Below are 57,671 nucleotides of genomic sequence, written 5' to 3' on the forward strand. Positions count from 1 at the left end.
TCTCCGGTCAATTAAATTTGATTCAGCCATGAAACTTGTCCGGAGACTCTTGTCAAGTCAGACGCGCAGTCAGGACAACAGGAGCAAAAGCATTTTACAGATCAGATATGACAATACATGCTGTATCACTAATTCAGTATCATAAATTTTGGATGACCATGACCGGTTTTTATTCTAAAGAGGAAACAAGTCTTTAAGACGTTTGAAGTGCCGGAGCATGTTGTATTTGATTGCAGCCACCGCAAGCGCTCTGGATTTTTTAGTTTATCGCATGTGCGCGGGCGTTAAATGACAGCATTTAACTGCGGCATGCTTAGTGCGGAATGCTTCTATGGAATTGAAGTGGCTCGAAGATTTTCTCTGCCTGTCACAACATTTAAATTTCTCCCGCGCGGCTAATGAGCGGCATGTTACTCAATCCGCGCTGTCACGCCGGATCAGGCAGCTTGAAGCCTGGGTCGGCGTACCGCTGATCGACCGCTCCACCTATCCTATTCGTCTGACCCTTGCCGGACAAAGTTTTCTGCTCCGTGCGCATGATGCGGTCGGTCTCCTCACTCATGCCAGAGATGAGCTGAGCGCCCGCTATACGCCGATGATGGAAGTGCTGTCTTTTGCGACACTCAACACCCTGTCGCTCACCTTTTTTCCGGCACTGATGGCACGCATTGAAAGCAACGGCGATAATTTCCGCACTCGTTTTTCCGATCCGCATCCCTCATTTCTCGGCAATGTCTCAACCCTTCTCAACGGAAATTGCGATTTTCTGCTGACCTATGCTCACCCCTTGGTCAGCCAGATGGAAGATCTGAGAAATTTCCCTTATTTGTCTCTCGGGCATGAAAAGGTAATACCGGTTTCAGCGGCAGATGCCGCCGGCGAACCTCTGCACCGGCTGGGCAACCACACATTGCCGACAGAATATCTGCGTTATCGCGATACAACATTCTTTGCACAGGTTCTCGATCCGCTTGTGGAGCGTCGCGGTCTCAATCTGAATATGGTCTATGAAAACGGCATGGCCGTCGGGTTGAAAGCCATGGCGGTTTCCGGTCAGGGCGTGGCATGGATTCCGCAAAGCCTGATGCCGGATGAATGGAAACGCGGCATTCTGGTGCGTGCAGGCGTTCAGGACTATGATCTGGATGTGGAAATCCGTGTCTACCGCTCACAGCGTTTTCGCACGGATTATGCCGAGCGTTTCTGGCGGCGCGCATCAGCACTCGCCGCCGAAGACATTAACTGGTGGCAGAACTGAATAAGAATTTCAGTGCCTTAAGGTCTTTTGCTTCATCCAGTGCCAGAAGCTCTTCATACACACCGGCAGCATTATCCGATGCCCCGCAGCAATCCATGAATTTACCGAGGCGGTCAGCATCGGTGAAAGGCTCCTGTAAGCCACCGACAGCATAATTTCGAGATGCTGTCAGCACGCGCCCGTCATACAATTTCACGGTCACAACATGCGGGAGTTTGTCCTGTGCAATCCGCTCTTCATCCGCACTGTAGCTCAGCATTGTCACACGGTTCAGCAAGGCATCACTTGCATAGTGCTGCACAGCTTGCGGCGTAAAATCAGCAAGACTTAAATATCTCTGCCGCAATGCCCGTGCCACACAATATTGCATGGAAAAACGCGCCTGCATTTCATCGACCGGCTGCGGATAGGTCAGATTACGGTAATTGGCGATACCAACCAATGCCTCGACACTTTCCACATCCTCTGCCGTGAAACCGTGCTCACGCATCAGATCAAGCAAACCGTCAACGATCAGATGGGTTGAACCGCAACACGGATGTTTCTTCGGCATCACCCCTGCGGTCTCAATGATATGCTCTGCGTCAGCGATTATCGCTTCCGTTTTCCAGCCGCGGCGCTGATCTCCGGCAAACAGACTATGAAAACCCTGCGCACCTTCCAGAATATCAGGCCGTGCCTGCATCCCCGCTTTGGCCAGCAATGCGGCCTCCACAGCATTGCGTGCCGCCATGCCCGCATGAAACGGCTTAATCAGCGTGCCGAATTGGCCTTTGGTGCCGGAAGCATAGCTGACCGCAATGGTGATTGTCCGCGCTGTTGCCTCTTCATCCAGCCCGAGCAGATGCGCCACTGCTGCGGCAGTGCCGATGCTGCCAATGGTTGAGGTGCCATGCCAGCCTGCCGTATAATGCGCCTGACCAACGCCATCGCCAATCAGTGCCTGCGCCTGAAGGCCCGCCAGATAAGCATCAATCAGTTGCGCACCGGATGTTTTCTCAAAATCCGCAACAGCCAGCAAAGCCGGAACGATAACCGCTGAAGCATGGCTCATGCCGGGCAGAAAATTATCGTCATAATCCAGCGCATGAGCAGCAGTACCATTCACCAGCGCAGCCACAACCGGGCTTGCTGTTTTACCATTCACCAGTAACGCCTCTCCCGCGCTGCCGGTCCGGGCAAAAGCCTCAAACACTGTTTTGGTGCTTGCATCTTCACGCCCCGCAACCATACAGGCCAGCGTGTCGATAATCGCATCACGCGCCAGCAGACGCGCCTTTGCACTGGTTACCGGCTTTGCACAAACTTGCGCAATCGCTCCGGCAACCGTCATTTCCCCCTCCCGCATTTCCCTCACCCCTGAAATGCGTCGAAGATCAATTTCAGCAGGCGGCCGAATTTGTGCCGGTTGAGCTGGCGACCGGCAATGTCGGTATCCACCCGATGCACAATCACCATATCCAGTGCCGGAATGGTAATGCAGAAATGTCCGCCTGCGCCAAAGCCTGCATAGCTGCCCTTCGGTGTTACAACACCGGGAAAGAACACACCGTCCCGCTCCAGCCACCACATATAACCATAGGCACCGCGCGCGCCGGCATCAGAATAAGGCATTACGCATTCCTGCGCCCAGCCTTTTGGCAGCACGTCTTCACCATTCCAGCGGCCATGACGCAAATAAAGCTGGCTGAAACGCGCCAGATCGCGGGTCGACAGGCGGAACGGATAAGCCGCATGACGGCTCTCGGTGAAACGATCATGCCAGCCATCCGGCTTATCACCACTGAGTGAAAAATCCTCGAACTGCAGCGGCTTGGCAATGCGCTCATCAAAAGCCTGATGAACGGTCTTACCGGTCAGTTGCTCGAAGATTGTACCCAGCGCATTGAAATCCCAGTTATTATAGCACCAGAAGGTGCCCGGTGCATGGGAGTGGCGCTTCTCTTTAATCATGCGCATCCACGGCGTTTCATAACCCGCCGCATGATAAATACCGGAACGTGCCGTCAAAAGATCATAGACAGTTGCCTGTTTTTCAACTTCGCTCAGACCATCATTGTCATCGATGCCAAGTTGCTCAAGTGTCAGGCTCAGATCAATCGTACCATCCGCCACATCCTGCCCCATCAGAGCGGCCAGAATGCTTTTGCGGATCGAATGGCAGAGATATTTATGGGTAACATCGCCATAGGTGTAGATGATCTTGCCGCTCTGCACGATCATCAGTGCATCGGTCTCCTGGCTCTCAGCACAGGCTTCAACCGCCTGCAAACCCGCTTCAGACCAACCGGACTGGGCAGGATTTTGCACCCGTTCCCATTCAGCCGCCGGATTGGCCGCATGCTGATAACTCATATCTCTTCCCCCAGTTTAATTATGCGCCACGGCCTCAACGCTGGCCTGCAAAAATTCCTGCGTATAAGATGCGCTGGCACGGGACTGGCGCAGATCATCCGCCGTCAGTTCTTCCAGAATAATGCCTTTATGCATCACACCGACGCGTTCACAGATATGCGCAACCACTGCCAGATCATGGCTGACCATCAAATAAGTCAGACCGCGTTCACGACGCAGGGTTTTGAGCAGATTGAGAATTTCCGCCTGAACGGAAACGTCCAGCGCCGAGGTCGGCTCATCCAGCAATAGCACTTCCGGCTCGATAATCAGCGCACGGGCAATCGCCACGCGCTGACGCTGACCGCCCGACAATTCATGCGGATAGCGATACATGAAACTCGGCCCCAGACCGACAGCTGTCAGCACATCGCGGATACGTTCTTCCTTACGATCCATACCGTGAATGGTCAGAGATTCCGCCAGCACTTTATGCACCATCTTGCGCGGATGCAGCGAGGCATAAGGGTCCTGAAACACCATCTGCACGCGGCGGAAGAACGATTTGTCCCGCTCACCGGACAGCGATGTACCGTCAAAACTGAAATTGCCGGTATAATGCGGGATCAGGCCAGCCAATGCGCGCAGGATCGTGGACTTACCGCAGCCGGATTCCCCGATCAGACCATAGGCCTCACCACGGGCAATATGAAACCGGGCTTTCTTGACCACTGTCGAGCGCTTGCGCCCCTTGCCGAAGCTGACAGACAGATCAGACACATCAACCAGCGGCTTTGTATTCTCACTCATAATATCCGCCATTATTTCTGACCTCCGCTGAGGGTTGCACCTGAAAGCCAGCTCGGATCACGCTCCGGCACTTGCAGCATATCCACTGGATGGTCGAGACGCGGCAGGCTGGCAAGCAGAGCCTGCGTATAAGGATGCTGTGCTTTGTGCAGTTCTTTGGCAGGCAGGTCTTCCATAATGCGACCGGCATACATCACCAGCACGCGGTCGCAGAAATCCGCCACCAGATTTAGGTCGTGGCTGATAAACATCAGGCCGGTGCCGGAACGGCTTACAAGCTCGTCCAGCACGGTCAGCACCTGACGGCGCACCGTGACGTCCAGCGCCGAGGTCGGTTCATCGGCAATAATCATATCCGGCTCAGGGATCAGCATCATCGCGATCATCACGCGCTGCCCCATACCGCCGGAAATCTCATGCGGGAACAGGTTCATCACCCGCTCCGCATCACGGATATGCACGGCTTCCAGCATGGTCAGTGTGCGCTGACGGGCTTCCTGCTTATTCACCCGATGATGCAGCCGGTAGGCTTCCATAATCTGATCGCCGATACGGATCAGCGGATTGAGCGAATATTTCGGATCCTGCAAAATCATCGAGATTTTATTGCCGCGCACTGAGCGCATCTGGCGCTCGCTGGCACCCAGCAAATCAACATCGCCGAATTGCAGTTTCTTGGCTTTAATCTGTGCTGCTTTCGGAGTCAGTTTGAGGATCGAACGGCCGGTCATGGATTTACCCGAACCGCTCTCCCCTACGATACCGACTTTCTCGCGCCCGATGGAAAAGCTGATGCCACGCACCACATCGATTGAGCGGTCAACACCCGGAAAAGACACCCACAGATCTTCAACTTCTAACAGAGGTTTGGTCATTTGATTTATCCGTTCCTCTTATCCGTTACGCGGGTCAAGAACATCGCGCAGACCGTCACCAAACAGGTTGAAGGCAAGGCTGGCGAGCAGAATGGCACAACCGGGCATGGCTGCGAGCCACCACGAGGTCATCATGAATTCACGGCCGCTGGAGAGCATCGCACCCCATTCAGGGCTTGGCGGCTGCGCACCGAGACCGAGGAAGCCAAGGCCTGCGGCTGTAAGAATGATGGATGACATATTCAGCGTGATACGAATCACCACAGACGGGATACACATCGGCACAACGTGATGCCAGATCACACGCATGGTGGAAGCACCCTGCAAGCGGATGGCAGCCACATAGTCGGACGAGCGGATGGTCAGAGTTTCCGCACGTGCCAAACGGGCAATCGGCGGCCATGCAGCCAGCGAGATCGCAATCACCGCATTCTCAATGCCGGGTCCGAGCGCCGCAGCAAATGACAGCGCCAGAACAAGACTTGGAAATGCGAGGAAAATATCAACAATACGCATCAGCGCCGTATCAACCCAGCCGCCCATATAACCGGCAGTGGTGCCGACAATCAGGCCGATTGGTGCAGCGATAATTGCCGTCAGCGTCACGATATAAAGCGTGATGCGCGAACCATAGACCAGACGGCTGAAAATATCGCGGCCCAGTTCATCGGTGCCGAAATAATGCGTCCATGACGGCGGCTGCAAACGGTTGGCCAGATTATTCGCACCGATATCATAAGGCGCGATATAAGGCGCAAAGATCGCCACAGCCACCAGCAACAGAATAACGAACAGGCCGAAAACTGCGGATGTATTGGTCAGAAGCTTCAGCCAAGAGCGGCGCAATTGCTGCACATTGGCCTGAAGGGCGGAAGAAGGCACCGGCGCACGCAGCCATTCACGGAATGACGAAGTGTTAGGTGCGGAATTGGAAGTATCAGTCATAAGAGCACCTATCGTGTACGCGGATCAAAGACGCGGTAAAGCAGATCGCTGATCAGATTGATGACAACGAAGAGAATACCCACGATCAGCGTACAGCCGACCACAGCATTCATATCACCGGCCATCAGAGCATTGGTGAGATAACGGCCAAAACCCGGCCATGCGAACACGGTTTCTGTCAGCACAGCACCTTCGAGCAGGAACGCATAGGACAGCGCCACAACCGTCACCACCTGCACGGCGACATTGCGAAATGCATGTCCCCAGACGGTGCGCGACCATGACAGGCCTTTCACGCGGGCAGTGATGATATATTCCTGATTGAGCTGCTCGATCATAAAGCCACGGGTCATACGGCTGATATAGGCCATAGAACCGAAAGCCAGAATGAGCGCAGGCATGATGATATGGCTGAAGGCATTGCCGAATGCTTCCCACTGTCCCTGCATCGCACTATCGAGCAACAGGAAACCGGTTGTCGGCTCGACTGAAAACTCATGAATGAAATCAATACGACCCGGACCACCGATCCAGCCAAGACCGGCATAGAATACCAGCAGCGCCATCAGACCGAGCCAGAAGTTCGGTGTAGAGTAACCGAGCAGGCTGAGCATACGCACCAGATGATCCAGCGGTGAATTGCGGTACATTGCCGAGAACACGCCGAGCGGAATACCGAAGCCGGTACCGATGATAATCGCAACGGTTGCCAGTTCGATCGTGGCAGGGAATACGCGGCCGATATCTTCCAGCACAGGACGGCCGGAGGTCAGCGCATTGCCGAAATCAAACATCACGGCGTTTTTAATATAAAGACCATATTGCACAATCAACGGCTGATCGAGACCAAGCTTGCGATACATCGTATCATAGGCTTCCTGAGAGATATTATCCCCCAGCATCGCGATCACCGGATCAAGCGGCAAAAGACGGCTGATGAAAAAAGTCAGCGTGACCAGACCAAGCAGCGTAATCGCCACGGAAATGATCAGGCGTGCGGCGGCGGCGAGAAAGAGAAGAACGGGATGAGGTTCATGATAGACCTCATTGTCAAACTCCGTATCTTGCAAAGTTTCGGGCGTCGTCATGGCAATGTTTCCGTCAATATCGGGAAAAGGAGAATTTGCAGCACACGGCTTTCAGCACCGCAAAGGTGCCGGTAAAATAAAGAGAATGTGCTGCAAACCTGACTGAATGCCGGAATATCAATTCCGGAAGTTACCTGCCGCCGCAATGCAAGCGGCAGGTCTTTCGCAGTCAGTTATTTAGCGGCTGTATCATAATAGGTGCGGAAACCGTTCCACTCCCAATTCGTGATACCCTTGTTAATACCGGCAACATTATAGATCTGGAACATATAGGCCTGCGGGCCTTTTTCCATCATCTCTTTCTGCAGGGCATGATAAAGCTCGACACGCTTGGCTTCATCTTTTTCAAACAGGGCAGCATCGACTTGCTTGTTCACGGCCTCATCAAAATAGCTCGCGCGCCAGCTCGGATACATGGTCTGCTTGGCTTCCATGCGGTTATCCGGATTGAAAATCTGACGTGAGGCATTGCCATGCGCATCCGGCACGCCGGTCGCCCAGCCCATCAGCGAGGTCTGGAATTCACGGCCACGAATACGGCTGAACAGCTGGGCATTGGCCATGCGTTCGATCTTGATTTTCACACCGGCTTTGGCTGCAGCATCCTGAATACTCTGCGCAATCGGTGCAGCATAAGGAGCGGTACCGATAAACATGGTGGTTTCAAAACCATCCGGATGACCCGCTTCAGCCAGAAGCGCTTTGGCTTTTTCCACATCCAGTGTGAATGGCTGGCCTTCTTTTTCATCCAGCGCACCGAAAGCACCGAGCTGCACAAAGCTTGCACGCGGCACGCCGACATTGTGCATCACAGTCTTTGCCAGACCGTCATAATCAATGAGATAGCGCATAGCGAGACGCACTTTTTCATTGTTGAAAATCGGGTCGGCATTGTTGAAGTTCCAATAGAACAAGGTCGGCTTCAAAGCGCGGGAAACCGCCACTTTATCCTGTGCTTCCAGATCTTTCAGATCTTCCGGTGTCAGATCACGGGCAATATCAATATCGCCTTTTTCCAGCAGCAGACGCTGCGTACCGGCTTCCGATACGTGGCGGATCAGAACCTGTTTCAGCTTCGGTGCTTCACCCCAGTAATTATCACTTGCCTGCAACAGCACAACTTCTGCAGGGTTCCAGCGCATCAGCTTATATGGGCCCACGCATTCTGTGCGGGTGGCCAGATATTTATTGCCCATATCGCCTTCGACCTGATTGGCCGTCAGCACTTTCTGGTTGAGCAAAATTGAAACACGGTTTGCAGCAATAGCTGACAAGATGAGATTGACCGGATATGGCTTATCGAGCTTAAAGACGAGCGTCTGATCATCCGGCGCTGTAATCGCAGTATCAACATTGTCTTTGACGAAACCATATTCCGTCAGTGTTGCAGCATTACCAAAACCGAGTTTAACAACGCGTTGCATTGACCATGCCAGATCACCGGCAGTTGCCTTGTCACCATTGTCAAATTTCAGGTCATCGCGCAGATGGAATGTAATCTGCAAACCATCTTCCGACACGTCCCAGCTTTTCGCCATACGCGGCAGAATTTTGGTTTCATCTTTCGGGTCAAAATCAACCAGCGGATCGCAGGTATTTTGAATAATTTCATTGCTCACCACTTCGCCGATCTGAGCCGGATCGAATGTGCTGATCGCATCAATATTCCATGCCATAACCAGCGCATTTGGCGGTGATGCAGCTTCCGATGCAAATGTTGCACCGGCGAGAGCAGCAGTACCGGCAATCATTGCCAAAGCGGAACTGCGGTTCAAAAACTTATTGGTCTTCATCTTTATCCCCTGTTTATGATTTTTCAGTCTTGATAAAGGGCATGGCGGCGATGCACCGCCATGCCAATTCATTTATTCCGCCACTTATTCAGCAGGTCGCGGTTGCAGCGGCGGGTTCACCTCTGGCGGGATCGGGCAGGTATAAGGTGTTTTCGCCATACGTGCCTGATGATCGGCCTTGGCAGCATTGAGAATGCTCTCATCCTGCATCACATCCAGCGCGGTTCCGGCCATAACTTTAGCCGCATAGACCATGCCTTTATGCGCGGCAGGCATTTTGCCCTGTGCTGTGATCTGCCATGAGTGACCAGGTGAGCCGATCGCATGGGTGGCAACACGTGCCTGTACAGTCGGCACTGCCCAGCTGACATCGCCCAGATCGGTGGAACCGATCATCGGCACGCCGGTCTGTTCGCGCGGCAGCACATAATCACAAAGCGGTGCATTTTCAGCGAAAGGCTGACCAACGCGCAGGTAATCGGTTTCGATATCTTCTGCAGACAAAGTTGTCTGAATTTTTGCAGCAAAAGCACGGTCAGCATCATCAAACGGCACGCCGCCGAGACGCTCCATATTGGAATGCATAGCGATTTCCAGCGGCGTATTACCGAGCAGATTGGACACCGCACTCATGATCGAAATATCGACTGTGGTTTCAGTCATCATTGCAGCGCCCTGCGCTACTTTTTTCACGCGTTCATTGAGCGAGAACATGCCCGGCAGATCGGTTGCACGGATTGCATAACGCACTTTGGCTTTGGCCTGTACTACGTTCGGTGCAATACCACCGGCATTGAGATAGGCATAATGCAGACGGCAATCAGCCGGAATATGCTCGCGCAGATAATTACAGCCAACGCTCATCAGCTCAACCGCATCGAGAGCAGAACGGCCGAGATGCGGTGCAGCAGCGGCGTGTGATGCACGGCCGGTAAATTCAAAATCCATACGGGTATTGGCAAGCGACTGGGCATCATCCACTTGCGTGAACGAAGCCGGATGCCATGAAATGGCAATATCCACATCATCAAAAGCACCGGCGCGCACCATGAACGCTTTGGCAGCACCGCCCTCTTCCGCCGGACAACCATAATAACGCACACGGCCTTTTTTACCGTTCTGTTCCAGCCAGTCTTTCACAGCCGTTGCTGCGAGAAGCGCTGCGGAACCAAGCATATTATGGCCGCAGCCATGGCCGTGGCCTGTGCCCGGAATCGGACGCGGTTCGGCAATACCGGCCTCCTGTGACAGACCCGGCAATGCATCATATTCACCGAGGATCGCGATAACAGGCCCGCCTTCACCGGCCTCACCGATCACGGCAGTCGGAATACCGGCCACATTTTCCGTGATTTTAAAACCCTGATCGCGCAGCATCTGAGTATGCTCGGCGCAGGATTTATATTCCGTATAGGCAATTTCCGGCATACCCCAGACGCGGTCGCTGAGTTCCTCGAACTCACGCTTTTTCGCATCAACCAGATCCCAGATCACCTCACCATTTTTCATGGTGTTCCTCCCGATTATCATGTCATTTGAATACAGTTTCAGGAACAGGCCTCCACCCGCCCCTGAAACCGTGTTGTCTTTACAGGTTTTCGTCGATGAAGCGTCCCAGCGCATCAAACACTGTGTGGCGGTTTTCAATCCGCGCAAAACCGTGGCCTTCATGCGGAATGCGCAGAATTTCCACCGGCTTGCCCAAGCCACGCAGGCAGGAATAAACCATCTCGCTCTCGCAAGGCGTTACGCGCGGATCTTCCAGCCCGTGCACCACCATCAGCGGTGCCTGTACTGCTGCCATTTTATGAATTGGCGAGAAGCGCTCAAGCGCATCTTTCATCGTCGCCACATCACCATATTCCACTTCGCGCAGAACTTTGCGCCACGGGCCGGTGGTCTCCATCAGCGTCAGGAAATTGGCGATGCCGTAATATTCCACGCCGAGTTTCCACAAATCCGGATACTCAGTGAGAGCAGCCAGCACCATGAAACCGCCATAGGAGCGACCGAACACACCGATACGGCTGTCATCAACATCCGCACGATTGCCGACAGCCAGACGCACGGCTTTGAGATCAGCCACGCTGTCCATGCGCAATTCGCGGTCATCAAGATGCTGATAAGGGCGGCCATAACCGGTACTGCCGCGAATATTCGGCGCAATCACCATGATGCCGCGTGCCAGCATATATTGAATGTCGGCGCGGAAATCCGGCTTCCACTGGGCTTCAGGGCCACCGTGAACAATAATCATCACCGGATAGCCGCTTGCAGGCGCAGCAACAGTTGGCTGATAGACGAAGTAAGGAACATCCAGTCCGTCAAAGCTCGCAACACTGGTCACAGTCGGTTCAATAAAGTCCGGCAGAGCGGTTTTTGCCTTTGGTGCATCGGTCAGACGGCTATAGGTGCCTGTAGCCACCTCACAGCGCCAGATATCACCGGAGGTTGCCGCACCTTCCGCAGGCATCACCAGTGCCACACCATCCTGCGTCCATGCCACAGATGCAATTACACAAGGCATCGGGGTTGGCAGAGATTTCTGCACTTTGCCCTGACGGTCAATAATAACGATCTCGCTCCAGCCCTGACGGTTCAGCACCAGCGCCACGCTCTGCTGATCCGGCGCAATAGCCAGAGCTTCCACATCCTGTTTTTCAAAACCGGCAATTTCAACAAGTTCATTGCTGTCATGGGCTTTGAACATCACGCTGGAATAAGCACGCCCCTGATCAGAAATCAGCAGAATACCGGAATTATCCTTGAGGAATTTCGCAGCCTGATAGGAAGCGCGTCCCTGATGCGGCAGCATATCTTCATAAGCGCCACTTGCCAGATCGAGACGACAGAAATTCTGATCCGTCATAGCGCGGGTACAGTCATTGACCAGCAGCGCCGCACCATCCGGTGTGAAAGCTGCCGGTGTGCGCCAGCCGGTACCCTGATAGACACATTTGGCTTCACCTGTTGCGACCGTCATCACATAGAGATCCATGTGCGTGCGGTCACGATAATTGGCGGAATAGGCAATCTGTGTGCCGTCCGGCGACCAGCAGCCCCAGCCATGCACCACAGTTGCGTCAGTGGTCAGCTTACGAGGCTCACCTTCCGCATTTTCAATCAGCCAGAACTGATGACGCTCATCACCACCCCAATCGGTGCTGATCAGCAGATCGCGGCTTTTCGGATTGAAGGACAGCGTGCCGACAGGCTCCGGCAGATTGGTCAGCTGCTTCGCTTCGCCACCGGCCAAAGGCTTGATCCAGACCTGTGCGGTGCCGCTTGCATCGCTCAAAAATGCCAGCAATTCGCCATCCGGTGAGATGGCCGGTTTTACGGCTTTGCGGATATCCGTATAGAAGGACATTGCAACGGCGGAAGGATCGGATTTCAGTGTATCAAACATGAAGCTGCCCGTTATTTTAAAAGAAAATTATGCGTGAACCGGTGCTTTGAAGGCCTCAGCCAGACGCTCGGAAGCATCGGCAAGAGCGCCAGCCATAGGGCCGGTTGTCGACTGATGATTAGACAGAGTAACAATGGTGAAATTGGCTTCCGGCCATGCGGTTTTCAGCTTCCATGCTGTCACCATCGGGGTCACGGTATCATAACGCCCCTGCACAATTTCTGCAGGCAGATGGCGGATACGGTCGAGATTATCCAGCAGTGCATTGGCAGGCATGAAGGCACCGTTCATGCAATAATGCGTGAAAATACGAGAAACAGCTAAAGCCGCATCACTCTGCAACAATGTCGAGACGTGCTCGGCGCTTGGTTCCAAAGTCTGAGTGCGGGCAGAGAAACCGCGCAAGCTCTGTGCCGCTGCATGCTCCACCACCGGATCACCGCAGGTCAGACGCTTGTAATAGGCGCTCAAGAGATCATCGCGCTCATCTTCAGGCACAAATTCTGCAAATTCCTGCCAGTAATCAGGAAAAATCGTTCGTGAACCGTGGAACCACCAGTCACTGTCTTCGCGATCACCAAGGAAAATCCCGTGAATGCGGAAACCAAGGCAGCGCTCCGGATGTGCCTGCCCATAGGCCAGCGACAGGCAGGAGCCCCACGAACCGCCGGCAACCAGCCAGCGCTCAATGCCAAAATGCTCGCGAATGCGTTCAATATCTTCAATCAGATGCTGCGTGGTATTTTCGCGCAATTCTGCAACAGGGGTCGATTGTCCGGCACCGCGCTGATCAAGTGTAATCACGCGATAGGTATCAAGATCAAAGCTGGCAATCTGCTTGGCCGATACACCGGCACCCGGCCCGCCATGCAAAAATATCGCCGGAATGCCATCCGGATTGCCGTAATCATAAACCGCAATTTCATGAATATCGCTGACTTTCAGACGAAAGCTGTCACGCGCCTGACGCAATTCTGCCACGGCCCATCCTCCTGCTGCTGTTTATTGAAACAGCACTTCGTTCACCACTCTTGCGTCTGAATTGATTTGCCTCTTTGCGGCATTTATTTTTTAATTTCAGACGTGAAATTTATAGGCAGTGAACAGCTTTCAAGGCCAATGCAATTTCCGACTACCTATACCAAAACGGAATAGTTTTGTTCAACATCGCATAAAAATCCTCAAAACCACTCTTTTCGACAGCTATTCATTCGAAGAAAGCTATTGAAATTTATGGGGAAATAAAAAACTCCGGCATTGCTGCCGGAGTTTTCAATCAACCTGAAGTCTCAGATTTAGCGGAACAGGATCAGAGATTTCTCAAAGGTTGTCCACACACCCCAGAGTATCGGGATACCCACAGCGGCCCATGCAAGAGCAGCTTTGGCATCCAACCCGCCTGTGCCGATGCCGAAAGAACCGCTCGGCCCTGTCGCTTCCGCTTTTGTGGCTGCTTGCAGTTTGGCAACTTCTGCATCCGACATAAACCATTTATCGCCCAGCGGTCTGATGAAGAAATTTGCAATCAGACCAAGCGCCAGCATACCGGCCAGAATATACATCGTATAATCATAGACCTGCGCACGCGGCACACCGGCAGCAATCTGGAACTCACGAATATAATTCACCACAACCGGCCCGACGATACCCGCCGTTGCCCATGCGGTCAGCAAGCGTCCGTGGATTGCACCCACAAATTGCGTGCCGAAAATATCCGCCAGATAAGCAGGCACAGTCGCAAAACCACCGCCATACATCGACAGGATGATACAGACCATCACCACAAACAGCGTGACCGAGCCCATATGCGCGGCTGTCGGCAGCAGTGTATAAAGTGCAATGCCAAGAGCGAAGAAGGTGAAGTAAGTGGCCTTACGGCCAAGGCGGTCAGACAGGGAGGCCCAGAAAAAACGGCCGCCAATATTAAACAGCGAAATCAGACCGGTAAAACCGGCAGCAATCGCAGCAATTGCAGCCTTTTGCTCGGTGCTCAGTTCGGTAAATGTCAGTCCTGCCTCACCGATCAATTTGCCGCCGAAAATTTCCTGCAACATTGGTGAGGCCATGCCAATCACCCCGATACCGGCAGACACATTCAGACACAGCACAGCCCAAATCAGCCAGAATTGCGGGGTCTTGTGCGCATCACGCAAATGGACGTGACGAGTGGTGATCATAGCCTTTTTGGTCTGCGGTGCGACCCAGCCTTCCGGCTTCCAGCCCGCAGGCGGAATACGGTAGCCAAAGGCGCCGCCCATCATGAATACGAAATAGCCTGCTGCCATCACCAGAAATGTCTGCCAGACACCAATGGAATCCGGTGTTTTGAAATGTTCCATCAGCAGATCCGCCAGCGGTGCACCAATCATAGCACCACCGCCAAAACCCATAATCGCCATACCGGTCGCCATACCGCGGCGATCAGGGAACCATTTGATCAGCGTGGAAACCGGTGAAATATAACCAAGGCCAAGGCCGATACCGCCGATAAAACCGGCACCAACCCACATCAGCCATAATTGGTGGGTCATCACGCCGAAAGCGGCAATCACCATACCGCCGCACCAGCACAGCGCGGAAACAAAACCGGCTTTACGCGGGCCTACCCGCTCCAGCCAGCCGCCCCAGATCGCAGCGGAACAGCCGAGCAGAACAAAGAACAGCGTATAAATCCAGCCAAGATCAGCCACACGCCAGTTACAACTGGTGGTAAACAGGGCAGTCAGCAGGCTCATATCGGTACAGGCACCTGCCGCATCACCGCCCAAAGCACGGCTGAGCGGCAGCCAGAACACGCTGAAACCATAAGCCATGCCGATACACAGATGGATTGCCAAAGCAGCCGGCGGCACCAGCCAGCGGTTAAATCCGGGTTTGGCGATAATCCGCTCGCGGTCGAGAATCCCCGGCCCGCTCAAACCTCCCAGGGTTTGATCTGTTGCACTCATGTCAAAATCCTCCCTTCTGCGAACGCGCCGCAGCCTGCCCATCTCCCGTGAGCATCCCTTAATTGTCAGAATGAAATTATTTAAATGCTGAATCATTTCAGCCGGATACTGGACTGTATCCGGCTGAAATTGCGTATTATGAGACCGGACGTTTAATCAGTGGCGCGGCCTCAAGCACCAGAGGATGCAGCCCCTCTCCGCCTGCATCAATCAGATTAAATAATTGCGTACGCATACGTGGTTCCCAGAACATATTGATATGTTTGGCGACACCCGCCGCCTGATCGATCTGCGTCTGCGAGCTGAAAAATGTAGCGATCTGCGATGCCATCATCGGAATACGGCTGTGATAAGTATGTTCACTCATAGCTTAGCTCACCGTATCCAAAGCTGTTTCAATATGGCGGCTGGCATCAGAATGTTCACGATATTCCTGCTGCCATTGTGTCGGACCGTTGGACGCGCTGATCTGCACCGCAGTTACCTTATATTCCGGGCAGTTGGTCGCCCAGTCCGAGAAATCGGTAGTCACCACATTGGCCTGTGTCATCGGGTGGTGGAAGGTCGTATAGACCACACCCGGTGTCACACGGTCTGTGACCAGCGCCCGCAAAGTCGTTTCACCGGAGCGGCTGGCGATCTTCACCCAGTCGCCATCACGCAGACCACGCACTTCCGCATCATGCGGATGGATTTCCAGACGGTCTTCCGCATGCCATGCCACATTTTCGGTACGGCGGGTCTGTGCACCCACATTATATTGCGAGAGAATACGCCCTGTGGTGAGCAGCAGCGGGAAGCGCGGGCCCGAACGCTCGTCAGTTGCCACATATTCCGTGCGCATGAATTTGCCTTTGCCGCGCACGAAATGGTCAATATGCATCACCGGCGTGCCGAGCGGTGCTTTAGCATTACATGGCCACTGCACGGAACCTTCACGTTCCAGCAATTCATAGGACACATTGGTAAATGTCGGTGTGGTCATGGCGATTTCGTCCATGATCTGCGACGGATGCGTATAGTTCCAGTTCAGCCCCATTGCACGGGCAAGGTTTTGCGTCACTTCCCAGTCGGCATAGCCGTTGGTTGGTGTCATCACCTTGCGCACGCGGTTGATACGGCGTTCCGCATTGGTGAATGTGCCGTCCTTTTCAAGGAAGGTCGAACCCGGCAGGAAAACATGGGCGAAATTGGCGGTCTCATTGAGGAACAGATCCTGCACCACCACACATTCCATAGCCTCCAGTCCGGCGGCCACATGGCGGGTATCCGGATCGGACTGCAGAATGTCCTCACCCTGAATATAGATGCCCTTGAAGGTGCCTTCTACCGCCGCATCCAGCATATTCGGAATACGCAGACCCGGTTCATCCTGCAGGATAACACCCCAGATATTTTCATAAATCTCGCGGGTTGCAGGATCGGAGATATGACGATAGCCCGGCAATTCATGCGGGAATGAGCCCATATCACAAGAACCCTGCACGTTGTTCTGACCACGCAGCGGGTTCACACCCACGCCCTTGCGGCCGATATTACCGGTGACCATAGCAAGATTGGCAATCGCCATCACGGTGGTGGAACCCTGACTATGCTCGGTTACACCAAGACCATAATAGATTGCACCATTGCCACCGGTTGCAAACAGACGGGCAGCGCCGCGCACTTCTTGCGCCGGAACACCGGTCAGCAGCTCCACAGCCTCTGGGCTGTATTGCGGCTGGGAAACAAATTCCACCCAATCACGGAACTCTTCATTCTCGCAACGCTCGCGGATGAAGGCATCATCCTGCAGACCTTCCGTTACAATCACATGCGCCAGCGCCGTCATGATTGCCACATTCGTGCCCGGACGCAGTGCCAGATGATGTGCCGCCTCAATATGCGGCGAACGCACCAGATCAATACGACGCGGATCAATCACAATCAGCTTGGCACCCTGACGCAAACGCTTACGCAGGCGCGAGCCAAATACCGGATGGCCGTCGGTCGGGTTGGCACCGATCACCATTACCACATCACTATGTTCAACACTGTCGAAATCCTGTGTACCCGCAGAGGTACCGAAAGTCTGATTCAGACCATAGCCGGTCGGCGAGTGGCAGACACGCGCACAGGTATCAACATTGTTATTACCGAAACCGGCACGGATCAGTTTCTGGACAAGGAAGGTTTCTTCATTGGTACAGCGTGACGAGGTAATACCGCCGATGGAGTTACGCCCGTACTGGGTTTGCAGGCGTTTAAACTCGCTGGCCACACGGCCATAGGCTTCTTCCCATGACACTTCGCGCCAAGGATCGGTGATCTTCTCACGGATCATCGGTTTGAGAATACGGTCTTTGTGATGGGCATAACCATAGGCAAAGCGGCCTTTAACGCAGGAGTGACCGCGATTGGCCTTACCGTCTTTATACGGAACCATACGCACCAGTTCTTCGCCACGCATTTCCGCTTTGAAAGAACAGCCGACACCGCAATAAGCACAGGTAGTGACTTTGGAATGTTCAGGCTGACCGATTTCGATCACCGATTTTTCTGTCAGCGTCGCCGTCGGACAAGCCTGTACACAGGCACCGCAGGATACGCATTCCGAGCCTAAGAAGCTCTCATGCATCCCCGGTGAGACGCGGGAATTAAAACCACGTCCTTCAATAGTCAGCGCAAAAGTACCCTGCACTTCCTCACAGGCACGCACGCAGCGTGAGCAGACAATACATTTGGACGGATCATAGGTGAAATACGGATTGCTCTCGTCTTTCGGCATCCATTTTGCATTCAGCGCACCGTCATTACGGCCTTGTTTGAACACATGGTTCGCGCCGTCCTGACCATAGCGCACATCACGCAAGCCCACAGCACCGGCCATATCCTGCAATTCACAATCGCCATTGGCAGCGCAGGTCAGACAGTCCAGCGGATGATCGGAGATATAAAGCTCCATCACGCCTTTGCGCAAAGATTTCAGACGGCCGGTCTGGGTATGAACCACCTGCCCTTCCATCACCGGTGTGGTGCAGGAAGACGGTGTGCCGTTGCGGCCTTCAATTTCTACGAGGCACAGACGGCAGGAACCAAATGCATCCACCATATCAGTGGCGCAAAGCTTCGGAATGGCAATACCGGCTTCCATCGAAGCCCGCATGATCGAGGTGCCTTCCGGCACGGTCACCTGATTGCCGTCGATGGTCAGGGTCACCATTTTGTCCGAGCGTGAAACAGGTGTGCCGTAATCGATTTCTTTAATTAAGCTCATCTTCTGTCACTCCTATTCCGCTGCCTGCACGAAAGTCTGGTTTTCAGGGCGCGGGCGAAAATCCTCTTCAAAATGCGTCAGGGCACTCATCACCGGATAAGGGGCAAAGCCGCCAAGCGCACAAAGGGAGCCGAATTTCATTGTCTGGCAAAGATCTGTCAGAATTTCGATCTGCGTCTCGGGTTCTGAACCGGCTGCAATTCTGTCGATCACTTCAACACCGCGTGTCGAGCCGATACGGCATGGGGTGCATTTCCCGCAGGATTCAATGGCACAGAATTCCATCGCAAAACGCGCCTGTTTCAGCATATCTGCCCGATCATCAAAGACCACCAGACCGGCATGGCCGATCAGACCGTCTTTGGCCGCGAAGGCTTCATAATCAAACGGTGTATCGAACAATGCGCGCGGGAAATAAGCACCCAGCGGCCCGCCAACCTGAACCGCCTTAACCGGACGACCACTTGCGGTACCGCCGCCGATCTCATCGACAATCTCGCCCAGTGTCAGGCCGAAAGCGGTTTCAAACAGCCCGCCATATTTAACATTACCGGCAATCTGTAACGGAATTGTACCACGGGAGCGCCCCATACCAAAATCACGGTAATAGGCAGCGCCCTTGTCCATGATCACCGGAACAGAGGCCAGTGAGATCACATTATTGATGACTGTCGGTTTGCCGAACAGGCCTTTATGGGCAGGCAATGGCGGCTTGGCGCGCACCAGTCCGCGCTTACCTTCAAGGCTTTCCAGCAGAGCGGTTTCTTCACCGCAGACATAGGCACCGGCACCGGTGCGCACTTCCATATCAAAGGCGAAACGCGAGCCCATCACTGATGCGCCGAGCACACCGGCTTTGCGGGCAATCTCGACGGCTTTTTCCATCATCGCAATCGCATGCGGATATTCGGAACGCGTATAGAGATAGCCTTTGGTCGCACCCACTGCGATACCGGCAATCGCCATACCTTCGATGAGTACAAAAGGATCACCTTCCATAATCATACGGTCGGCAAAAGTACCGCTGTCACCCTCGTCAGCATTGCAGACAATATATTTACGCGCACCTTGCGCATCGTGAACGGTTTTCCACTTGATACCGGTCGGGAAACCGGCACCGCCACGGCCGCGCAGACCGGAATCCGTGACCTGCGCCACAATATCTGCAGGCTGCATGGCAATCGCGTTTTGCAGACCTTTCAAGCCGTCATGGACGCGGTAATCTTCCAGCGACAAAGGATCGGTCACACCGCAACGGGCGAAAGTCAGACGGGTTTGTTTTTTGAGAAACGGGATTTCTTCGGTCAGTCCCAGCGATAGCGGATGGTCTTTGCCCTCAAGCAGGCCAGCGTCAAACAACGAGGCCACATCAGATACATCCACAGGGCCATAGGCCATACGGCCTTTGTCGGTTGCCACTTCAACCAGCGGCTCCAGCCAGACCATGCCACGGGAGCCATTGCGTACGAGCTTGATATCCAGACCGCGCTTTACGGCTTCACCGGCAATGGCATACGCCACTTCATCGGCACCGAGTGCCAGAGCGGCGGCATCACAAGGCACATAAATTGTTACACTCATGCCCGTGCCTCCGCGATCATTCGTTCTGCCTTACCTTCATTCAGGCGACCGATCAGCCGGTCATCCACTTGCGCCGCAGGCGCACAGGCACACAGACCAAGACAATAAACCGCCTCAAGCGTGATTTTACCGTCGCCGGTTGTTTCCCCCCAGCCGATACCGAGCAATTTTTGCACCGCTTCTGCCACGCGGTCGCCGTCCATAGACTGGCAAGCCTCAGCGCGGCACAGCCGGATCACATGGCGACCGGTCGGCGATGCACGGAAATCGTGATAGAAAGTCATAACGCCGTGCACTTCCGCGCGCGACAGGTTCAGTGCCTCGGCAATCAGCGTCAGCGTTTCCGCCGGTACATAGCCGAATTCTTCCTGTATGGCGTGCAAGACAGGAAGCAGCGGGCCCTCAACGGCTTTATACTCATTGATAACATCTATCGTGCGCCCGGCGACATCAGACTTTTGAGATGACGTGCCTGCGCTTCTGGTAAAAACTGAATCCGAGCCTGACATTGACGTCAAAGCCTCCCGCAAATTTCTATTTCTGTTCCCCATCTTAGAACAGATCAAAACTGCGCCCCTGATTCAATAGGGCAAAACCGTCAGTCAATAGAAAAAACCTATCAAGTGAGTGGCATCATAATGCGCGACAATGCTCTTGCTTCATGCAGCAGAGCCGCAATCAGCGGTGTGTGCGGTTCACGCTGCGCGGCAATCAGCCCGACACTATGGCTGGCCTGCGGCTCAACAATCGGAATAGAGCGGATCGGCTCGCTAAAGCCCAGAATCTGGGAAAGATTGAGCGGCATAATGCTCGCCCATTTGCCTGTACGGATGTGAGAAAACAGCACAATCATGGAATTGGATTCCAGCGTCGGCTGCACGGTTACTCCCGCCTGCGCCAGATGCTGATTGATAATCCGGCGGTTCTGCATATCGCTTGTCAGCAGACAGAGCGGTAAACTGCCGACTTCCGCCCATGTGACATTTTCACGCTCCGAAAACCGGCTGCCGACCGATGTAATCAGCTGATAGCTCTCACGATAAATCGGCACCGCTGTCACTTTTCCCAGCGGTTCATTGTCCAGATAGCTGATTCCGGCATCAATATCGAAATTGTCCAGCGCCGCCAGCACTTCAACAGACGTGCGGGAAATGATCGTGAAAGTCACATCGGGATGCTTCTCGCGGAACGGTGTTGTCAGTTGCGAGACCATCGCCAGTGCGGTGGGAATTGCCGCAATACGGATATGTCCGCCAAGGCCGAAACGCGCTGCCCGCATTTCCTCTTTCATCGTGCGTGCATCACCGACAATGCGCCTTGCCCATTCCAGCACACGCTGCCCTTCCGGTGTCAGCCCCTGAAAGCGCGAGCCGCGCTGCACCAGCATCACCCCCAGCATATCTTCAAGCTGGCGGATACCGGCAGAAAGCGTTGGCTGGGTAATGCCGCAATCTTCTGCCGCTTTGCCGAAGTGTTTTTCCCGCGCAAGCGCAATGAAATATTCCAGCTTGTCGATCATGGTGTTCCCCGTTATTTTCTGCCCTGTTATATGCAATAATATAAGAGCGGTACAATCAACCGCTCAGAATTATGCCTGCGGATACAGGCGGAGACAGCTTTTGGCCGAGACCCAGCCCCTTAAAAAACCGCGCTTGCATAAGACGCTCATGGTCTTGAGCGGTACTGCAATCGCTCTGGCTGTGACATGGGCCAGTCTGGAAATTCTTGACAAGGCTTTTCCGCCACCGCTGGAAGTGGTCAGCCAGACATCCAAAGAAGTGATGGATCGCGACGGCAATCTGCTGCGTGCCTTTGCTATTCCGTCCGGCCACTGGCGGCTCGCTACCACCCATAAAGATGTCGATCCGCAATTCATCGAAATGCTGATTGCCTATGAGGATCAGCGTTTTCGCGACCATGGTGGTATTGATCCCCGCGCAATGGGGCGTGCAGCCATACAGCTTGCCAGCCACGGGCGCATTATCTCCGGCGGTTCCACTCTGTCGATGCAGGTTGCCCGTCTGATTGAACCGCGCACGGAGCGTTCCTTTATTGCCAAGTTCCGCCAGATGCTGCGCGCCGTGCAAATCGAACGCCGCCTGTCGAAAGAAGAAATCCTTGATGCTTATCTGACGCTTGCACCCTTTGGCGGCAATCTTGAAGGTATCCGTGCCGCGAGCCTTGCCTATTTCGGCAAGGAACCGCGCAGGCTCACAACCTCAGAAGCCGCTCTACTGATTGCCCTGCCGCAATTGCCCGAGCGCCGTCGTCCCGACCGCTATCCTGACAATGCCCGTGCCGCCCGTGACCGTGTGCTGAACCGCTTGGCGGTAGTGTCGCTGATCGGCAATGACGAGGCCGACCGTGCCGCACATCTGGCTGTTCCGAAACGCCGCTTGGCCATGCCGGCCCTTGCCCCGCATGTCAGCGAAACCGCTTTGCGTAAAGATAGCCAAGCCAATGTGCATCATGTGACGCTCAAGCGTTCCGTGCAGCAGGCACTGGAAACCGTGGCAATGGATTCCGCCAAGCGCCTCGGGCCTAAAATCTCCGTGGCCATGGTCATGGCCGATGCTGTGACCGGTGAGATTATCGGTGAAGTCGGCTCCTCGGATTATTTTGATTCCAGCCGTTCCGGCTGGATTGATATGACCAATGTGCAGCGCTCCCCCGGCTCCGCGCTGAAACCCTTCATCTTCGGGCTGGCTTTTGAAGACGGTCTGGTGATGCAGGAAACCATTATCGAAGACCGGCCAACCAATTTCTCCGGCTATCGCCCGCGCAATTTTGATATGAGCTATCAGGGCGATGTGACGGTACGTGAGGCGCTGCAACTCTCGCTCAATGTGCCGTCCGTGCGCCTGCTCGACAGTGTCGGTGCCACACGCCTGATGGTGCGGATGCGCCGCGCAGATATTAAAACCACATTGCCACCGGGGGAAACACCGGGTCTGGCTATTGGTCTTGGCGGGCTTGGCATCAGCCTCAAGGATCTGGTGCAACTTTACACCGGCCTTTCCAATCGCGGTAAAACCGCCGTCATTTCCAATGGCGTGGATGACCGGATAAAAGATGACAAAAGTGCAACCTCCGGTGAGCCGCTGCTGCAACCCGCAGCCGCATGGCAGGTGGCCGATGTGCTGGCAGGCGTTAAACCGCCGTTGGGGTCACTCCAGCGCGGTCTCGCCTATAAAACCGGCACCAGCTACGGCTATCGCGATGCATGGTCGGTTGGTTTTGATGGCCGTTATGTGCTGGGTGTCTGGGTTGGCCGTGCCGATAATGGCGCCGTGCCGGGTTTGAGCGGTTATGGCTCCGCCGCACCGATCCTGTTTGAAGCTTTTTCCAAATCCGGTGTCGGCTTTACCCCACTTGCAGCCCCACCGGTCGGTACAATGCGGCTACGCCAATCCGAGCTGCCGGTATCGTTGCGGCGCTTTACACCCTATCTCGCACCACTAGTCAGTGCGTCCGTGCGGGAATCCGCACCGCAAATCCTGTTTCCGCCGGAAGGTGCGCGGGTTGAGCTGACCAACCAGCCTGACGGCACCACCGCACCGCTGGCATTGAAAATGCAGGGCGGCCGTGCACCGTTCATCTGGCTGGCCAATGGCAAGCCGCTGGATAAAGCCTCCCGCAAGCGCTCCGGCCTCTGGCAGCCCGATGGTGCAGGCTATTCCACACTGACCGTGATTGACGCGGTTGGCCGTGCCGCCAGTGTGCGCGTATTCATCGATTAAACCCAAACTTATATCCGCATCTCATAACGCCCGCCATGCGCCACGCATAGCGGGCGTTTTTATGTGATGAATTTCGATTCCGCACAGCTGCAACTTATTACCAAACGCACAATGCTAAATATAAACATATATTTATCTGCGATAGTTTTATTCGTGATTTAGCAAAATTACGCAAAAATATTCTAATAAAACTTAATTCGTAGACGAAACTTCCTTGTTATCGCACACCATTCTGTGAAGAATATGCTCACACAATCCGCCTGCCTCCGTTTGAGAGAAAACAGGTATGAGATTTGTGAGGCAAAACCGTTAAGCGAGACACCGCTTAATGACCAAAATTATAAGGAAAACAGCAATGTCGTTGTCAGATATCGCCCGCGTCAAAACCTTAATTTCGCGCCGCACCGGCATGAAAATGATGCTGCTTTCCGCTGTTGCCATGAGCGTTGCATTTGCTGCACCTCTGTCGGTTCAGGCACAGGACACAACTATCAAAGTCGGCATCATGGGTGGTGAAGACGAAGATGTGTGGAAAGTTGTTGCTGAACAGGCTGCAAAAGAAGGCCTCAAAATCGAAACCGTCATTTTCAACGATTACACCCAGCCGAATGAAGCGCTGGAGCGTAAAGAGATTAATGCCAATGCGTTTCAGCATGAGCCATATCTGAATGAGCAGATCAAACAGCACGGCTATAAAATTTCCGTTGCCGGTTACACTGCCCTCTGGCCAATTGGTATTTATTCCCGCAAAGTTGAAAAGCTGGAAGATCTGAAAGAAGGCGCAATCGTCGGCGTTCCGAATGATCCGACCAATGAAGGCCGTGCCCTGCGCGTTCTCGAAAGCAAAGGTCTGATCAAACTCAATCCGGATGCAGGCATTCTTGCAACTCCGATTGATATTGTTGAGAATCCGAAAAAGCTTGAAATCAAAGAACTGGATGCCGGTGTTGTCGGTCTTTCCATTGATGATCTCGATGCAGCCATCGTCAACAATAACTGGGCAGCCAAATCCGGTCTGGATCCTGTGAAGGATGCTATCGGCTGGGAAGCAAAAGAAAACAATCCTTACCGCAACTTCATTGCCATCCGCACTGAAGACAAGGATGCAGCATGGGTGAAACCGCTTGTTGCAGCTTTCCAGAACGAGCCGGTGAAAGCAGAACTCGACCGTGCGTATAAGAGCACAGGTATTCCTGCCTGGGAATAAGAGCTGTCAAACCAAGCTTAAACCGCGCATAGTAACGGTCCGGATTTATCCGGACCGTTTTGCACTCTGAGCATTGCCATTTTGCTCCGTTATTATTGCCTCAATTTAAAGAAAGAGCTCGAGCATTTTCATTTTAAATTAACTCTTTGAAAATGCTCTATCTACTTGTTTTTACGCGCATCTTTTCCGAAAACCGCTTCGCATTTTTCGGGATGCGCTCCAGAGGATAAAGTGAATACTTCAGTTTCAACAAAGAATATGCAGCAAAAGCTGCCTTCCGCATCCGGTCAGCCTCCCGTGACCGGTGACGAAGTTGTCAAACTTTCCAATATTAAACGTATGTTCGGCACAACACCTGCCGTGGATGATATTTCTCTCTCGGTTCAGCGCGGTGAAATTCTCGGTATTATCGGCCGCAGCGGCGCGGGCAAATCGACACTGATCCGCTGCCTCAATGGTCTGGAACGGCCGGATAGCGGCTCGGTCATCATTGAAGGTCAGGAAATCACCGGTCTCACTGAAAGCCAGTTGCAGCCGGTGCGCCGCCGTATCGGCATGATTTTCCAGCATTTCAATCTGATGTCGGCCAAAACCGTGGCGCAGAATATTGCCCTGCCGCTCAAAATTGCCGGCATTGCCAAACCGGAACGCCACAAAATCGTTGCTGAATTGCTGGAACTGGTCGGCCTGTCAGAGCGCGCGCAGCATTATCCGGCACAGCTTTCCGGTGGCCAGAAGCAGCGCGTCGGCATTGCCCGTGCGCTTGCAGCCAAACCGAGCCTGCTTTTGTCGGATGAGGCAACCTCCGCTCTCGATCCGGAAACCACCCAGTCTATTCTGGCACTGCTGAAAGACATCAATCAGAAACTCGGCCTGACCATTCTGCTGATTACCCATGAAATGGATGTCATCCGCAAAATTGCAGACCGTGTGATTGTGCTGGATCACGGGCATATTGCCGAAGAAGGCCCAGTCTGGGAAGTTTTTGCACGCCCGAAGGCCGATACGACCAAAAGCCTGCTGAAAATGCTGACCCCTGCACTGCCGGACAGCATTGCCGCACAGCTGACGCAGAACCCGCAATCAGCTTCAGAAGCGATTGTCCGTCTGCGCATCTCCGGTGAATCTGCACGCAGACCGCTGATCAATGATATTGCCGTCGCTTCCGGTCTCAATGCACGCCTCGTTCATGGCGGCATTGATACGATTCAGGGAGAACCGGTCGGCACATTATTCCTTGGCCTCCCCGCCCATGACCAGACAGCTTTGCAAAAGGCTGTCGGTTTTCTGAAGACAATTTGTGATGAAACGGAGGTTGCCGGATATGTTTCAGTTCCTGACACCCGCAATGCTTGATCTGCTCTGGCGTTCGTTAGGCGAAACTCTGATTATGACGGGTTTCTCCAGCTTCTTCACATTGCTCTTCGGCCTGCCGCTTGGTCTGCTGCTGATCCTGACAGACCGTAACGGCCTGCTTCAGAATATTCCGGTCAACCGTGTTATCGGCGCGATCGTCAATGCGTTCCGTTCGGTACCATTCATTATTCTGCTGGTTGCCCTCATCCCGTTCACACGCCTGATTATGGGCACTGCACTGGGCACATGGGCTTCCATCGTGCCGCTGTCGATTGCCGCTATCCCTTATTATGCCCGTATGGCTGAAGTATCACTGCGTGAAGTTGACCACGGCCTGATTGAAGCTGCCCGCTCCATGGGTGCAAGCCGCTGGACGATCATTAAAGAAGTGCTGATACCGGAATCCATGCCGGGTCTGATCGCAGGCTTTACAGTTACCATCGTCACGCTGATCGGTGCATCCGCAATGGCCGGTGCGATTGGCGCAGGCGGTCTCGGCGACCTTGCTATCCGCTATGGCTATCAGCGTTTCAACTATCCGATCATGGCCGCTGTTGTTGCCGTTCTGATCGTGTTTGTCTGCCTGATCCAGTGGATCGGTGACAGGCTGGTACAAAAAGTCGATAAACGCGTTGTTAAACGCTAGAGCATTTCCAGCAAAAGTGCGCAGCGCCTTCGCAGGGAAATCAGTTCACTGGACTGATTTCCTTTCCTGCTTCGATGCGTAGGATAATGCGAGAAAATAAAATTTAGAGCGGCTCCGTTCTAAATAAAAAAGGCCGGTGAAAACCGGCCTTTTCTTTATCTCTTTGTCAAGTCAGCCGTGTTTCTCATGAACACCGACTTCAACCGTATTACCGTCCGGATCAAAAACCAGAGCCGCGAAATAACCCATCTCCTTCGGCCCCTGATAGGACGGTGCACTGCTTTCCCGTCCGCCGGATCTGAGTGCAGCCTGATGAAAAGCCTCAACCTGCTCATGACTTTTGGCGCTGAATTTAAGGTGTAAATGCTGACCCGGCTGTGATGCAGAATCTGCACCATTTGCAGATTTTGCCGCAACAATCCGCAAGAACGGCAGAGGACTGCGGGCATTCCCGCTGACAAAAAACAAATTATCCGCCGTCTGCAACACCCTAAGCTCCAGTGCAGCCATGCTGCCGGAGTAAAACTGATAGGATGCCGGAATATCCCGGCTCTCAAAGCCGATATGGTCGAATAAAGACATAGCCAATAATATAGAGAGCTTCAGAAATAAGAAAAGAGCCGCCGGATACTGAATCCTGCGGCTCTTTAACTTGCTATGCTCTGCCTATTTAGGTCTGAACAATTACCGTGTACGGCTCAGACCATCCTTGGCAGGCTTATATTGCGGATCAAGCTGCACCGCGCGGGCATAGGACGCCGCTGCACGTTTCTTGTCACCGCGATGCTCATAGACCAGCGCCTGATTGGCCCAGCTTTCGGCAATCTTGTCATCCAGCCCGATAGCCGTATTGAAGTCATCAAAGGCATTGTCATAATCGCCGAGCGCTGCATAGGAAATACCGCGGCCATTATAAGGCTCCGGCGCATTCGACTGCAGGGAAGCCGCGGCAGAGAAATCCTCAATCGCCTGTTTGTGCTGACCGCGTGCCTGATAGATCAGACCACGATTGTGGTAAGCGCGGCCATCGGTGGTATCCAGCTGGATTGCGCGGTTGAAATCCGTCATCGCTTCATCCAGACGTCCTGCCTGACGATAGACATTACCGCGCCCGATATAGGCTGCATCATATTGCGGATTGATCTGAATGGCGCGACCATAATCCTGCACAGCCGCCGCATCATTTTTCAGATAGCGCTGGATCAGCGCACGATTGGCATAGGCCTGATAATAATTCGGATCGAGCTGGATCGCCGTATCAAAATCCTTCATCGCCTCGCGATAGCGCCCTGCTTTACCATAGGCTGAGCCGCGCACATTATAGCTTTCAGGATTACGCGGATTGCTCTGAATGACAGTTGTCAGCGAACCGATATTCTCGCTGGAACCCTGCGCAAGATCAACCGGCGTAAGCATGGAATTGGAAGTGCTCTGACAGCCCGCCAAAGCCAGAACTGCACAGGATGCTGCAACCAGCAAACCTTTATTCAAAGAAAGGCGCTGTTCACGCAAAGTCAATTTCACACTTGCCAAAGATCCCATTCGCGCACTCCTCAAAAGCAGTCTTGTGGCCTGAGATTCCGGCCTGTGCTCTGCACAGTATCTGACGGAAAATGGTAAGACTGCATATATTTTATGACATGCCAATGCACTCAGCCCATACAGAAAAAGGCGGAAGTGAATACTCACCCCACCTTAAAGCTGTTTTCCAGCGATGCAAACATATCTGTATGGTCAACTTTTACAATAAAGCTTCATATTACATCAGTTTTCAAAAACCGGCATAATAAGCCTGAAAAGCTGGCCTGAACGCAAAGCAAAACGCATGACCCTGAGATCATGCGCTGCTTAATCAGTATATCTGATCAGAAACGACGCAGCCTGTAGCCACGCGTTCAGTCTAATTAACCGGTCGCCAAACGACCCGTTAATTAGCGGGCCGCTACGCGACTTGTTACTTAACGAGCCGCTACGCGGCCGCCGCCTACCAGACCTTCACGCTGTGCGCGCTTACGAGCCAGCTTGCGTGCACGGCGAACGGCTTCAGCCTTTTCGCGGGCGCGCTTTTCAGATGGCTTTTCATAATGACCGCGCATTTTCATTTCGCGGAAAATACCTTCACGCTGCATCTTTTTCTTAAGAGCGCGGAGAGCCTGATCAACATTATTATCGCGTACGAGTACCTGCACGTGTAATCCCGTTCCGTTTCGGTTAGATTTTTCAGTTTAGCCTGAAGGCACCGGTGAGCCCCGAAGAAAAAACAGTCTGGCAGTTCCGGTGAAGGAGCCGTCTTATGGCTGAGAAATCTTAAGACTTCGCAACGGCCTTCCGATGCAAATTCGAGTGCCGTTTAACAGTATCCGGCGCGATTGTCCACACAGAATCCATAACACAGCGCCCGATCAGGCCTTATCAACCTCATTATTACAGTTTTAACCGTAAAAATCACGTTTTATTTGCATTTTTCTTTGCGGACATTGCATTGGTTTTAATCTGCAAATGCAAAATTTACCCCGTATTTCACAGAGATTCTCTGTCGCTTTTTCCGCTAATTTTCATGCGGAATGAAGTGAGTCCTTCGCGCTGACATCCCGCCGCGATGCGAGAGCTTTTCAGCAAACAAAAACCGCATGATACGCCAAAACCCGTCGCAAAATGGCAAAGTCAGTGTCGGCATATGGTTTAACTTTAAACCAACAGGCGGAAAAAATCTTCCGCGCCCAGATAAGGGGACATTATGCGTAAGTTTTCAGTATTTGCAGTTGCCCGTGAAGCACTGCGCGGAAATAAAGGTTGGGAGCCGCAATGGGCTTCGCCGGAACCGCGTGCCAGCTATGATGTGATTATTGTCGGCGGCGGCGGCCACGGTCTGGGTGCCGCCTATTATCTGGCCAAAGAACACGGCATCACCAATATTGCAGTACTGGAAAAAGGCTGGATCGGTGGCGGCAATACCGGCCGTAACACCACTATCATCCGCTCCAACTATCTCTATGAAGAGAGCATGAATATCTATGAGCATTCGCTCAAGATGTGGGAGAACCTGTCACAGGATCTCAACTACAATGTGATGTTCTCGCCGCGTGGCGTGCTGATGCTGTCGCATAATATCCATGACAAGCAATCCTTCAGCCGTCACATCAATGCCAACCGTCTCTATGGCATCGACAATGAATGGCTGACACCGGAACAGGCCAAAGCCTATTGCCCGCCGCTGAATATTTCGCAAAATTCCCGCTATCCGATCAATGGCGCAGCCTTGCAACGCCGCGGCGGCGTTGCCCGTCACGATGCAGTGGCATGGGGCTATGCCCGCGCAGCTTCTGATCGCGGTGTGCATATTATCCAGAATTGTGAAGTGCTCGGCATTCGTCGTAATGCGGACGGCAGTGTCAGCGGTGTTGAGACCAATCGCGGCTTTATCGGCGCCAAGAAAATCGGCGTTTCCGCTTCCGGTCACTCCTCGGTCATCATGAATATGGCTGATGTGCGCGTACCATTGCAAAGCTCCCCGTTGCAGGCACTGGTTTCTGAACCGATGAAGCCGATTGTGCCATGCGTGGTCATGTCCAATGCGGTTCATGCCTACATTTCTCAGTCGGATAAGGGCGAGTTTGTTATCGGCGCCGGTACCGACCAGTATAATTCCTATTCGCAGACAGGCGGCTTGCAGATCATCACCCATACACTGGATGCGATCTGTGAATTGTTCCCGATGTTCCGTCGCGTAAAAATGATGCGTCAATGGGGCGGTGTGACTGACAACACCGTCGATCGCGCACCGATCCAGAGCAAAACCCCTGTACCGAACTTGTTCGTCAATGCAGGCTGGGGCACCGGCGGCTTCAAGGCAACGCCGGGTTCCGCCCATTTGTTCGCCCATCTGATCGCCCGTGGCGAACCGCACCCGCTGGCCGCAGGCTTTACGCTTGATCGTTTCCGCACCGGTCGTCTGATCGACGAAGCCGCCGCCGCCGCTGTTGCGCACTAAATAAGGATAGCCAATCATGTTACTGATCCATTGTCCTTATTGCGGCGAAGACCGCTCGGAACTGGAGTTCCGCAGCGCTCATGATGCCCATATTGCCCGCCCGACCAATATAACCGAGCTTTCGGACGAGGAATTCGTTGAGTTTCTCTATTGGCGCGACAATCCCAAAGGTGTGATCTTTGAGCGCTGGCGGCATATTCACGGCTGCGGCCGCTTCTTCAATGCGGCACGCGACACTGTGAGCGACAAGTTCCTGCTCACCTATAAAGCCGGAGAGCCGAAACCGGATCTGAGCCAAATCGTACAGACGAAAAGTGTTGCGGCCAAGGAGAGTGGTAAATGAGCGGCTCAAAACGCATACCTGGCAAAGGCCGTCTGACCCCGGCGAAAACCGCCCGTTTCACCTTTGACGGCAAGACTTATACAGCATTGGCAGGTGATACTGTCGCCTCGGCTCTGCTTGCCCATGATATTCACCTGATCGGACGTTCGTTCAAATATCATCGTCCGCGCGGTTTTCTGTCCGCAGGGCCGGAAGAGCCGAATGCTCTGCTGGATATTTCCCGCGACAAAGCCCATCGCCAGCCGAATGTGCGTGCAACCGTGCAGGAAGTTTTCGACGGCATGTATTCAGAATCGCAGAACCGCTGGCCGTCTTTGTCTTTCGATATCGGCGCAGTGAATGATCTGTTTTCGCCTTTCTTCGGTGCAGGCTTCTATTACAAGACTTTCATGTGGCCGAGAAAGGCGTGGGAGAAGGTCTATGAGCCGATCATCCGCCGCGCCGCAGGTCTGGGCGTTACACCAACCGAACCTGACCCTGACCGTTATGCAGGCCGCTATGAGCATTGTGATGTGCTGGTTGTCGGCGCAGGCGTGGCGGGTTTAAGTGCTGCGCTCGCTGCCGCACGCACCGGTGCCAAAGTCATTCTCTGTGACGAACAGCCTGAGGTCGGCGGTGCCCTGCATCATGAAAACGGCACAAAGATCAATGGTCAGGATGGTTTTGCATGGGCGCAGATCACTGCGGCTGAACTCAATGCCATGCCGAATGTGCGTGTCCTCACCCGCACCACTGCTTTCGGTTACTATAACCATAATTTTGTGGCTCTGGCAGAACGGGTTACAGACCATGTTGCCTTGCCTGAGAAGAACACCGCGCGTGAGCGCCTGTGGCAGGTGCGTGCCAAACGCGTGATCCTCGCGAACGGTTCGATTGAACGCCATATGGTATTTGCCAATAATGACCGTCCGGGTGTAATGCTGGCTTCGGCTGCCCGCACTTATCTCAATCATTTCGGCGTGGCTGTCGGCTCGCATGTTGGTGTCTTCACCGCCCATGACAGTGCCTATGAAGCCGCCTTTGATCTGAAAAATGCAGGCGTTGATATTCCGGTGATTGTCGATGCCCGCGCTCATCCGGGTGAAGCCGTGCTTACCGAGGCCCGCCGTTTGAACATTCCGGTTCTGACCAATCATTGTGTGCTGAGTGTTGGCGGCAAGCTGCGGGTCAAGTCCATGACTGTTGCCACCAATGGCGCGAAATCAGGCCGCAAATATACGATTGATGCGCTGATCACCTCCTCCGGCTGGACGCCATCGGTGCATTTATTCTCGCAATCACGCGGTAAGCTGCGCTTTGATGATGCCAAACAGCGCTTCCTGCCGGATGTTTACGCACAGGACTGCATCTGCGTCGGCACCTGTAACGGCACCGACGATTTGCAGGCAGCAATTGATGAGGCCGTTGCAGCAGGCACATCTGCCGGTACTGCAACCGGCGGCAAGGCATTAGCAACCACCACTGTCAGTGCAACAACAGCCTATAGCTGGAGCGGCGGCATGGTCGGCACCACAGCCGGTGCAGGCCCTGACAGCAATGTGAAGGCGTTTATCGACTTTCAACATGATGTTTGCGCCAAGGACATCCGCAATGCCGTGCGCGAAGGTATGCACTCTATCGAGCATATCAAACGCTTTACCACCAATGGTATGGCATCCGATCAGGGTAAAATGTCCAATATGCACGGGCTGGCGATTGCCTCGGAAGCGCTCAACAAGCCAATCCCGCAGGTCGGTCTCACCACCTTCCGCCAGCCTTATACGCCGGTGACGTTCGGCACACTCATCAACTCGTCCCGCGATCATCTGTTTGATCCGGCGCGTCAGACTGCGCTGCATCATTTTGAGGCTCAGAACGGCGCGGTTTATGAGGATGTCGGCAACTGGAAACGCGCATGGTATTATCCGCAGGCCGGTGAAACCATGCATGATGCGGTGTCCCGCGAATGTAAAACTGTTCGCGAAGTCGCTGGTATTTTCGATGCTTCCACCTTGGGTAAAATTGAAGTTGTCGGCCCTGATGCCGCTGAGTTCCTCAATCTGATGTATACAAACGCATGGGATACGCTGAAACCGGGTCGCTGCCGCTACGGCATCATGACCGGTGAAGACGGTTTCGTGATGGATGACGGTGTGGTCGGTCGTATGGCACATGACCGCTTCCACGTCACTACAACAACCGGCGGTGCACCGCGTGTCCTCAACCATATGGAGGATTATCTCCAGACCGAGTTCCCGCATCTCAATGTCTGGCTGACCTCCACAACGGAACAATGGGCGGTGATTGCCGTTCAGGGGCCGAAAGCCCGTGAGATTATCGCGCCATTTGTTGAAGGCATTGACATTTCCAATGAGGCCTTCCCGCATATGAGTGTGGCGGAAGGTAAATTCTGCGGTGTACCGACCCGCCTGTTCCGTATGTCCTTTACCGGTGAGTTGGGCTTTGAAATCAACGTCCCTGCCGATTACGGTCAGTCTGTGCTGGAAGCCGTCTGGGAGCGTGCGAAGGCCATAGGCGCCTGCCTCTACGGCACGGAAACCATGCATGTTCTGCGTGCTGAAAAAGGCTATATCATTGTCGGTCAGGACACAGACGGCACTCTGACCCCGCATGATGCAGCGGTTGGCTGGGCAGTTTCCAAGAAGAAAACCGACTTCGTTGGCATCCGTGGTATGCGCCGCCCTGATCTGGTGGCGGAAGGCCGCAAACAACTGGTCGGCCTGCTGACCAAAAATCCGAACACAGTGCTGGAAGAAGGCGCGCAGATCGTTGCCGATCCGAACCAGCCAAAACCGATGAAAATGCTCGGTCACGTCACCTCTTCCTATTGGTCATCCAATCTCGGGCGCTCCATTGCCATGGCTGTGGTGCATGACGGATTTAATCTGCACGGCAAGACCCTGTTCGTGCCGATGCTGGATCGTGTGATTGAAGTTGAAGTAACCGGCCCCGTCTTTATTGACGAAAAGGGAGAGCGCCTGCATGTCTAACTCCGAAGCAAGCGCACAGCGCATCACAGTTCTGGGCAACAACCGCGCCGGTAATGGTTCAGTACAGATCATTCCAGCTGAACCGGCGGAACGCATTTCGCTGCGCGCCCGCGCCAATGATGTTACAGCACTGTCCAAAGCCCTTGGCGTCACCCTACCGCAAAAACCGAAACACAGTGCCACCAAAGGCACGCGCTCGGCATTGTGGCTTGGCCCTGACGAATGGCTGGTGATTGATACCGGCGGACAATCACCTTTTGCGGATTTGCAAGGCGTTGAAACCTTGCATGCCGCAACCGATGTATCCCACCGCAATATCGGCATCATCATTTCCGGTGAAGGCGCAGAGGCAACAATCAATGTGGGCTGTCCGCAGGATTTGTCGCTGGCCGTTTTTCCGGTCGGCGCAGCCTCCCGCACGATTTTCGGCAAGGCTGAGATCGTACTTTGGCGCTTGTCTGAAACAGAATTCCGGCTGGAATGCTGGCGCTCCTTCGGCACCTATGTTTTCGGCTTGCTGAGCGAAGGGGCATTGGACGCAGCCGTCTGACGATAACCTCAACGTCCTGAAACTGTCATAATTACACTTTAAGCACCGCGTCTTCTAAAAGGCGCGGTACTTTTATTTTGAGCAAGCATAATAGCTTTAATGTGATTGTTCATTTACAGCAGACCGCACTAAAGCATCTTCTGCGCCGTATTGCCCTCTTCTGTTTTGACAAGCACCATTTTCATGACCATTAAAAAACGTCTCATCATTAATTTCACAGGTTATGAAGGGCTGCACCCTAAGGCAGTGCGCGTGCGTCATCGCAAAATTATGAGCGATTTTGACAAGCTGTGGGGCACAAAAACCAGCCTGTCTCCGATGGCCGATGCAGATCACGGCAGCGGCACCATGCAGGTGACAGCCAAAGGCGAGAACTGGGAAACACAAAGCGAATTCTGCCAGTTCGGTACCGCAGATATTTTTGATGAATATGCAGCACGATCCCTGCCACACCGTCTGTTCACCGGCAGCCGCGCTTTTCTGAATATTCTCTTCACCGGCACCTTATGGCGTTATGGCCGCACCAGTTGGCGGTTTGTGATGTTTTTCATGTGGCCGTTTCTGATGGTGCTGGCCATGCTGGCCTTAACGCTCGGCATCACAGCAGCGCCGGTACTGGCCGGTTTCTCACCACTGCATATGCTCTGGTCGCTGCCGCTGGCTCTCGGTATTTGCTACGCACTGATACGGGCGCTGGATGAAAAACTTTTCATCTCCTATCTGCTCGACGACTGGTCAGCCGCCTATGACCGGATTTATGACAAGAGTTCCAGTCTGCGCCAGCGCAAACAGATTTTTGCCCAGATGTTGACAGAAAAACTGCGCAGCAGTGAGGCTGATGAAGTCATCATTATGGGGCACAGTCTCGGCACTGTACCGGCGATTGAAGCGCTGGCTGAAGTCTGGCGCACCGAGCCGGAACTCCTGCGTAAACAGCCGGTCTCTTTGCTTGCTGCCGGCTCCTGCTTGCTGATGATTGCTCTGCATCCGCGCGCTAAAGCCTTGCGCGAGGATGTAAGTGTATTACTGAACGATAGTCCGGTTTTCTGGGCTGAATTTCAGGCGCTGACGGATATCATCCATTTTTACAATTCAGAGCCTGCCAAAGCACTGAAAATTCAGACGAACAATCCGCCGCTGATCCAGCATATCCGGTTCAAACATATTCACTCTCCTGTCCGCTACAAACAGGCCAAGGGCAATTTCTTCAAAATGCATTTGCTGTTTATTTCAGGCAGCCAGAAGAAGAACGCCTATGATATCGGCATGTTCCTGCACGGGCCTTTCGCGCTCAAAACCCTGCTGACCGATTACCCCGATCAGCCTGCACCGCTGGATACATTACACTAAAACGGCACTGCCTCGTTTCTGGTCAGCACGAGGCGAAAATGGTGTTCTTCGAGAACCGAAACGGAGCGTACTAAAGTACGTGAGTATCGGAAGCGCAGAAAAACGCCATTTGCAGCCCGTTCTGGCCGGAAACTTCACTCAGCAGGTGGGACGACAGCGATGGTCAGCCACCGCGCTGTGAGAGCCGGTTTGACCATACCTTCCACTTCCAGTGTCACATCATAATGATTGACCACACGGCCGGAAGGACGGATATCCGCATCAGCCAGTTTGAAACGGGCGCGGACGCGGGTTCCGGTTTTGACCGGCGACATGAAACGCACACTGTCAAAACCGTAATTGATGCCCATGGTTGCGCCCTGCAGCATCGGCAGTGCTTCAAAAGCCAAAGTCGAGAGCAATGAAAGCGTCAGAAAACCATGGGCGATTGTACCGCCGAAAGGTGTTTCCGCCGCACGAACCGGATCCACATGGATATATTGATGATCATCCGTTGCATCGGCAAACTGGTTGATCATTTCCTGTGTGACCACACGCCACTCGGAGCAGCCGATTTCTGTGCCGATCGCTTCACGCAGCTGATCCAGAGTGATCGCATCTTTCATTGCTATAGACCTTTATGATGGATTCGCACTTTCAGAGAATGTTATTCTCTATCTCTTTCCAGCTGCTATAAACCGCTTTTGCACCTTTTTCCAAAAGCTTTTCCGTGTGCCCGGCATAAGTATGCCCGCCGCCGGTATAACCGATTGCTGTCATACCTGCGGCAACAGCCCCCTCCACACCAAATGGTGAATCTTCAAACACCACACAACGTGCCGGATCAGCACCGAATTTCTCTGCGGCAAACAGGAACAAGTCCGGTGCCGGTTTACCGCGCTTGACCATAGTGGATGAATACAGAGCGCCATCGAATGCATTAATCAGACCGGTTTTTTCCAGACTGAAAGCAATACGCTGCGGTGAGGAAGACGAGGCCACACAACTGCGGGTCTTCAGGCGTTCCAGAACACCGGCAATACCGTCACAAGGCTGCAAGGCTTCAGAAAATACCCGATGTGTTTCCGGCCAGATATCATCCTGCGCTGCATCCGGCAGATAATGGCCGGTGAGGTCACCAATCAGGCGAATAATATCCGCCTGCTTCATTCCTACACCCTTGGCTACCGTACCGTCAGGAATCGGCATATTATGACGGGCATAAACATTATGGAAAGCCAGCGCAGCCAGCGGTTCGCTGTCGACCAGCACACCGTCACAGTCAAAAATCACGAGATCCCAGTTATTATTGGTTACGCTGTCCAGCACTTTGAACTCCTGCTCTGTCATGCCGCACGGATGCAGCCCCTTAGTAATTGATATTTAATCTAGAGCGGTTTACGCACATGTTAAACTATAGTGATCGCTCTAGCTTTTTTAGTAATCGCATTATCACGGCCATCAAGTTGTTCCAACTTGACTGTGAAATGCTCAGGTCTTTTATAACTGTCATTATCAGGCGGGTTATTCTCCCGCAAAACACTATCTCCGGAGAACAAACATGGCCACCAATGTCGCACTCACCGGCTTAGCTCGTGATATGAAAGCCCGCGCCGATACCGGTAAACCCATCCGCATCGGCCTGATCGGCTGCGGAGAAATGGGCACCGATATTGTGACCCGTGTCGCCCATATGCCCGGCATTGAAATCGGCGCGATTTCGGAAACCAATCCGCAACGCGCCCTCAAAGCCGCCGAGATCGCCTATGGTGAACAAGGCCATGCCCGCGAGGTTGGCACCGGCTCTGATCTGAGCCTCGCGCTCGAAGCGCATAAAATTGCTGTTACCGATAATGCAGACCTCATCCTCAATAATGACCTGATTGACGTGGTGATTGATGCAACCGGTATTCCTGCCGTTGGCGCGGAAATCGGTCTGCGTGCCATGGAGCACGGCAAACATCTCGTAATGATGAATGTTGAAGCTGATGTGACAATCGGCGCTTATCTTAAGAGCGAAGCCGACCGTCTTGGCGTTGTCTATTCGCTCGGTGCCGGTGACGAACCGTCATCCTGCATGGAACTGATCGAATTTGTCACCGCGATGGGGCATCCGATTGTTGCTGCCGGTAAAGGCAAAAACAATCCGCTCAATATTGATGCGATCCCTGATAATTACATTGAAGAAGCCACGCGCCGGAATATGAATGTGCGCCTGCTTGTGGAATTTGTGGACGGTTCCAAAACCATGGTGGAAATGGCGGCTATCGCTAATGCCACCGGGCTGGTACCGGATAAAGCCGGTATGCACGGCCCTGCAGCAACCCTCGACCAGCTCTCCTCAACGCTGATTCCTGAGAAAGACGGCGGCGTGCTCTCCCGTGTGGGCGTTGTCGATTATACGATCGGCAAAGGCGTGGCTCCGGGTGTATTCGTGGTTGCGGACATGTCCCATCCGCGTATTAGTGAGCGTATGGAAGACCTAAAAATGGGTAAAGGCCCTTATTTCACCTTCCATCGTCCGTACCACCTGACCTCGCTGGAAGTGCCCCTCACCTGCGCCCGTGCAGTGCTCTATGGCAAAGCCGACATGGTACCGCTGAGCAGACCGACCGCAGAAGTTGCAGCCGTTGCCAAGAAAGATATGGCGGTTGGCGAAACCCTCGATGCCATCGGTGAATATTGCTACCGTGCATGGATCATGACGGCCGGTGAAGCCCGCGCAGCCAAAGCCATTCCATGCGGAATGCTGACCGGTGCCAAAGTACTGAAGCCGATCAAAAAAGGTGAGCTCATCACCTATGACAATGCGGCTCTGCCTGCCGGTTCCCGCCTTGCAGAACTACGCGCTCGTCAGGACAAGCTGGTTTACGGACAATAAGCCAAGGGCAACGGAATCTCTTATGCAGCAAAGCGCGCTAACCTGCTGACAGGCTGTGTTTTTGCCCGAAAAGGCGTAAGAAAAGCAGCATTAAACATTGCTCAAATCGCAATAAAAAAGGCGGCTCAAAAGCCGCCTTTTCTTTTATCTGCCGAATTGCGCTGGTTTAATCCAGCGCTTTGACGATATTTTCGACCATCTTCTTTGCATCAGCAAACAGCATCATGGTGTTGTCACGGAAGAACAATTCATTCTCCACGCCCGCATAGCCGGAGCCCATGCCGCGCTTGATGAACAGCACCGTTCCGGCCTTATCCACATCAAGAATAGGCATACCGAAAATCGGAGACTGCGGGTCTGTTTTCGCTGCCGGATTGGTCACGTCATTCGCACCGATCACGAAAGCCACATCGGCCTGCGCAAATTCGGAGTTGATATCTTCCAGCTCGAAGACTTCATCATAAGGCACGTTGGCCTCGGCCAGCAGCACGTTCATATGTCCCGGCATACGACCCGCCACCGGATGAATGGCATATTTAACTTCTACGCCCTCTTCCTTCAGCTTATCGGCCATTTCACGCAGCGCATGCTGTGCCTGTGCTACCGCCATACCATAACCCGGTACGATGATGACTTTGGCGGCATTCCTCATGATGAAAGCCGCATCATCTGCCGAGCCTTGTTTGACCGGACGCTGCTCGACTTCACCCGTGCTACCTCCAGAAGATGTATCACCGCCGAAGCCGCCAAGGATCACAGAAATGAACGAGCGGTTCATGCCCTTACACATGATATAGGACAGGATCGCACCGGAAGAACCGACCAGCGCACCGGTGATAATCAGTGCCAGATTGCCCAGCGTAAAGCCGATACCTGCCGCTGCCCAACCGGAATAGGAGTTGAGCATAGACACAACCACCGGCATGTCTGCGCCGCCTATCGGGATAATGATCAGCACACCGAACAGCAGGGACAACAGCACAATCGCCCAGAACACCAGATGGCTTTCTGTAATCGCCAGCACGATCACCAGAACCACAATGCCGATAAACAGCGCCGCATTGATGATATGCCGTGACGGCAGCATGATTGGCTTACCCGACATACGACCATCCAGCTTGAGATAGGCAATGATCGAGCCGGTAAAGGTAATGGCACCAATGGCCACGCCGAGCGACATTTCCACCAATGCCTGTGCGTGGATTGACCCCACTTCACCGATACCGAAAGAATGCGGTGAGTAGAGAGCCGCAGCGGCCACCATCACCGCAGCAAGACCAACCAGCGAGTGGAAAAATGCCACCAGCTGCGGCATCGCCGTCATGGCAATACGCTTGGCCACAACGGCACCGATACCGCCACCGATTGCCAGCCCAAGCACAATCAGTGCCAGTCCGCCAAAAGACGGTTGCGCCAATATCAGCGTGGTGACAATGGCAATGCCCATACCGAGCATACCGTAAAAATTACCCTGACGGCTGGTTGTCGGATGAGAAAGACCGCGCAATGCCAGAATGAATAACACGCCGGAAACGAGATAAAGAAAGGCTGCCAGATTAACGCTCATGTTTCAGCCCCTCACTTGTCTTTTTTCTTATACATGGCGAGCATGCGCTGGGTGACAAGAAAGCCCCCGAAAATATTCACGCTTGCCAGCACCAAAGCGATAAAGCCGAAACCGGTTGCCCAGCCGGAAAGGGAAAGACCGACGGCCAGCAGCGCACCGACAACGATCACCGAAGAAATCGCGTTGGTCACCGCCATCAAAGGCGTATGCAAGGCAGGCGTTACCGACCAGACAACGTAATAACCGACAAAAATCGACAGCACGAAAATCGCCAGCTGAAATACAAAAGGATCAATCACACCGCCGCTGGCAACATGCACAGCATTGCTGATTGAATCTGAACTACCCAGACCTTCCGCAGCCTGACGCAGGTTTTCAACCGCCTTGTCGAGACCACCCAGTGCCTCTTTCAAAGAATCCGCACTCATGCCTCATCCCCCTTATTTCCGGCTTCATTTACGGTTTTCTTACCTGCACCCGTTTTGGTTGCCGGTTTTGCAGCAGCCGGTTTTTTCGGGGCAGCTTTTTTGACCGGAGCTTTCTTCACAGCAGGCTTAGGTGCTGCTTCAGCTTTATTATCAGCAGCAACCGGTGCTGCTTTCGCATCAGCAAAAGCCGGATGCACAATAGCACCCTGATGGGTCAGCACCGTTGCTTTCACCAGTTCATCTTCAAGATTGATGACAACCTGTTTGGTCTCTTTGTCGATCAATGTCTCAAGGAAAGCGAACAGATTGCGCGCATAAAGCTGTGAAGCCGAAGCAGCGATGCGACCGGCCGTATTCATATGGCCGATAATTTTCACGCCGTCTTTTTCGACAACCTGTCCCGCTACCGCACCTTCAACATTGCCGCCACGCTCAACAGCCAGATCAATCAGCACCGAGCCAGGCTTCATGCTGGCAACCATCTCAGCACTCACCAGACGCGGCGCAGCACGCCCCGGAATAAGCGCTGTGGTAATCACAATATCCTGCTTGGCAATATGATCAGTAACCAGCGCTGCCTGCTTTGCCTGATAGTCTTTCGACATTTCCTTGGCATAGCCACCGGCAGTCTCGGCCGCTTTGAACTCCTCATCCTCTACAGCGACAAACTTAGCACCAAGCGATGCCACCTGTTCCTTGGCAGCAGGACGCACATCAGTCGCCGTCACCACAGCACCAAGACGGCGCGCGGTCGCAATGGCCTGAAGACCGGCAACCCCTGCCCCCATCACAAAAACTTTGGCTGCTGGTACTGTGCCGGCAGCGGTCATCATCATCGGCATGGCACGGCCATATTCCGCCGCGGCATCAATCACCGCCTGATAGCCTGCAAGATTGGCCTGCGATGACAGCACATCCATCACCTGCGCACGGGTAATGCGCGGCATAAATTCCATGGTAAATGCAGTCAGCCCTGCCTGCGCAATGGCCGCCACACTGTCCTCATGGCCATAAGGATCAAGCATCGCGATCAGCACGGCACCGGTTTTGTAATTTTTCAGTTCAGCGGATGAAGGACGGCGAAGTTTAAGAATAATATCCGCGGTTTTAATATCGGCGGTCTTACCGATCTGCGCACAGGCATCGGCAAAAGCCTGATCCGTAATACGCGACGCAATACCTGCACCGCTTTCCACGATTATCTTAAATCCGTAACCGATCAGCTTTTTCACGGTTTCCGGCGTTGCCGCCACCCGTGTTTCACTCGGATCAGTTTCAACGGGAATGAATATTACCTGAGACAAAACTGCCCTCACTTTCCCTATCCCCAAAACTCACAAAATCCGTACCGGTCTCCTCCGGAACAACATTTTGGACGGGCGCAGTAAATCACGGAAAAAGCAGGCTGCAATACTCTTTATGCAAAAAATTTCTTATGTGATCGAAAATACGCAATTATGGAGAGATTTTTGCTCTGAACAGGGCGCAAAAAATTATACCGCCAAACTGGCGGTATAATTTATAGATTCCATGCCGTTCTGAAATGAAGTTTTTCAGTCTGCCTCTGACATGTCTCAGGCAAAGAAAACTGCCGCTGCCATAATCAGCGCGAACAGAATAACACCCGAGAACCAGCCGGCAGCAAAAAATGCAAATGCCATCGCGATCATCAAAGCGGAAAGCACAATCGTTCCCCATTTTACCAAAAAGGTAAAACCATGATAGGTACGCTCATGCTCAGGATAATCCATCTCTGCGCCAAGCTCTGCAGGACCGTGCTGAATTTCTGCCATTTCTTTCTCCCTCCCCAAAGATATCTTCCTTTGCGGCCGTCTTCCGGTTCAGAAATCTTATCTGGGCACAGTTGACACAGTTCTGAAGCAATAGGCAAGCTTCACTTCACCGCCAATGTTGCGACAATCTGCTGCAAGCCGATGCCATTTGCAGCCAAGTCGGGCGACTTTTAGATCAGATACTCAGATAGTTAGATCCCCAGTCCGGTATATTTAGCCGTCGGTAGAATGGTCAGCGGAACATTGCCTGCACGAACATCGGCAAACATATTGCGCCGCTCATGAGCCTGAGATTTAAAAAACGGAAAGCGTACGGCAACCGCATCGCGGATTGAGCTGACCGCCGCAGCGCCTAAGCCCACCTGAATACCATAGCCTTCATGATCGCGCGGGTCTGCCAGCATTTGCGAGCCAAAGATGCGCTTATAGAAAGCCATATGCTCCGGCTTGACTGCGGCAAGGCAAAAACTTGCATTGAAATATTCTGACGCCATCGCGGCAATGCGCAATGTCAGATAGGGAATGGCGGGAAATTCAGCGAGATAGGCAGGATCCGCAGCGAAACGTGTCGGATCAACAAAACTCATATTATTATCGAGCATCGGCCCCAGAATATCGGGAAATAATTTGGCGCTGGTACCAATGCGATGCTCTGCCGTAATGTGATGAACACGGAGCGTACTGACCAGAATACCGTCTATATAGACACCGTAAACATAGGCCTGATGATCACGGTCGACTTCATCAATAATGGTGCCAAGAAAATTGTCGTCCATGACATTGCGCGTCATATAGGAACGATAACGCAGCCGGCCGACCTCTTCCAGATCTTCCGCGTGTATAACCCGCCGGTATTCCACTCGATCCAGAAACTCCAGCATGTGCCGGGCAAAGTTCGAAAGGACTGGTGCTTTCGCAACCGGTTGAGAGACCGTCATCTATAATGTCCGCCACCAATAAACTAAAGCTCTGGTGCAGCCGTTTCATGAATATGCCACGCTTCATATTCCGTAAAATATACAGGAATACACATCCTATTTTAAACCCGCCCCCTATAAGCAAAATCTAAAATAAAGCGTAATTTCAAAGCACTAACCATTCCGGCAAATGTCTTATGTCCGGAACATAATATATTCAGGAAACAGCAATAGCCCTCACGGGCATCACCTTGCATATCTGCCCGCTGATTTGAGGAAACAAATATGCTGGTAACCATTTCTCTTTATGTGTGACAAAAAGCAAGGGTCCAGACCGGCACAATTAATCTTTTTTATATCTGCCGCGAAATGAATGCATCGCCGGAGACAAATATCACCGGCATATTCTCAGAAAGAACCGCTGATCAGGAAGGAAGTTCGTCCGCCTGCACTGCCTCCGCATGATTATTCGACATCACGGAGAGAGAGCGCCCGAGCTGCGCACTGATCTCATCGGCACTCAGTGGTGCGCCGAGCAAAAAGCCCTGTACCAGATCTGCACCGCCGGTTCCGCGAATCAGTTTCAGCTGCTCCTCAGTTTCCACGCCCTCAATGGTAACGCCGAAACCAAGCTCATGAGACAGCTGTGTCACACCGCGTAAAAGCATAAAGGCCCGTCTGTCCGTCACAATATCGCGGACGAAAGAACGATCAACTTTGACCTTTGTCAGTGGCAATGTGTTCAGATAGCTGAGACTGGAATAGCCGGTACCGAAGTCATCAAGAGCAATGTTAATGCCTGAATTTTTCAGCCGCTGCAGCATTTCGCAGGTTTTGACGCGGTCGCTGATAATTGCACTTTCCGTCACTTCAACTTCAAGCAGGTAAGACGGCAATTGCGCTTTCTGCAAAGCATCAACAACCATATCGACAATGCCGGAATTTTTCAGATCAATGGCAGAGAGATTGACCGACACGCCGATCTTATGCCCCCAGCCCGCGCAATCCTGACAGGCACGGTTCAGCATGAACTGCGTGAGTTCTGTAATAATCCCCATCTCTTCGGCAAGCGGAATATAGTCCGCAGGCCCGATAGGCCCGAATTTCGGATGATGCCAGCGGGACAGCGCCTCAACCGCCACAATACGCAGAGAATTCAGGCTGACAATCGGCTGATAGACAACTGTCAGACTGCCTGCATTGATTGCCTCTCGCAGATCATTTTTAAGCTTCTGCCGTGAGCGATATTTTGTATCCATCGCTTCCACGAAAGCAACCCAGCGGTCATGTTCGCTGCTTTTGGCCTCATAAAGCGCCAGATCGGCATTCACATGCAGGCCACGAAGATCGACATTCTTCATAATATCAACCGCTACACCGGCGCTGATATCCAGATAGATCTGCTGGGATGCAAATTCATAAACACCGCTCAGATAGGCCGTGACCTCATCCATCACCGTATTAATATGCGAGCGGTCTTTAATGCCCTGAATGAACAGAACAAATTCATCGCCGCCAAAGCGCGATGCCACAAAACGCTCGGCATCAAGCTGGCCGAGACGCTCCGCAAACTGCCGTAACAGCTCATCACCGGTGTGATGACCATATGAATCATTCACATGCTTGAAGTGATTAAGATCAATAACGGCAAGCGCAACGAGGTCGTCAGGCTTATTTCCTGCGGTCAGAGCGCGAACCAGCGTTTCAAAATAGAAACGGTTCGGCAATCCGGTCAGCCCGTCATAGCGCGCCATATGCTGGATCTGCGCTTCGGCCTCAATACGTCCTGTCACATCATCAAAAATCAGCACCGCCCCCTCTTCGCGACGCTGATTACACATCACCTCGATGTAGCGATTATTGCCGAAATGAAACACATCGCGCTGACGGCGGCCTTCCAGCAACTCGTCAATCCGCATACGCACATTGTCCAGCTCGTCACGCGGAAACAATCCGTGCTTGCTGCAATAGCGCAGAACAACTTCAAACGGGCGGTTCAGAAGGCTGATATTTTGCGAGATATTCAACATATCCCGCACCTGCTTATTGACCACAGCAATTGATGCACGGCCATCCAGCATCACCAGACCCTGAGGCATATTATTCAACGCCGTATCAAAGCGGCTTACAACGGTGCTGAGGCGGCGCTCATTCATCACGGCTGCAAATAGTGACTGACGCAGACCATTGGCCATTTGAATATTGCTGAGAAAATACGGCACCAGCAATGCACCGATAATCACATGATAAATACTGTCGACCAGAATAAATCCGAACAGAACCGGCACCAGAGCGCATACCGACATCATGACAACGGCATTACGCGACGCATAATTACGGCCGACAATTGAAACAACGGAGGCAAGAAGAATAGACAGGCTGGCCAGTTCGGCAAACGGATCATCGATCACATAGGTGCTGTAAAAACAAAGCAGCCCGAGGATCAGGCAGATTGCACAGGCACCCAAAAGATAGTGCATTTCCCAGCGATTGATTTTGTCGTGGGTGAGTCTGCTGAAATCCGCCCTGTCAAACACATGCATATCATACATGCGGATACTGGTAGTCAGCGCGAACAGGCCGGAGAAGATAACAAAGACAATGTCGCCGGTTTTAAAATAAATAACCATGCAGGCCAGCATATGTGCGGCCAGTCCGAACCAAAGTGTTTCCCGGTTGCCATAAAGCGCTCTGACAAATGACAGGCGAACGTCCACCGGAATGTTGGTCTTAAATAACCATGTCATTTGTCACTGCTCCCCCTCGCCGGGGAAGAATGACAAAAATACTTTAAAAATAAGTTTCAAATTTTTCTACTTCTGAGTGTTTTTACATTAAAATCAATGCCATAGGTTGCTACCCCCTTTGATAGGATTATTATCGCCGGGAACTATAAAAATATATTTAAAAATTATGATATTCGTAAGTTCTACAATAAAGATATATCCCGCAAACACAGCGCTTTCAGCCCGCGCAATCAGACTGTCCGCTGATCCCGCCTGAAAATCAATCCGCCAACAGTCGCAGATTTCACCCCTGCAGGCTGTGTCCGCCATCAATTGTGATGGTTGTGCCCGTCATATAACCGCCCGCATTGGAGGCAAGCAGCAACAATGCGCCTTCCAGATCACCATTTTCTCCAAGCCGGCGCATCGGGTTCTTCGCTTTAAGATAATTACTTGCCGGTCCTGTCATAAGCTCCTGATTAATCCCTGTCGGAAACCAGCCCGGAGCAATGGCATTCACGCGAATATTATGTGCTGCCCATTCAAGTGCCAGAGCCCGCGTCATCTGCGCCAAGGCTGCCTTAGACATGGAATAAGCAACAGCGCCTTTCTGCGGCATGTTTTTCAGAATACTGGTGGTGTTGATGATCGCACCGGCAATTTTGGCCTCAATCATCCGTCGTGCAGCTTCCTGCGCGACATTGAACGCCCCGACAACATTAACCGCGAAAACCTGCTCCATCATCTCGGCGGTTGTTTTCAAAGCACTCGCTTTGCAGGCAATACCGGCATTGTTAAACACCACACTGACCGTACCGAAATGCTTCTCCGCTTCGTCAAAGGCGGCAGCAATATCCGCACTGTCGGCAACATCAGCACAAATGTGTAAAATATCCGGCTTTACAATCTCGCAATCAGCACAGGAGGTCACAGGATGGCTGCGCGCGATGGACACAACTTTTGCACCATGTGCAGCAAGTGTGTGCACCATATGATGCCCCAGCCCTGACGAACCGCCTGTCACCGCAATAACTTTATCTTTGACAGAAAATATATTCGGATGATTTGCGGACATCGCCCTCTCAATCAATTACTTTGCCGTCATACACAGCGCAAAATTTTACAATAATTATTCCCAATCACGCCGCTTTACAGTAGACAAATTCAGGCCGCTGAAAACTGACAATCCGGACGGTATTCCCGCTCCTGTTTTGCATTTTTCCGGCTCTTACAGAAACGCTGCCTCACTGCATAATCGTAAAACTAACCAACTGCCTGCGACTGCGCAACCACGACAAGGCCTGTTTATCATGCAAAAATCCCGCCCTCTGATTGCTGTCACCTCTGACATTCGTGATATTGACGGCAATAACTGGCACGCAACACCTTCGGAATATATTACAGCGCTTACGGAAGTCGCTCAGGTCACACCGCTTCTGGTGCCGAATATCCGTGACAAGGTTGACCACGACGCCCTGTTCGCGGCGGTTCACGGTCTGCTCATCACCGGTTCCCGTTCCAATGTGCATCCGGAGCATTACGGACAGGAAGCCACAGAACAGCACGGCCCGTTTGATCCGGACCGCGATGCGACCACCCTGCCTTTGATCCGCGCTGCACTGGAACGGGGTATTCCCGTGCTTGGCATCTGCCGTGGTTTGCAGGAAATGAATGTCGCGCTTGGCGGTTCGCTGGCCAATGATATTCAGGAACTCAACGGCAAGAACGATCACCGCGCACCGGTTTCCACAATTCGTGATGAGCGCTATGCGATTTCGCATCCGCTGGAGATTGCTGAAAACTCATGCCTTGCTGCGATTCTGGAAAGCACTGCAGTTAACACCAATTCTGTGCACCGGCAGGCGATTGACCGCCTTTCCGACAAGCTTGAGCCGCAAGCCGTAGCCGAAGACGGTACGATTGAAGCAGTTGTTGTGAAGGACGCACAGGATTTTGCGCTCGCAGTGCAATGGCATCCTGAATATTGGGTGCGCTCCGATGCACCTTCAGCCAAAATCTTTCAGGCATTCGGTGATGCTGTGCGCAAACATGCCGGCAAAGCAGAGTAAAAAATATACAGTGTTACAGATCGCGGTTCTGAAACCCGCGATCTGTATTTCAGAACCGGTATTTCAATCCGCCGCTTAAAGAAAAAGACTGGAATTTCATTCCGGCTCCGTCCGGAAAATATTCCACGACCTCTCCGCTGGTCAGATTATACATTGTTGTATCAGCAGTTTTGTTGAAATAGCGCTCATAATTACCGGCGAGGAAAAATGACGTCTGCGCAGTATAGGCATATTCTGTACGCGCACCGACGGACATGAATGCCAGGCCATCATATTTCTCAGTAAAACGCAGGTTCCGCCGCCAATGATGATCTTCATCTCTGGATTTAAAGGCCAAACCACCCCTTGCCTGCACTGAGAACGTCCACTGTTCAAAGCTCTTACTTGCTTCCAGCCCTAAAAATGCTGTCGGATAACTCTGTTCATAACTGATAGTGCGTTCACCATCAGGAATATCACCGGCATCATCACGAAATTCATTCCGACTATAAATATAGCTGCCACCATAGGCATCCCATTTCACATTGGTATATTTAAAGCCGCCATGCAGATTAATCAGCGCTGTTTCATTGAGGCGGAAATCATGCCCCAGCGCCAGATCAGCCGTTATATAGCGGTTAAGCTGTGTATCGGGATGGATTGAGCGATGTGACCACGCATCGGAGCCATAACCGGCTGGCGGATCCATCAGCCAGTCATAATCTTTCATCCGGTTATTGCCGCTGAAACCGACCATCACATTGCCTGCCAGCGTCCAGTCATTATCAAATACGGCTTTGGCAGTTGCGGTCAGAACCGGAGCATCCGTCTTCCAGATCAGATGGCTGATCTTCTTGCCGGTATTATTATAAACCAGCTCGTCTCCTTGCAGATGGATGTAACCAATTCCGCCCAGAAAAGAAAAATCGGGATTGCTGATCCGTATATCTGTGACTTGCGTGGGATTTAAATCTGCGGCACCGGCCGGCAAAACTGCAATTAACAAAAACTGACTGCAAATAACTGCTGATACAGACTTCACAACACGCCCCCGCCTATGAATACAGAGCGTATTTAGAATATAATTTTACAAAATTTCAAATACTAAAATACTGAAACCTGCCTGTTTATGCGTATCAGGCAGGTTTACTTGTCGACTGACGGATATGTAATTCCGGTTTGATCAGCGGCTGATCGCTATGCATTTCAACACCGTTGAGCTGATCCAGCAGCGCGCGCGCTGCCTGACGCCCGACTTCACGCTGGCCGTTCCAGACGGTTGTCAGTGCCGGTGTAGCAATTGCCGCCTCTTCCAGATCGTCGTAACCGGTCACAGAAATATCTTCACCCGGCACCAGACCGGCACGGGCAATACCATTCATCAGACCAATAGCGACCAGATCATTCCAGCACACAGCTGCCGTCGGCTTGTCTTTCAGTGATAAAAATTGCGGTGCCACTTCAAAGCCGCCCTGCTTGGTGCGCGGCCCCGGAATACGCCATTCCGGCTTTACAGTCAGACCGGCTTTTTCCATGGCATTAACATAACCCTGATAGCGGTCGCGACCTGTAGAGGTCTGATCCGTGCCGCCGATCATCGAAATGCGTGTATGTCCGAGTGAAATCAGATGATTGGTCGCAAGGCTGATGCCATAGGCATCATCGCCGCGAAACACCGGCACATCCGCACCTTCCACATTACGGGCGATCAGCACCACCGGCAGACCGTTATTTTCTGCCAGTTCAATATCTTCCGCAGGCGTACCGATAGCCGGAGACATGATTACGCCGTCCGCGCCGAGCTGCAAAAGCGTGTCCACAAATGTGCGCTGCTTTTCCAGCTGATCATAATGATTACTGAGAATGAAAGTCTGGCGGGAGCGATCCAGCTCCGTTTCAATGGAGCGCAGAATTTCCGCAAAAAACGGGTTCATAATATCATGAACCACAACACCGATAATGCCGGAGCGCGATGTGCGCAGCGATGCGGCACGACGGTTATAAATATAACCGATGGCGCGGGCATGTTCCTTGATACGGTCGCGGGTCTGATCCGCCACCAGAGGACTGTCACGCAAAGCCAGAGAAACCGTGGCCGTTGACACGCCAAGCGCATCAGCAATGGTTGAAAGTTTGATCTTCTGGGCCAAAAGCCGTCCGCCCCTTATTCAACAATCATATTCACCGGAACCGGCAGTTCTGCGGTATAGTTATCTTCAGTAATCTTAGTTAATCAATATCTAGAATATAGTTTAACAAATAGCGAGACAGTTTTTAGCAACTTATCCGGCAAATTATTCAATACGGAACACAGAGCCACCCTCACCTGCATTGTTCCGTTTTAATCGGCATCATCATCAGCCAGATCATCCGCCGTATCGGCTTCATCACTGGCAGCAGTACGCAACGGGCGACCGGCAGCAACAGCATTCAGATTATTTTCCATCCGCGACAGCAATTTCAGCAGAACTTTCCGTTCTTTCTTTTCAAAACCGCGCAGGCAGTCTTTTTCAGTTTTACGCACCAGCTTTTCAATCACACGGATAACATCATGCCCCTGATCGGTCAGAAACACATGAGTCTGGCGCTGATCGCTTTCCGATGCCTGTTTGGTAACAAAACCCTGTGCCTGCAAACGGCTGATCGTTTTTGTCACTGTCGGGGGACGCACGCCCAGACGCTGCGCCAGAATACCGGGCGGCAGGCCGTCTTCTTCGGCAAGTTTCAGCAAAACCGCATCCTGCCCCGCATATAATCCGTGTTCCAGCAGCCGTGTGGCTAATATCGTGCGCATCATCCGCGCATTGTGCTGTAACGGCTGAAGAATAGCAGTTTTGCCTGACTTGCTCATATGCACCCTACCTGTCCGTTTATCATTTCATAAACAACCTAATTGAAGGTGTTATGACTGACAAGCAGCAGTCTGGCCGCAGCTGCAAGTCAGGACAACGGGCATAAAGGCGTATTTAGAATAGCCGCAGCCACACTCACCCGTTATGATGCCTCTCACTTGCACATATCAGAGGAGAAATATTTTGCCGGAGATCACCCAGCACGCCAGTTCCGCCCTTTCTGACAGAGTGCCGCAAACCAGCGAGGCTCTCGTAACTGAGCCGCTGCAGGACACTATTCCTGAAAATCTCATTGCTGTCTTACCGCTGGGTGCCCATGAGCAACACGGACTTCATCTGCCTTTTGAGACAGACACGATTATCGCCGAGGGCATAGCTGCCCGTCTGGCAGAAAATCTGCCGGAGCATATTACCGCGCGCTTTCTGACAACTGAGCCGGTTGGCTATTCTGTTGAACATATGGATGTGGAAGGCAGCCGTACGCTGGCTTTTTCTGAAGCAGTGAACCGCTGGATCGGCATCGGTGAAAACCTCTGTGCCGCCAATATCCGTAAGCTGGTTATCCTCAATGCCCATGGCGGCAACTCCCCTTTGGCGACCATCGTCGCCACAGAATTGCGCGCACGTTTAGGCATGCTGGCCGTGGCAACCCACTGGACACGGTTCGGCATACCGGAAGATCTCATCAGTGCAGAACAAAAACACCTTGATATCCATGCAGGCTATATCGAAACCTCTGTCATGCTGGCCTTGGCACCGGAGCTTGTGCAGATGGATAAGGCGCAGAATTACATCAATGAACAGGCAAAATTCATTGATGAGTTTCAATATTTGCGTGCCTATGGCCCGCACGCTTTTGGCTGGATGATGAGCGATCTGAACAAGCAGGGTGCCGCCGGCAATGCTTTACGCGCCAATGCGCAAGATGGCGAGAAAATCATCGCTCATGCAGTGAGCGGCCTGACCGGCCTGATGGATGATGTCCACCGGTTTGATATCTCGGTCTTTGGGCAATCGCCTGCACTCTGAAAACTGAGAACAATCACACCGAGGTGATTGCTCTATATAACTAGTCTGTTCTATAGAATTACGGTTTCGCAATTCTTATATGCACAAAGATTTCAACACACAGACCGTTTCGGCTCCCGCCATCACCTGTCCGATCCGGTAAAAATTCTGACAATGAAGAGGCACTCTACCCATGAGCGATAGCCCTGTAGCAGATCAGGTTGCGACTGGCGCAACCACACTCCCTAAAATTCCGGTTACCGTGCTGACCGGCTATCTCGGCTCCGGCAAGACCACCCTGCTCAACCGTATTCTCAGCGAAAACCACGGCAAACGCTATGCTGTCATCGTTAATGAGTTCGGTGAAATCGGCATTGATAATGATCTCATCGTCGAGTCCGACGAAGAAATCTATGAAATGAACAATGGCTGCATTTGCTGCACCGTGCGCGGCGACCTGATCCGCGTGGTTGAAGGTCTGATGCGCCGTCCGGGTCGTTTTGATGCGATCATTGTGGAAACCACCGGCCTTGCCGATCCGGTACCGGTTGCCCAGACATTCTTCATGGATGATGATGTGCGTGCCAAAACCCAGCTTGATGCTGTGGTCGCCCTTGTTGATGCCAAACATCTGCCGCTACGTCTGAAAGACAGTAAAGAAGCCGAAGACCAGATCGCTTTTGCCGATGTGGTTCTGCTCAACAAGACCGATCTGGTTAATGCGCAGGAACTTAGCCATGTCGAAGCGACAATCCGTGCCATCAATCCGCATGCAATTATTCACCGTACCCAGCGCGCAGAAATTGATCTGACGAAAGTTCTCGATCGCGGTGCTTTTGATCTCCAGCGTGCGCTGGAAAATGATCCGCATTTCCTCGATCATGATCATCCGGATCATGTTTGCGGCCCTGACTGCGATCACGACCATGGGCATCATCACCATGACCATGGGCATCATCACCATGACCACGGACACGACCATCACCACCATCATGATCACGACCATAGCTGCGGCCCAGATTGTAATCATGACCATGGGCATGACCACGGCCATGCTTCAGCGATCCACGATGTAACGGTTATGTCCGTATCCTTGCGCACCGGCGAGCTGGATGCTGCGAAATTCTTCCCGTGGATTCAGAATGTAACGCAGGTTCAGGGGCCGGATATTCTGCGCCTCAAAGGTATCATCGCTTTTGCCGGTGACGATGACCGCTATGTGGTACAGGGCGTGCATATGATTATCGAAGGCGATCACCAGCGTCCGTGGAAGCCGGACGAAAAGCGCGAAAGCCGTCTGGTCTTTATCGGTCGTAATCTGAATGAGCAGGCACTGCGTTCCGGCTTCGAGAAATGCAAATAACCATGCCGACGATTGCCCCTATTGATCTGGGAAGCCACTGCCTAAAAGCCGGCTTCCTCAATGATAATGCCTATTATGCACTGGCCGATGGTACACTTCATTGGCTGGATGAAGCGCATAAAACTGTCACTATGCATGACGGTTTGCTCTGCGTTGCACCAACGGCTGACAATAAAGCCCTGATCACCGGCGGTGAAGACGGACGCATCTGTCAGACTGACGAAAAAGGCAATGTGCAGGAACTGGCTGTTTTGCCGCGCAAATGGATCACTGCGGTTGCCAGTGGCCCTCATGGTGCAGTGGCCTATGCTTCCGGCCGTACCGCATGGGTGCGTGAAACCAATGGCAAAACCACCGAATTTGCCCATGAGCGCAGTGTTGAAGGCGTTGCCTTCGCACCCAAAGGTCTTCGCCTCGCCATTGCCCGTTATAATGGCGCGACATTACATTGGGCAGGCACTGCCGGCAAACCGGTTGATCTGGAATGGAAAGGCGCACATACCGGTGTGATCTTTTCACCGGACGGTCGTTTTCTGATCACCACCATGCAGGAAAATGCTCTGCATGGCTGGCGTCTGGAAGATAACCGCAATATGCGCATGACCGGTTATCCGGCCAAGGTCAAAGACTGGTCATGGAGCCCTAAAGGCAAATGGCTGGCCACTTCCGGTGCTCCTGCGGCAATCATCTGGCCATTCGCAGGCAAAGACGGTCCGATGGGCAAAGCGCCGCTGGAACTTGGCCTGCGTGGTGACACAATGGTTACAGCCGTTGCCTGTCATCCGGTCGAGGATATCGTGGCTGTCGGCTATCAGGACGGAATGGTACTGCTCTGCCGCTTTGCCGATCAGAAAGAAGTGCTGCTGCGTCGTCCGGGTAAAGGCGCCATCAGCTCAATGGGCTGGGATAAAAACGGTACGCGCCTCGCCTATGGTGCGGAAACCGGTGATTGCGGTCTGATTAATATTCAGTGGTAACAAAGAAAAAGCGGCTTCAGAGCCGCTTTTTTTTAAAACATCTAAGATCGAAATTACTTCTTCGATTGTTCCAGTGCCTGCTCGCTCTGAGTGGCCGGTTCCTGTGCTTCCGGCAGGGCTTTCAATTTATCCGTTTTGTCTTTGGCCTTTATCGTCACAGCCTGCGACATTGCAGGTGCGCCATCCGGCCCCTGCCCCGAGAGCCATGCAGTCACCAGCGACACGTCTTTCGCGCCGATCATATGACCGGCCTTCACCACGCGCGCATCCACTTTTGCACCGCTGGTACGCAGCAAGTCCGAGAGTGCGGGCGCAAAAGGCGCATACATCTTGTCATCGGCGCCGGTCACAACGAGCACCTTAGCTTTACTCAGATTAGCTGTCGGTGTCTGATCCAGCACCGGCATAGAGCGCATCAGAACAGCTTTTTTCACCAGATCAGGATGCAATATCATTGTGGCGGCCAGCAGATTGGCACCATTGGAATAGCCGACAAAAGTGGTGCGGCTCAAATCAATCTGATCGTCTTCAGAGAGTTTGGTCAGGAAACTGACAAAAGCATCCGCTTCATTACGCACATCTTTCTGGTCGAATTTTACCGGCGTAATGCGGGCATACCAGCGTGTGCGGCCTTCCTGCAAAACCCGTCCGCGGATACCGAGCAGCGTGGCACGCGGCCAGACTTCCTGCGCAAACGGCACAAGACTGGTTTCATTACCGCCGGAGCCATGCAGCAGGACAATCGTTTCACCGCTGCCGTTTTCCGGCTTGGTAAAGTGATAAACAAATTTCTGACTGCGGGAAATTGCCTCTTTTACCACCTTGCTCACATCTTTCGCTGCTTCAGCAGCATCCGCTTTAGGATTACGCATGGTCAGCCCCGCGCCTGTGGCTGGTGTCATTATATCTGATTTCTTCATAAATGCTGCATTACCGGAAGCTGTTTCAGCACGGGACGGCGCCTCCTGCGCAAGCACAGCCTGCGGCAGAAACGAGATCAGCATAGCTGCCACAGTGGCAGAAGCGGAAAAAGAGAATAATTTGTTTACCATAGGAGAAGTTTTGCCGGACAAATATTAAAATAATCTAACAAGTCGGTAAATTGATGCATTGCGTGCCTGTAAAGGCGCATTTTACGGAGAGTTGCAATTCTGGCAAGCTCAAAACAGGCCACTCTCTAAATCTCAATCGCGGCGAAAACATGCCATCAATAATTATTTTAACTTCATGCCGCATAATAAAAATCTTCAACAGATATTCCGCCTCATCAGCAATACCGGAACCAAATGACATATAAACCAGCTCTGGTCTTCTTAGCACTTCTGGCTCAGGCTTTTTTCAGTCTGGTTCTGATTATCATCACCGTCTGGGGCAGTCTTGCACTCCATTATCAGCTGACAGAATCGCGCCTTCTCACTTATGCTGCAATCGGCATATGGGTGCTGGTTGCGTTGGCAGCACTCAGCACACTCTGGTTCACCGACCTGCAACATTATCGCAGAGCCGCATTTATCAGCTTTGCAATCCTGTTCGCAATTTTGCTGATCTGGTGGCACGGCATCAAACCATCGCTGAACCGCGACTGGGCACCGGAAGTCGCACAAACAGTCACCGCCGAGTATAATGGCGATGTGGTGCGGCTCGATCATATCCGTGATTTTGACTGGCGTACGGAAAAGGATTTTACCGTTAACTGGAAAAGTGCCGATTATGATCTGAGCCAGATTAAAAGCGTTGACCTGTTCTTGTCCTATTGGGCAGGGCCAGCGATTGCCCACACATTGGTCAGTTTCGGATTTGAAGACGGGAGACAGGTCGTTTTCTCCGCAGAAATCCGTAAAAAACGCGGACAAGCCTTCTCTGAAATCGGCGGGTTCTTCAAAGATTTTGAGCTGGCAATGATCGCGGCAGAAGAAAGCGACATTATCTATCTGCGCACCAATGTGCGCGGTGAGCATGTCTATCGCTATCACGTGGATATTGAACCGGAACAAGCACGGCAGCTTTTCAGACTATATACTGATACAGCCAACCGCCTGAGCAAAGAAGCCGGTTTCTATAATACACTGACCGCCAATTGCACGACCGTTGTCTTCGACATGGCAAGAATACTCGACCCGTCGATCGCACTTGATTATCGTGTGCTGCTCTCCGGCTATCTGCCAGAATATATGTTTGAAAAACAACTGATTGTAACGGCTGAGACCAATACGCAGTCAATGCGTCTCAATGCGGATATCAGTGCGCAGGCAAAGGGCAGCCGCGAAGGCTATTCACAACGTATCCGCACTATGGCCGTGCCTCAGGCTCAGGCGGCAGAATAAAACACCGGTGCCGCAGCCAACAGCCTGCGGCACCGGAAAAACCAGAGCGTGTTGCGTTTCATTGAACCCACGGCTCTCGCTCTGTTTCTTTATTTTAACGCATGTCTTTATCCCAAAACCGGTGTCCACTTTTGGGAGACGTGTTTTAGTCTAGAGCAGCAGTTACGATGAACTCTACTTTGTAGCCCGGAGTTGCCAGATGGGCAGAACCGGTTGCGCGTGCCGGTGTGTTTGCAGGATCAACCCATGCTTCCCAAACCGCGTTCATTTCTGCGAAATCTTTCATATCATCCAGCCAGATAATGGTCTGGAGGATTTTGGATTTGTCGGTACCGGCA

At 52.8% G+C, this 57,671-nt stretch carries 48 protein-coding genes and 1 pseudogene (1 of these 49 cut by a window edge); 16 read left to right on the top strand and 33 right to left on the bottom strand.

Annotated features, from left to right (window positions below; all coding sequences use genetic code 11):
• The first annotated feature begins 331 nt into the window (after positions 1–331).
• Entirely contained in the window at positions 332–1,258 is a 927-nt protein-coding gene (locus tag BKD14_RS14740) for a LysR family transcriptional regulator (RefSeq protein ID WP_075657014.1), read from the top strand.
• Here BKD14_RS14740 and BKD14_RS14745 read toward each other — a convergent pair.
• The 16 genes from BKD14_RS14745 to BKD14_RS14820 all read right to left on the bottom strand — a co-directional run bounded on the left by BKD14_RS14745 (position 1,239) and on the right by BKD14_RS14820 (position 21,816).
• Complete coding sequence (locus BKD14_RS14745; RefSeq protein ID WP_075657015.1) at positions 1,239–2,591, bottom strand: MmgE/PrpD family protein; 1,353 nt, start codon at positions 2,589–2,591, stop codon at positions 1,239–1,241. The two genes, BKD14_RS14740 and BKD14_RS14745, sit on opposite strands and share 20 nt — an antisense overlap.
• 20 nt (positions 2,592–2,611) lie before the next feature.
• A complete protein-coding gene (locus BKD14_RS14750; protein ID WP_075657016.1) occupies positions 2,612–3,613 on the bottom strand; it encodes a serine hydrolase in 1,002 nt (333 codons plus the stop codon).
• A gap of 15 nt (positions 3,614–3,628) precedes the next feature.
• Positions 3,629–4,402 (bottom strand): ABC transporter ATP-binding protein, encoded by a 774-nt coding sequence (locus BKD14_RS14755; protein WP_075657157.1) that lies wholly within the window; start codon positions 4,400–4,402, stop codon positions 3,629–3,631.
• Positions 4,403–4,413: 11 nt separating this feature from the next.
• A complete protein-coding gene (locus BKD14_RS14760; protein ID WP_075657017.1) occupies positions 4,414–5,277 on the bottom strand; it encodes an ABC transporter ATP-binding protein in 864 nt (287 codons plus the stop codon).
• Positions 5,278–5,295: 18 nt separating this feature from the next.
• A complete protein-coding gene (gene nikC, locus BKD14_RS14765; protein WP_075657018.1) occupies positions 5,296–6,222 on the bottom strand; it encodes a nickel transporter permease in 927 nt (308 codons plus the stop codon).
• A gap of 8 nt (positions 6,223–6,230) precedes the next feature.
• Positions 6,231–7,310 (bottom strand): ABC transporter permease, encoded by a 1,080-nt coding sequence (locus BKD14_RS14770; RefSeq protein WP_116088846.1) that lies wholly within the window; start codon positions 7,308–7,310, stop codon positions 6,231–6,233.
• 173 nt (positions 7,311–7,483) lie between these two features.
• Positions 7,484–9,103, bottom strand: a complete 1,620-nt coding sequence (locus BKD14_RS14775; RefSeq protein ID WP_116088847.1) for an ABC transporter substrate-binding protein — start codon at positions 9,101–9,103, stop codon at positions 7,484–7,486.
• A gap of 84 nt (positions 9,104–9,187) precedes the next feature.
• Positions 9,188–10,612: a M20 family metallopeptidase gene (locus BKD14_RS14780; RefSeq protein WP_075657019.1), complete on the bottom strand. Its 1,425-nt coding sequence runs from the start codon at positions 10,610–10,612 to the stop codon at positions 9,188–9,190.
• Between the two features lie 79 nt (positions 10,613–10,691).
• A complete protein-coding gene (locus tag BKD14_RS14785; RefSeq protein ID WP_075657020.1) occupies positions 10,692–12,512 on the bottom strand; it encodes a S9 family peptidase in 1,821 nt (606 codons plus the stop codon).
• A gap of 27 nt (positions 12,513–12,539) precedes the next feature.
• The gene (pip, locus tag BKD14_RS14790; protein WP_075657021.1) at positions 12,540–13,493 is read right to left on the bottom strand and encodes a prolyl aminopeptidase; all 954 of its coding nucleotides are present in this window, start codon (positions 13,491–13,493) and stop codon (positions 12,540–12,542) included.
• Positions 13,494–13,807: 314 nt separating this feature from the next.
• Positions 13,808–15,460 carry an OFA family MFS transporter gene (locus BKD14_RS14795; RefSeq protein WP_075657022.1) on the bottom strand — a complete coding sequence of 551 codons (1,653 nt, stop codon included), beginning with the start codon at positions 15,458–15,460 and terminating at the stop codon, positions 13,808–13,810.
• Positions 15,461–15,596: 136 nt separating this feature from the next.
• Entirely contained in the window at positions 15,597–15,827 is a 231-nt protein-coding gene (locus BKD14_RS14800) for a formate dehydrogenase subunit delta (RefSeq protein WP_022712526.1), read from the bottom strand.
• Between the two features lie 3 nt (positions 15,828–15,830).
• Positions 15,831–18,716, bottom strand: coding sequence for a formate dehydrogenase subunit alpha (fdhF, locus tag BKD14_RS14805; protein WP_075657023.1), 2,886 nt, complete (start codon positions 18,714–18,716; stop codon positions 15,831–15,833).
• 12 nt (positions 18,717–18,728) lie between these two features.
• Positions 18,729–20,297: an NADH-quinone oxidoreductase subunit NuoF gene (locus tag BKD14_RS14810; protein WP_075657024.1), complete on the bottom strand. Its 1,569-nt coding sequence runs from the start codon at positions 20,295–20,297 to the stop codon at positions 18,729–18,731.
• Positions 20,294–20,806 carry a formate dehydrogenase subunit gamma gene (locus BKD14_RS14815; protein ID WP_075657025.1) on the bottom strand — a complete coding sequence of 171 codons (513 nt, stop codon included), beginning with the start codon at positions 20,804–20,806 and terminating at the stop codon, positions 20,294–20,296. Before BKD14_RS14815 ends, BKD14_RS14810 begins: the two co-directional genes overlap by 4 nt.
• A 110-nt stretch (positions 20,807–20,916) precedes the next feature.
• Positions 20,917–21,816 (bottom strand): LysR family transcriptional regulator, encoded by a 900-nt coding sequence (locus BKD14_RS14820; protein ID WP_075657026.1) that lies wholly within the window; start codon positions 21,814–21,816, stop codon positions 20,917–20,919.
• A 148-nt stretch (positions 21,817–21,964) separates the two neighbouring features.
• On the opposite strand from BKD14_RS14820, the gene pbpC reads away from it, so the two are divergent.
• The 4 genes from pbpC (at position 21,965) to BKD14_RS14840 (ending at position 27,246) form a co-directional block, all read left to right on the top strand.
• Positions 21,965–24,037, top strand: coding sequence for a penicillin-binding protein 1C (gene pbpC / locus BKD14_RS14825; RefSeq protein WP_075657160.1), 2,073 nt, complete (start codon positions 21,965–21,967; stop codon positions 24,035–24,037).
• A 355-nt stretch (positions 24,038–24,392) separates the two neighbouring features.
• On the top strand, positions 24,393–25,244 hold the full coding sequence (locus BKD14_RS14830) for a MetQ/NlpA family ABC transporter substrate-binding protein (protein ID WP_116088857.1): 852 nt from the start codon (positions 24,393–24,395) through the stop codon (positions 25,242–25,244).
• Positions 25,245–25,502: 258 nt separating this feature from the next.
• On the top strand, positions 25,503–26,600 hold the full coding sequence (locus tag BKD14_RS14835) for a methionine ABC transporter ATP-binding protein (protein WP_075657027.1): 1,098 nt from the start codon (positions 25,503–25,505) through the stop codon (positions 26,598–26,600).
• A complete protein-coding gene (locus BKD14_RS14840) occupies positions 26,581–27,246 on the top strand; it encodes a methionine ABC transporter permease (protein WP_028234010.1) in 666 nt (221 codons plus the stop codon). Before BKD14_RS14835 ends, BKD14_RS14840 begins: the two co-directional genes overlap by 20 nt.
• A gap of 171 nt (positions 27,247–27,417) precedes the next feature.
• Here BKD14_RS14840 and BKD14_RS14845 read toward each other — a convergent pair whose 3' ends face one another.
• The 3 genes from BKD14_RS14845 to rpsU all read right to left on the bottom strand — a co-directional run bounded on the left by BKD14_RS14845 (position 27,418) and on the right by rpsU (position 29,435).
• A complete protein-coding gene (locus BKD14_RS14845; RefSeq protein ID WP_075657162.1) occupies positions 27,418–27,828 on the bottom strand; it encodes a VOC family protein in 411 nt (136 codons plus the stop codon).
• A gap of 102 nt (positions 27,829–27,930) precedes the next feature.
• A complete protein-coding gene (locus BKD14_RS14850) occupies positions 27,931–28,788 on the bottom strand; it encodes a tetratricopeptide repeat protein (protein ID WP_022712515.1) in 858 nt (285 codons plus the stop codon).
• Between the two features lie 416 nt (positions 28,789–29,204).
• Positions 29,205–29,435, bottom strand: coding sequence for a 30S ribosomal protein S21 (gene rpsU / locus BKD14_RS14855; protein ID WP_022712514.1), 231 nt, complete (start codon positions 29,433–29,435; stop codon positions 29,205–29,207).
• Positions 29,436–29,983: 548 nt separating this feature from the next.
• Here rpsU and BKD14_RS14860 point away from each other — a divergent pair.
• The 5 genes from BKD14_RS14860 to BKD14_RS14880 all read left to right on the top strand — a co-directional run bounded on the left by BKD14_RS14860 (position 29,984) and on the right by BKD14_RS14880 (position 36,470).
• Positions 29,984–31,237: a sarcosine oxidase subunit beta family protein gene (locus BKD14_RS14860; protein WP_075657028.1), complete on the top strand. Its 1,254-nt coding sequence runs from the start codon at positions 29,984–29,986 to the stop codon at positions 31,235–31,237.
• A 16-nt stretch (positions 31,238–31,253) separates the two neighbouring features.
• On the top strand, positions 31,254–31,580 hold the full coding sequence (locus BKD14_RS14865; protein WP_022712512.1) for a sarcosine oxidase subunit delta: 327 nt from the start codon (positions 31,254–31,256) through the stop codon (positions 31,578–31,580).
• Positions 31,577–34,570, top strand: coding sequence for a sarcosine oxidase subunit alpha (locus tag BKD14_RS14870; protein ID WP_075657029.1), 2,994 nt, complete (start codon positions 31,577–31,579; stop codon positions 34,568–34,570). The genes BKD14_RS14865 and BKD14_RS14870 overlap by 4 nt, the downstream gene beginning before the upstream one ends.
• A complete protein-coding gene (locus BKD14_RS14875) occupies positions 34,563–35,120 on the top strand; it encodes a sarcosine oxidase subunit gamma (protein ID WP_075657030.1) in 558 nt (185 codons plus the stop codon). The genes BKD14_RS14870 and BKD14_RS14875 overlap by 8 nt, the downstream gene beginning before the upstream one ends.
• Positions 35,121–35,303: 183 nt before the next feature.
• On the top strand, positions 35,304–36,470 hold the full coding sequence (locus tag BKD14_RS14880) for an alpha/beta hydrolase (RefSeq protein ID WP_075657163.1): 1,167 nt from the start codon (positions 35,304–35,306) through the stop codon (positions 36,468–36,470).
• A 134-nt stretch (positions 36,471–36,604) separates the two neighbouring features.
• Here the strand turns inward: BKD14_RS14880 and BKD14_RS14885 are convergent, their stop codons facing one another.
• Positions 36,605–37,075, bottom strand: a complete 471-nt coding sequence (locus BKD14_RS14885; RefSeq protein ID WP_022712508.1) for a MaoC family dehydratase — start codon at positions 37,073–37,075, stop codon at positions 36,605–36,607.
• Between the two features lie 31 nt (positions 37,076–37,106).
• Positions 37,107–37,775, bottom strand: coding sequence for an HAD family phosphatase (locus BKD14_RS14890; RefSeq protein WP_028234005.1), 669 nt, complete (start codon positions 37,773–37,775; stop codon positions 37,107–37,109).
• Positions 37,776–38,010: 235 nt separating this feature from the next.
• On the opposite strand from BKD14_RS14890, the gene BKD14_RS14895 reads away from it, so the two are divergent.
• Positions 38,011–39,330, top strand: coding sequence for an NAD(P)H-dependent oxidoreductase (locus BKD14_RS14895; RefSeq protein WP_075657031.1), 1,320 nt, complete (start codon positions 38,011–38,013; stop codon positions 39,328–39,330).
• A gap of 166 nt (positions 39,331–39,496) precedes the next feature.
• Here BKD14_RS14895 and BKD14_RS14900 read toward each other — a convergent pair whose 3' ends face one another.
• The 7 genes from BKD14_RS14900 to BKD14_RS14935 all read right to left on the bottom strand — a co-directional run bounded on the left by BKD14_RS14900 (position 39,497) and on the right by BKD14_RS14935 (position 47,836).
• Positions 39,497–40,897: an NAD(P)(+) transhydrogenase (Re/Si-specific) subunit beta gene (locus BKD14_RS14900; protein ID WP_075657032.1), complete on the bottom strand. Its 1,401-nt coding sequence runs from the start codon at positions 40,895–40,897 to the stop codon at positions 39,497–39,499.
• 11 nt (positions 40,898–40,908) lie between these two features.
• On the bottom strand, positions 40,909–41,325 hold the full coding sequence (locus BKD14_RS14905) for an NAD(P) transhydrogenase subunit alpha (protein ID WP_075657033.1): 417 nt from the start codon (positions 41,323–41,325) through the stop codon (positions 40,909–40,911).
• The gene (locus BKD14_RS14910) at positions 41,322–42,629 is read right to left on the bottom strand and encodes a Re/Si-specific NAD(P)(+) transhydrogenase subunit alpha (RefSeq protein ID WP_075657034.1); all 1,308 of its coding nucleotides are present in this window, start codon (positions 42,627–42,629) and stop codon (positions 41,322–41,324) included. The genes BKD14_RS14905 and BKD14_RS14910 overlap by 4 nt, the downstream gene beginning before the upstream one ends.
• Before the next feature lie 270 nt (positions 42,630–42,899).
• Complete coding sequence (locus BKD14_RS14915) at positions 42,900–43,118, bottom strand: aa3-type cytochrome c oxidase subunit IV (RefSeq protein ID WP_022712501.1); 219 nt, start codon at positions 43,116–43,118, stop codon at positions 42,900–42,902.
• A gap of 191 nt (positions 43,119–43,309) precedes the next feature.
• Positions 43,310–44,056, bottom strand: a complete 747-nt coding sequence (locus BKD14_RS14920; RefSeq protein ID WP_022712500.1) for a hypothetical protein — start codon at positions 44,054–44,056, stop codon at positions 43,310–43,312.
• A 404-nt stretch (positions 44,057–44,460) separates the two neighbouring features.
• A complete protein-coding gene (locus tag BKD14_RS14925; RefSeq protein WP_075657035.1) occupies positions 44,461–46,782 on the bottom strand; it encodes an EAL domain-containing protein in 2,322 nt (773 codons plus the stop codon).
• Between the two features lie 283 nt (positions 46,783–47,065).
• A complete protein-coding gene (locus tag BKD14_RS14935) occupies positions 47,066–47,836 on the bottom strand; it encodes an SDR family oxidoreductase (RefSeq protein WP_075657037.1) in 771 nt (256 codons plus the stop codon).
• A 235-nt stretch (positions 47,837–48,071) separates the two neighbouring features.
• On the opposite strand from BKD14_RS14935, the gene BKD14_RS14940 reads away from it, so the two are divergent.
• A complete protein-coding gene (locus BKD14_RS14940; RefSeq protein ID WP_075657038.1) occupies positions 48,072–48,830 on the top strand; it encodes a gamma-glutamyl-gamma-aminobutyrate hydrolase family protein in 759 nt (252 codons plus the stop codon).
• A gap of 49 nt (positions 48,831–48,879) precedes the next feature.
• Here BKD14_RS14940 and BKD14_RS14945 read toward each other — a convergent pair whose 3' ends face one another.
• From BKD14_RS14945 to BKD14_RS14955, 3 genes are all read right to left on the bottom strand, one after another.
• Positions 48,880–49,851 carry an omptin family outer membrane protease gene (locus BKD14_RS14945; protein ID WP_075657039.1) on the bottom strand — a complete coding sequence of 324 codons (972 nt, stop codon included), beginning with the start codon at positions 49,849–49,851 and terminating at the stop codon, positions 48,880–48,882.
• A 94-nt stretch (positions 49,852–49,945) separates the two neighbouring features.
• On the bottom strand, positions 49,946–50,959 hold the full coding sequence (locus BKD14_RS14950) for a LacI family DNA-binding transcriptional regulator (protein ID WP_075657040.1): 1,014 nt from the start codon (positions 50,957–50,959) through the stop codon (positions 49,946–49,948).
• A 191-nt stretch (positions 50,960–51,150) separates the two neighbouring features.
• Positions 51,151–51,660 (bottom strand): MarR family transcriptional regulator, encoded by a 510-nt coding sequence (locus BKD14_RS14955; protein ID WP_075657041.1) that lies wholly within the window; start codon positions 51,658–51,660, stop codon positions 51,151–51,153.
• Positions 51,661–51,925: 265 nt separating this feature from the next.
• Here BKD14_RS14955 and BKD14_RS14960 point away from each other — a divergent pair, with 265 nt between their 5' ends.
• The 3 genes from BKD14_RS14960 (at position 51,926) to BKD14_RS14970 (ending at position 55,009) form a co-directional block, all read left to right on the top strand.
• The gene (locus BKD14_RS14960) at positions 51,926–52,690 is read left to right on the top strand and encodes a creatininase family protein (protein WP_075657164.1); all 765 of its coding nucleotides are present in this window, start codon (positions 51,926–51,928) and stop codon (positions 52,688–52,690) included.
• A 172-nt stretch (positions 52,691–52,862) separates the two neighbouring features.
• Positions 52,863–54,032, top strand: a complete 1,170-nt coding sequence (locus BKD14_RS14965) for a GTP-binding protein (protein ID WP_075657042.1) — start codon at positions 52,863–52,865, stop codon at positions 54,030–54,032.
• 2 nt (positions 54,033–54,034) lie between these two features.
• Positions 54,035–55,009, top strand: coding sequence for a WD40 repeat domain-containing protein (locus BKD14_RS14970; RefSeq protein WP_075657043.1), 975 nt, complete (start codon positions 54,035–54,037; stop codon positions 55,007–55,009).
• Between the two features lie 140 nt (positions 55,010–55,149).
• Here BKD14_RS14970 and BKD14_RS14975 read toward each other — a convergent pair.
• Positions 55,150–56,061, bottom strand: a pseudogene (locus BKD14_RS14975) (alpha/beta hydrolase); the annotation flags it as partial.
• Between the two features lie 234 nt (positions 56,062–56,295).
• On the opposite strand from BKD14_RS14975, the gene BKD14_RS14980 reads away from it, so the two are divergent.
• Positions 56,296–57,333 carry a DUF4105 domain-containing protein gene (locus BKD14_RS14980; protein WP_075657045.1) on the top strand — a complete coding sequence of 346 codons (1,038 nt, stop codon included), beginning with the start codon at positions 56,296–56,298 and terminating at the stop codon, positions 57,331–57,333.
• 145 nt (positions 57,334–57,478) lie between these two features.
• On the opposite strand, the gene BKD14_RS14985 is transcribed toward BKD14_RS14980, so the two are convergent.
• Positions 57,479–57,671 carry the 3' portion of a RidA family protein gene (locus tag BKD14_RS14985; protein WP_075657046.1) on the bottom strand. 155 nt of this gene lie beyond the right edge of the window, so only the last 193 of its 348 coding nucleotides appear in the window; the start codon falls outside the window, past its right edge; it ends in the stop codon at positions 57,479–57,481.

It is taken from the genome of Pseudochrobactrum sp. B5, assembly GCF_001939785.1.
Classification (GTDB): domain Bacteria; phylum Pseudomonadota; class Alphaproteobacteria; order Rhizobiales; family Rhizobiaceae; genus Pseudochrobactrum; species Pseudochrobactrum saccharolyticum.

Excerpts from the sequence above, each read along its gene's own strand:
- BKD14_RS14865 (WP_022712512.1), top strand. The coding sequence starts at position 31,254 with ATGTTACTGATCCATTGTCCTTATTGCGGCGAAGACCGCTCGGAACTG.
- BKD14_RS14870 (WP_075657029.1), top strand. The coding sequence starts at position 31,577 with ATGAGCGGCTCAAAACGCATACCTGGCAAAGGCCGTCTGACCCCGGCG.
- BKD14_RS14755 (WP_075657157.1), bottom strand. The coding sequence starts at position 4,402 with ATGAGTGAGAATACAAAGCCGCTGGTTGATGTGTCTGATCTGTCTGTC.
- BKD14_RS14965 (WP_075657042.1), top strand. The coding sequence starts at position 52,863 with ATGAGCGATAGCCCTGTAGCAGATCAGGTTGCGACTGGCGCAACCACA.
- BKD14_RS14750 (WP_075657016.1), bottom strand. The coding sequence starts at position 3,613 with ATGAGTTATCAGCATGCGGCCAATCCGGCGGCTGAATGGGAACGGGTG.
- BKD14_RS14810 (WP_075657024.1), bottom strand. The coding sequence starts at position 20,297 with ATGAGTGTAACAATTTATGTGCCTTGTGATGCCGCCGCTCTGGCACTC.
- nikC (WP_075657018.1), bottom strand. The coding sequence starts at position 6,222 with ATGACTGATACTTCCAATTCCGCACCTAACACTTCGTCATTCCGTGAA.
- BKD14_RS14980 (WP_075657045.1), top strand. The coding sequence starts at position 56,296 with ATGACATATAAACCAGCTCTGGTCTTCTTAGCACTTCTGGCTCAGGCT.
- BKD14_RS14940 (WP_075657038.1), top strand. The coding sequence starts at position 48,072 with ATGCAAAAATCCCGCCCTCTGATTGCTGTCACCTCTGACATTCGTGAT.
- BKD14_RS14830 (WP_116088857.1), top strand. The coding sequence starts at position 24,393 with ATGTCGTTGTCAGATATCGCCCGCGTCAAAACCTTAATTTCGCGCCGC.
- BKD14_RS14860 (WP_075657028.1), top strand. The coding sequence starts at position 29,984 with ATGCGTAAGTTTTCAGTATTTGCAGTTGCCCGTGAAGCACTGCGCGGA.
- BKD14_RS14780 (WP_075657019.1), bottom strand. The coding sequence starts at position 10,612 with ATGAAAAATGGTGAGGTGATCTGGGATCTGGTTGATGCGAAAAAGCGT.
- BKD14_RS14900 (WP_075657032.1), bottom strand. The coding sequence starts at position 40,897 with ATGAGCGTTAATCTGGCAGCCTTTCTTTATCTCGTTTCCGGCGTGTTA.
- BKD14_RS14850 (WP_022712515.1), bottom strand. The coding sequence starts at position 28,788 with ATGGGATCTTTGGCAAGTGTGAAATTGACTTTGCGTGAACAGCGCCTT.
- BKD14_RS14925 (WP_075657035.1), bottom strand. The coding sequence starts at position 46,782 with ATGACATGGTTATTTAAGACCAACATTCCGGTGGACGTTCGCCTGTCA.
- BKD14_RS14815 (WP_075657025.1), bottom strand. The coding sequence starts at position 20,806 with ATGTCAGGCTCGGATTCAGTTTTTACCAGAAGCGCAGGCACGTCATCT.
- BKD14_RS14915 (WP_022712501.1), bottom strand. The coding sequence starts at position 43,118 with ATGGCAGAAATTCAGCACGGTCCTGCAGAGCTTGGCGCAGAGATGGAT.
- BKD14_RS14920 (WP_022712500.1), bottom strand. The coding sequence starts at position 44,056 with ATGACGGTCTCTCAACCGGTTGCGAAAGCACCAGTCCTTTCGAACTTT.
- BKD14_RS14905 (WP_075657033.1), bottom strand. The coding sequence starts at position 41,325 with ATGAGTGCGGATTCTTTGAAAGAGGCACTGGGTGGTCTCGACAAGGCG.
- BKD14_RS14820 (WP_075657026.1), bottom strand. The coding sequence starts at position 21,816 with ATGATCGACAAGCTGGAATATTTCATTGCGCTTGCGCGGGAAAAACAC.
- BKD14_RS14795 (WP_075657022.1), bottom strand. The coding sequence starts at position 15,460 with ATGAGTGCAACAGATCAAACCCTGGGAGGTTTGAGCGGGCCGGGGATT.
- BKD14_RS14775 (WP_116088847.1), bottom strand. The coding sequence starts at position 9,103 with ATGAAGACCAATAAGTTTTTGAACCGCAGTTCCGCTTTGGCAATGATT.
- BKD14_RS14760 (WP_075657017.1), bottom strand. The coding sequence starts at position 5,277 with ATGACCAAACCTCTGTTAGAAGTTGAAGATCTGTGGGTGTCTTTTCCG.
- BKD14_RS14955 (WP_075657041.1), bottom strand. The coding sequence starts at position 51,660 with ATGAGCAAGTCAGGCAAAACTGCTATTCTTCAGCCGTTACAGCACAAT.
- BKD14_RS14880 (WP_075657163.1), top strand. The coding sequence starts at position 35,304 with ATGACCATTAAAAAACGTCTCATCATTAATTTCACAGGTTATGAAGGG.
- BKD14_RS14800 (WP_022712526.1), bottom strand. The coding sequence starts at position 15,827 with ATGAGTGAACATACTTATCACAGCCGTATTCCGATGATGGCATCGCAG.
- BKD14_RS14740 (WP_075657014.1), top strand. The coding sequence starts at position 332 with ATGGAATTGAAGTGGCTCGAAGATTTTCTCTGCCTGTCACAACATTTA.
- BKD14_RS14970 (WP_075657043.1), top strand. The coding sequence starts at position 54,035 with ATGCCGACGATTGCCCCTATTGATCTGGGAAGCCACTGCCTAAAAGCC.
- BKD14_RS14770 (WP_116088846.1), bottom strand. The coding sequence starts at position 7,310 with ATGACGACGCCCGAAACTTTGCAAGATACGGAGTTTGACAATGAGGTC.
- pbpC (WP_075657160.1), top strand. The coding sequence starts at position 21,965 with ATGGTCTTGAGCGGTACTGCAATCGCTCTGGCTGTGACATGGGCCAGT.
- BKD14_RS14845 (WP_075657162.1), bottom strand. The coding sequence starts at position 27,828 with ATGTCTTTATTCGACCATATCGGCTTTGAGAGCCGGGATATTCCGGCA.
- BKD14_RS14935 (WP_075657037.1), bottom strand. The coding sequence starts at position 47,836 with ATGTCCGCAAATCATCCGAATATATTTTCTGTCAAAGATAAAGTTATT.
- BKD14_RS14745 (WP_075657015.1), bottom strand. The coding sequence starts at position 2,591 with ATGACGGTTGCCGGAGCGATTGCGCAAGTTTGTGCAAAGCCGGTAACC.
- BKD14_RS14835 (WP_075657027.1), top strand. The coding sequence starts at position 25,503 with ATGCAGCAAAAGCTGCCTTCCGCATCCGGTCAGCCTCCCGTGACCGGT.
- BKD14_RS14895 (WP_075657031.1), top strand. The coding sequence starts at position 38,011 with ATGGCCACCAATGTCGCACTCACCGGCTTAGCTCGTGATATGAAAGCC.
- fdhF (WP_075657023.1), bottom strand. The coding sequence starts at position 18,716 with ATGAGCTTAATTAAAGAAATCGATTACGGCACACCTGTTTCACGCTCG.
- BKD14_RS14785 (WP_075657020.1), bottom strand. The coding sequence starts at position 12,512 with ATGTTTGATACACTGAAATCCGATCCTTCCGCCGTTGCAATGTCCTTC.
- BKD14_RS14875 (WP_075657030.1), top strand. The coding sequence starts at position 34,563 with ATGTCTAACTCCGAAGCAAGCGCACAGCGCATCACAGTTCTGGGCAAC.
- BKD14_RS14885 (WP_022712508.1), bottom strand. The coding sequence starts at position 37,075 with ATGAAAGATGCGATCACTCTGGATCAGCTGCGTGAAGCGATCGGCACA.